The sequence below is a fragment of the Nocardia amamiensis genome (assembly GCF_015477605.1).
Taxonomy (GTDB): domain Bacteria; phylum Actinomycetota; class Actinomycetes; order Mycobacteriales; family Mycobacteriaceae; genus Nocardia; species Nocardia amamiensis_A.
In genome coordinates, this window is record NZ_JADLQX010000012.1 from 1 (window position 1) to 57,671 (window position 57,671).

Here is a 57,671-nt window from a genome sequence, read left to right on the forward strand (position 1 = left end):
CGTATCCGTAAGCCACCGCGTTGCTGGTACCACCCGTCGTGGTAACAGTGACCCCGACGATGCCAGCGGCACGCGCAGGGGCCACCGCGGTGACCTCGGTGTCCGAGACCACGGTGAACGACGTAGCGGGTGTCGTGCCGAAGCGGACGGCAACGGTTCGGGTGAAGTTGGTACCGGTAAGGGTGACGGTATTGCCACCGGTGACCGGCCCGAAGCGGGGAGCGACCGTGGTAAGCGTCGGAGCCGGGGTGAAGCCGTAGAGAACACCGCTGCTCGTACCACCCCGCGTGGTGACGGTGATCGCCACAGTGCCGGTGCGCGCGGGAGCGACGGCCGTGATCTGGGTATCGGAGACCACGGTGAACGAAGTGGCCGGCGTGATCCCGAAGCGGACGGCGGTAGTTCCGGTGAGGTTCGTACCGGTGAGAGTGACAGTGTTGCCGCCGGTCTCGGGCCCGAAACGGGGAGCCACGCCGGCGAGTGCCGGGCGCGGCACGTAGGCGTAGGCCACCGGGTTGCTGGTGCCGCCCGCGGTGGTGACGGTTACGTTCGCCGAGCCGGACCCGGCAGGCACGACCGCCGTGATCTGGGAATCCGACACCACGGTGAACGAAACCGCCTGGTTGGCACCGAAGTCCACCGACGTCGCGTCGGTGAAGCCGCTGCCGGTGAGGATGACCGTGTTGCCGCCGGTTTCGGGTCCGGAGTTGGGGACCACCGTGGTGACCGCAGGCACCGGGACGTAGTCATAGCGGACGCCGCCGGTGGTGCCGCCCGTCGTGGTGACAGTGACGTCGACCGTGCCGGTCCCGGCCGGCACGACCGCGCTTATCTCGGTATCCGAGACCACGGTGAAGGAAACCGCCGCTGTTCCACCGAAATCAACCGCGCTTACCTCAGTGAATCCGGTGCCGAGGAGGCTGACTGTATTGCCGCCGGTCTCCGGACCGGAGCCAGGGCTGACGGAGTCGAGGGTCGGTGCCGGGACGAACGTGTAGAGGGCACCGTTGCTGGTACCGCCGGAAGCGGTGACGGTGACCGCGGTGGTGCTGTTGTGTTCCGGAGCGAACGCCGCGACCGCGGCTATGCCGGTAGCGGCCCGAGCGTTCGGTGTGTCGGTGTGCGCGGGAGCAACCGCCGTGATCTCGGTATCCGACACCACAGTGAACGAGGCCGCGGCAGTGGGACCGAAGTTCACGGCGGTGGCGGTGCTGAATCCCGTCCCGGTGAGGGTGACGGCGTTGCCACCGGTCTCCGGGCCGGTGCCGGGAACGATCGGGGCGAGTGTCGGCGCCGGAACATACGTATAGGCCACCGCGTTGCTGACCCCACCCGCGGTGGTGACGGTTACATTCACCGAGCCGGTCCCGGCAGGCACGACAGCGCTGATCTCGGTGCCCGACACGACGGTGAACGAAACCGCCGGTGTCCCGTCGAAGTTCACCGCCGTCGCACCGGTGAGATCGGTGCCGGTCAGGATGACGGTGTTGCCGCCCGTCTCCGGACCGGAGTCCGGCGCCGCCGAAGCCAGCGTCGGCACCGGAACGTAGGTATAGGAGAAGCCGTTGCCGACGCCACCCGGCGTCGTGACCGTGACCGTGACCGTCCCGGTCCCAGCGGGAGCGACCGCGCTGATCTCGGTTTCCGACACCACCGTGAAGGAAACCGCCGCTGTCCCATCGAACTCGACCGCGCTAGCCGCAGCCAATCCGGTCCCGGTCAGCGTGACCGTGTTGCCACCGGGCTCCGGACCGGAGTCAGGGACCAACGCGGCAAGGGTCGGCGCCGGAACATAGTTGTAGAGGACGCCGTTGCTGGTACCGCCGATAGCCGTGACGGTCACCGCCGCCGTCCCGGTACGCGCAGGCACGACCACCCTGAGCTCGGTATCCGACACCACAGTGAACGAAGGCGCCGGAGTCAGACCGAAGTTCACAACAGTCGTGCCGGTGAAGTTCGTGCCGGTCAGGGTCACGGTGTTGCCACCGCTCTCCGGACCGGAATCGGGAACCACCGAGGCGAGGGTCGGTGCCGGGACATAGGTATACGCCACCGGATTGCTGACGCCACCCGCCGTAGTGACGGTGACGTCCACCGAACCCGTCCCCGCACAAGCGACCGCGGTGATCCGCGAATCGGAAACCACGGTGAACGAAACCGCTTCGTTGCCACCGAAATTCACCGCAGTAGTCCCAGTGAGCCCCGTTCCGGTCAGGATGACGGTGTTCCCGCCCGTCTCGGGACCGGAGTCCGGGACCACCGAAGCCAGCATCGGCGCCGGGACATAGATGTAGGAGACACCGTTGCTGTCACCGCCCGGGGCGGTGACCGTGACGGTGACGGCACCGGTCCCGGCAGGTACGACCGCGCTGATCTCGGCATCCGAAACCACCGAGAACGCGGTCGCGGCGGTCCCGTCGAAGTGCACGGCCGTCGCGCCGGTGAATTCGGCACCGTGCAGCGTGACGGTGTTGCCACCGGCCTCCGGACCGGAGCCTGGGACGACGGAGGTGAGCGTCGGCGCTGGAATGTAGGTGTAGGTCACCGGGTTGCTGAGGCCGCCCGTGGTGGTGACGGTGACATCGGCCAAGCCGGATCGCGGGGGTACGACCGCGGTGATCGTGGTGTCGGAGACGACGGTGAAGGAGATCGCCGGTGTCCCATTGAAATGCACGGCGGTGGCGCCGGTGAGGTCCGCGCCGGTCAAGGTGACGGTGTTGCCACCCGTCTCCGGACCGGAGTCGGGGACGATCGAGGCGAGGGTCGGAGCCGGGACATAGGTGTAGGTCGCCGGGCTGCTGGTGCCGCCCGCGGTGGCAACAGTGACATCGACGATGCCGGTGCCCGCAGGCGCCAAGGCGCTGATCTGGGTATCCGAGACGACGGTGAAAGCAATCGCGGTATTCGCGCCGAAACGGACCGCGGTGGTACCGCGGAGATTCGCGCCGGTGAGGACGACGGTGTTGCCACCGGTCTCCGGCCCTGCGTTCGGGACAACGGAGCCCAGTGCGGGTGCAGGGACGTAGGTGTAGGCCACCGTGTTGCTGGTGCCACCTGTCGCGGTGACGGTGATATCCCGTCTGCCAGTACCTGTGGGGGCGACGGCGCTGATCTCGGTGTCGGAGACCACGGTGAACGCGGTCGCCGGAGTCGCGCCGAAACGGACGGCGCTGGTGCCGGTGAATCCGGTGCCCCTGATGACGACAGTGTTCCCGCCCGTCTCGGGCCCGGAGTTCGGGGTGGTCGAAATCAATGTCGGTGCGGCGACATACGTGTAGACGACCGCGTTGCTGGTGCCGCCCACCGTGGTGACCGTGACTACGACGGGTCCTGCGGTCCCGGCGGGCGCCACGGCGGTGATCGTGCTGCCGGAGACGACGGTGAAGGAGATCGCCGGTGTCCCATTGAAATGCACGGCGGTGGCACGGATCAGGTTCGTTCCGGTGAGCGTCACGGTATTACCACCGCGCTCGGGACCGGAACCCGGGGCGATCGAGGCGAGCGCAGGTGCCGGGACGTAGGTGTAGGTCACCGGGTTGCTGGTGCCGCCCGTGGTGGCGACGACGACACCGACGGTGCCGGTACCCGCAGGCACCGAAGCGCTGATCTGGGTGTCCGAGACGACCGTGAAAGCGATCGCGGTGTTCGAACCGAAATGAACGGCCGTGGCACCTCTGAGGTTGGTGCCGGTGAGAACGACGGTGTTGCCACCGGTCTCCGGACCGGAGCCCGGGATCACCGAGCCGAGTGCGGGAACGGGGACATAGGTGTAGGAAACGGTGTTGCTGGTGCCGACGATCGTGGTGACGGTGACATCGGCTGTGCCGTTTCCCGCCGGCGCTACGGCGGTGATCTGGGTATCGGAATCGACGGTGAAGGCAATCGCCGCTGCCGCACCGAACCTCACAGCGGTCGCTCCGGTGAATCCGGTGCCGCTGAGGACGACGGTGTTGCCGCCTGCCGCCGGACCGGAGCTGGGGCTGACCGAGATCAGCGTCGGCACGGTGGCGTAGGTGTAGCTCACCGCGTTGCTGATACCGCCCGAAGTGATGACGGTGACCTGCACAGTTCCCGTCCCAGGAGGAGCGATCGCGGTGATCCGCGTCGGCGAATCGACGGTGAAGGTGGTCGCCTTGGAACCGAATCGCACCGTTACGGGACCGGTGAATCCGGTGCCGGTTATCACCACCGCATTGCCCCCGGAGGGCGGGCCCGAAGTCGGTGAGACCGAAGCGAGAGTCGGGAGTACGACAAAGATGTAGGGCAGTGGGTTGCTCGTGCCGACCGGGGCGCTGACGGTCACCGGAACTATGCCGGTACCCGGTGGAACCACTGCGGTGATCTGGGCATCCGAAACCGCGGTGAACGAACTGGCCGGAGTACTACCGAAATTCACGCCGGTCGCACTGGACAGACCCGATCCGTGGAGAGTGACCGTGATCCCAGTTGGCCCTTGGGTGGGACTGATCGAGGTCAGCGACGGAACCGCCACATAGGTGTAGGGCAGAGCGTTGCTCGTGCCGTCCGGCAGTGCGGTGACAGTGACCGGCACCGTGCCTGTTCCGGCCGGGGCGATGGCCGTGATCCGAGTGCCGGAGTCGACGGTGAACGTGGTCGGCACCGAGCCGAAGCGCACGGTCAGCGGACCGGGACCGAACCCGGTGCCGGTTATCACCACACGATTGCCTCCGGAAGCCGGACCCGAAATCGGTGAAAGCGAGGTGACAGTAGGCATGGGCCTGCCCTCCGACGGTGACTCGAGGTGGAAACGGTGATACGCATCGGTGCCGACTTGCCGTAGTCGGCTCTATCCAGTAAGGCTTAGGCCGCAACATCTCGGCAACGAATCCGCGCTCCGATTTTGTCCGTTTTCAGATCACGCCGACCCGGACGACTATCGAGGTGAACGGAAAACTTGCCCGCCGAAGCTATTCGGAGAGCGGCGCGTTCGGCCGTCTCCGGCCGGTGAACCCCGCCTGCGCACTACTCTGGAAGCTGGACGCACAGCGGGGTGACAGGGGTGAGCGTTTGAACATCGCGAAAGGGGTTGGGGCGCCGGTGTTCCGGTCTGCCATCCTGGCGGATCTCGGGGAGATCGCTACGCTCGAGCAGACCGAGTTCGGTGAGCTGGCATACCCGTACTTCGCGCTGCGCCAGCTCTTCGATCTGCACGGAGGTCATTGGGTTGTCGCTGATCTCGACGGCGCCTTCTGCGGCTACGCGATGGTGGCGCTCGGCTCGCCGCAGTGTGCCTGGGTGATCGGGCTCGCGATCGCGCCGCAGTGCCGCGGCCGCGGCTACGGGCGGGCGCTTCTGGATGACGCGCTGGAACGCTGCCGGATCGCCGATGTGGAGGATGTGTTCCTCACCGTCCGGCCGACCGATCAACCGGCGTCGAACCTGTACAAGACAGCCGGATTCGTCTGGGCCGCATACGAAGAGCACTACTTCGGGGCGGGCGAGCCGCGCGACGTCCTGGTACGGCGAATCCAGCACAGACCGGCGCCACCGCCGATCACCGATCCCGCCTCGGACATCTGGCGCAAGCGCGGGCGACGCCCCGACTAGGCGGCTGCCTCGCCTCCGCAGCGCGGGGCAACCGACGGACTGCGCCTTCCGCCTGCCTCGCCCCACTCGGCCCGGCACAGCTATGGACGGAATTTCGTTCGGATGCGCCCGTAATGCGATGAATTCCGTTGGTATGGTGGGATGTTACGCCGTCATGACGGACAGGCTGCGGGGGAGGACGCTCTCGATGACCGACTACGACAACCCGGTCACCCACGTGCAGTTCGGGAACTCACCCGACATCTGGATCGACCAGCACGCCACGGGCTACGCGCAGGAAGTCGCGGACTACTTGGACGAGCTGAGCGCCGGGACCAGGCAGCCGGACGAGAAGCAGCTGCTGGATTCGTTCAACAATCACGTCGAAAAGGTGGTCACCGCTTTCGATCACACGAAGGTCAAGCATCGTGGTGACAGCCTGCTCTTCTCCGATATCTACGCCGCCGCCGACGACAACACCGCGATGGACGAGGTGCTCCAGCGCGCCCATGTCGAGCTGCTGATGGCGCTGCTGGCCGCGGAGGTCGAGCTGCGCGGACCGCTGAGCCTGAGCCGGACCCAGAACATCCGGTTGGCCGAGATCTACGAGGACCTCGGCCACCGGCTCCTCGCCGCCGCGCTGCCGGGCCGGCGGACCAAGACGTTTCTCCCCGGGCACGCGGCCATGGCCTTCCTGCGCGCGTCGGGTCTGCACGCGCTCAACGAGGACGTCGACGCGCAGGACCGGTGCGGCCTCGCCTTGGCCAGAGCCCGCAGGTCGGCGACCTATCCCGCCTGGCGCCGCAGCGTCGGCTGGATCTCGGACCTGCTGTGCGGCTATGGCTATCGGCCGTTCCGGCTACTCGGCTGGATAGCCGCGCAACTACTCCTGTTCACCGTCGCACTGTGGCTGAGCACGTCCCTTCCGGTCACCACAGCGCTGCACATGTGCCTGATCAATTTCCTCAATCCGGTGGGTCTCGGCGATCTGCAAGAGGTCGGCCGGATCGGACGCGCCCTGCTCATGGTCGAGGCGTACGCCGGGATCGTGTCCACCTCGGTGTTCTTCGCGCTGCTGGTCCGCCGGTGGTTCCGGCTGTGACCGGAGTTCAATCCGGTGCGTTGATCGTGGAGGCGCGCATGGCGGCCAATGTGGCCACCGACATGCGGTCGCGCAGCTGGCCCACCCGCGCCGACCACTCGCGGGTGAAGCCGGGGTCGCGATCCAGTTGCTCCCACAGGCCGCGCAGCGCCGCGGGCGTGTGGGCGCCGGGCATCCACAAGTGCGCCAGGTTCGTCAGCAACGGCGCGATTATCGCGGCCGACTCCGCGCTGGACGGCGGGTAGAGGTCGGCCTCCTCGACCACGGTGTCCGCGACGGTGAGCAGCCAGTCGTGCAGCGCGAGGTCCTCGCAGAAGCGGTCCGCCACAGCGAGTTCCGCCTCGTCACGCACGGTCACCAGGACCGTGCGCACCAGTTCGTCCTGCAATTGGAACGTCAGCATGGGGCGGGGCACGTCGGCGATCCGCGCGGCCCAGCGCAGCCGCGCCGTTCGCGTCTGCATCGGCGCGTGCTGATCCAGGCGCATGTCCATCCGGATCTTGGCGAGGAGCCGCTGACTGATCGAGGCCAGATCCAGAACGCCGTCGGGCTGCTCGCCCGCGGCGAGGAAACCGTCGGCCAGCTCCCCGCTGGTCGCCTCGGTGACCCGCGAGACCACCTCCGTCACCCCGACCCGGGTCAGGTAGTGCGACCAGGTCTGTCGCTGCTTCACCTCGGCGGGGACGACCGTGGTGTGCGCCGAACTCTGCAGCACTCGTCCGCCGACGACCACCGCGTTGGTCGCCACCGTCCCGATCGCGCGCACATTGCCACGCGGCTTGGTGGCCAGCTGGCAATCGACCCCGACCGCGGTGGTCGGCGACGTGGCCAGCGTGGTCGGACGCTCCCGCCACAGCACCCGGCGTCCGGGTATCAGCGCGAGCAGTTCCTCCAGCAGGTCGCGTCCGAGCGCCGTCGAATCCGGCACCAGGCAGGTACGGATCTCGCCCAGCAGAATCAGCGGTCCGGCGGCGGAAGGCGCTGGCGCCGAACTCGTTCCGGGCACAGCCCGCTCGGACCTTCCCGCCAGCGGCGGCCTCCGCACCGACCGCCGGCCGCGCCCCTCCCTGGCCACGGCCGCCAACCGGCGCAGCCGCTCGCCGTGCGAGGGCTGGTCACGGCCGGAACAGGAGTGCGACGCTCCGCTCATATCACGACCCATCCAGCAGATAGTGACTCATCCGCTCGGTCACCTTGCGCGGCACGGTGACCGGGACGTCCTCGTCGCCGCCCCGGGCGATGATCTGCTCGACCACTTCCTCCTCGAGATCGATGTGATCCAGGATTACCCGCACCGCGTGTTCGATACCCAGATACCGCTGCGGCAACAGCGACAGCGACCGATAGGCGGCGAACGGTTTGGCCTGCGGGTTGAGTTTCACGACGGCGGGCATCTCCCACCACTGCGGCGGCCAGCCGTCCTCCGGCCGCCACAGCTGCGGGTCGACGACGGGTTCGCCGTCGTAGCGCAGCATCCCGAGCCGCTGCAGCTGCCAGATCGACGCGAGGAACGGGCACGACCATTTGGTGTGCACCTCGGCCCGGCCGTTCACCTTCTTGGTCTGCTTGCTCCACATCTGCACGTCGAGGAAGATCGAGTGCTCGCGCCTGCCGAACTCCTCCGGCGGCTCGTACGGCAGGCGGTGCATGGCCTGGCCGGGCTCGTCGTCGGAGGCCCTGCGCCCGTTGCACAGCCAGCCGGACTCCGCGGTCGGCGGGCGGCGTCCGTTCGATCCCTCCGACGGCTCGGCCACGATCCGCGCGGCCACCATCTCCGCCAACGGGATACGGCGATCACCGGCCGATGGCGCCTCGAAGCATCCCGCCTCGCGGGCCAGATAGTCGATGGTCACGCCGCACTCCGCGGCGGCGCCGAGCAGCTTGCCGAGTATCTCCCCCGGATCGGTGTCGTGCCGGAAGTAGTCGTCGATCAGGAAGCAGGTGCTCACCCGCGCACGCGGCCCGAACTCGGCCTGCGCCGCGGCGGTGAACGCCGGGATCAGCGGTGCGACCTTGCGGAACTGCGCACGGATACGATCCTCGCCGTTGCTCAGATCGTTCATGTAGAAGTGGCCCACCTCGATGGAAAGGTGGGACAACGGGACCTGGGCGACCCGCGGTCGCTCGGTCGCCTCGCTATAGCCTGCTACGTGATCCAATGCTGATCGACAACCCTTCCGGGATCGTGCTTTCGCGAAAGCGCGGGCGAGTTCGGATCTATTCCCAGGTCGCGGCGTGCAGGAGCCGACCGGCTAGCTGGTTGAAGGCGGCGGCGGTCTCCTCGTTGGCGATGCTGTTGGCGACATCGGCGTCCAGGATGATCTGCTCACGCCATTGCAGCACGGGCTCCACCGGGGTCTTGCCGAGCAAGGATGTCGCGCCGAGCCGGTTCTTGCCCGCCAACGTGACCAAGGCCCCGTTCTGTTCCTGCAACCACTTGACCTGCGCCGCGCCGGGGCCGCCGGTCATCTCGTTCACTTGCGGCACCGCGGTGCGCACGTAGCGAATGTTCGCGAGCAGTTTCCGCGAGTCGTGCTTCCAGTGGCTGCCGGTCTCCAGCAAGCCGTGCGGACCGTGGACCAGTCCGCTGGCCGCCAGGATGTGCTGGCGGGTCCAGCGGTGGAAGACCAGCCAGCGCACTGTCTTCGAGGCCAGCTGCGGCGCCGCCGTCGCGCGCAGCGCCAACTCCATCGCCAGCGAGCGGCCCGCACTCAGGTCCACGAAACAGACCTTGAACTCCTGTTCCAGGCCGACGAACAGTTCCGTGCAGCGGCGCACCACGTCGTCGTTGATGCTGTCGAACTCCGCGCCGCCTTCGTCACCGGGGAACAGGACCAGCCGCCCGGTCCTGGTCCGCATCTTGCGCAAGCCGACGCGATCGGTCTTGGCGCGCACGTCGATCTGCCTGGCGATGCCGTTCTTCCCGAGCAGATACTCGTGCAGCCCGTCCCCATCGGGGGTTCCCCGCTCCACGGAACCGATTTCGAACAGGGCGCCCGCGGTCGGTGAACCGAAGTCGAAATCGAGATAAGCCACGCTCATCCCGCTGAGGCACAGACGGTAGGCGAGATTGCAGCTGGTCACCGAACGTCCGGTACCGCCCTTGTCGGAGGTCGCGAACACGATCATGGTTACGTGGCCCTTGTCGCGTCCATGCGGGCATAGGCCAGCTTGTGCAGTTCGCGCAGCGCGTCGGCGGCGAGCACGAACGCCGTGCCCGCCTGCCTGCGGGCCACCAGCTGCCTGGCTTGCTCGAGGTTCTCCTCCACCCGGTCGAGGGTGATCCGGTTCTCCGAGACGTCGTCGATGCTGACGCTCAGCATTTCCTGGTTGAGCAGGTGCTCGGCCTCGTTGAGCAGTTCCACCGCGCGCACCACCATCGCCGGGGATGTCAACGGCGGCTCGCGGAACGTGCGGTCCGCGCTGACCAGGCATTCGATCACACGCTCGGTCATGTACCAGGACGGCTTCGTCTCCCGCGCCGTGCCGTTGCCGAAGACTCCGGCGGGATCGTCCCAGAGCCCGGCCGCGAGACCGGTGGTGATGATGCGCGCTTCCAGATGATCCATCGTCGACTTGGCCAGATCCATCAGCCGGTCGCGGGCGGTGATATTGCTGGAGAGCCTGGCGGCCTGCAACAGCCGCTTCAACAGCACAGCGGCGAAATCCGATACCTCCCACTGCAACAGCGGACCGTCGTCGACAGATTCCGTGCCGCGCAAGGACAATCGCACGCCCGGCGCGTGCATCTGCACTGCGGGGTCGTCACGCGTGGTCCTGCGGATGATCCGGCCACGTCTGGCCAGTTCGTCGAAAATCGCCACGGCTCTGGTCAAGTCGTCATCGGAGGCGGTGCGGTTGATCAGATCCTGGATCAGCACGGCGGACACGATGAGACTGAAGTAGTCCGATTCCTCGCCGTCGGAGGTGCGCCACGGGATGTCCTCCAGCGGCCATGAGCCGGACCCGAACCGGGCCACCGTCGACCAGTAACGCTGGGTCAGGTCCCAGCGGATCCGCAGCGCTTCGGCCAGCCGGTACTGCTGTTCGTCGAGCAGGTCCAGTTCCCTGGTGCGCTGGGAGATCAAGTCGTTGATGCCGTCCAGCGCGATGACGGTGAAGTACAGGTAAGGACGCGGATCGGCGATACCGGGCTGCATGGCGATGGCGGCGTCCACGAAGCCGACCGGAGCCGCGTCGCGAACCAGGCCCCAGCTCCAGCCGCATTCGAACAGCAGTTCCTCATCGTCCAGCTCGGTGTCCGGCGTCTGCCCGAGCGTGATGTCGTTGCGCAGCCGGGCGCGGACCCGCTCCAGGCTGCGCGTGATGCCCTCGGCGACCGATTTGCTGGGCAGGTCGCTCTGATTGAGCATGCCCAGCATTACTTGTCCCGCCTCGGATTTCGGCTCGACCGTATTGACCACGAAACTGCGGACCAGACCCGTCATCGCGGCGGTGAGGCGGGCGCTGAGTCTGCCGGTGAGCTTCTCGATCCGGTCGATGAGAGTGGCGCGCCCCTCCGCACGGACCCAGCCCTCGTAGACCCGCAGGAAGCGCAGCCCGGCCAGACACAGCGTCAGCGACATGGAGTACGAGTCGACGACCTCGATTTCACGCTGCACCGCAGTGGGTTCGCGCTCGTCGGCCGAGCGCAGGTAGCTGCCCGCGGCGAAGATGGGCTCGCCGTCCGGTTCGCCGGCACTGTCCGGTTCGCCGTCCGGTCCGATCCGGTTGGTATTGCGGAGAATGTAGTCCTCCAGCAAGGCGATCACGACGGTTCCGATCTTCGTCTGACCGCCGAACGGCGACAGGACCGAACTGACGTCGTCGGCCATGCTGTCGGGACGATCCAGCGCGAGACTCTCGATCTCGGTGGCCGGATACAGCAGACACAGCAGTTGCTCGGAATCGCTGATCGAATTGGCGGCCATGCGACCGCCCCAGTGCCACTCGGCACCGTCCCAGGACACGGATAGCGCGGAGCGCCACAGATCCAGAATCTGTTGCCGCGGTTGAATTCTCACCCTACCCCGTCCTCACACCCCTCGTCGCGGACCGCGCTGATCTCCAACCCGGCGGAGACTCACGGCGGCGATACTGCGGAAAACTTATCACGGGGGAACCCGCTGCGTCGGTCTCCGCACGATTTACCTAGCACTGTACGGAAAGCATTCCGAACAGCGGATATTCCGGACTCAGAGAGTCAGTCGGACCATGTCGGCGGTGCGGGCCAGACCGGGGAACGCCTCCGGCGTCGAGCGCGGGTGCAGCGCGTGCACCGCGAGCCGGAACATGACCGCCCGCAACAACATCTGCGGCCACTCCGGAAGATCGGTCCAGCGATCCAGCAATCCGTCGTCCGCGCCGCCCCACGCCAGCGCGTCCACCACGATCACCGCGGCCGCCCACGGCACCGGCCGCCAGTACGGGGTGATATCGGTGAGACCGGGAGTGTGCGCACCGGCGAACAACACGGTGCCGAAGAGGTCGCCGTGCACCAACTGCGCCGGTGTCTGCACCGGCTTGCGCAGCGTGGCCAGCTGGCCGATGAGTTCCAGGCTGCGCTGGCCGTCCGGCGAGGTGGACAGCAGCGCACCGCCCGCGCGCAAGGTGCGCAGCGGCACCGCCTCCCACGCGGCGCGATCCGCGGCGACGAACACGTCCACGTCAACCCAGGGCACGACCGGCGGCTGCGATAGGAAGCGGGGCCGCTCCAACTCGGCCGTAGCCTGATGCAGCCGCAGCGACACCGAGACCACCTCGTCGTGCCGGGGTTCCGGTACCCCTTCCAGATAGGTGTCCGCGCGCCAGCCGGACACGACGTAGCGGCCGTCGGTGGCGCGCACCGGGCGGGCCAGCCGCAGCCCGTCCACCCGCAACGTCTCCCGCACCTTCGCCGACCACGCCGCGCGCGCGTGATCGGCGACCGGACTGAGCACCACATCCCCGCAGCGCCAGCCACCTTCCCAGTCGCCGAGGGAAACCGGGGTCACTTCGCGCAGACCGAACGTGGCGCGCACATGCTCGGGAGGTTCCACAGAAGTCACGGCCGTACGGTACGTCGTGTCTGATTTGGCGCGCTTGCGGCGCGCCGTGTTCGCGGCTCTAGTACACCGGCAGTGATCTGTCGATCTGGTTGGCCCAGGCGATCACGCCGCCTTGCAGGTGGGTGGCGTCGGCGAAGCCCGCGCGTTTCAGGGCGGCCAGGGCTTCGGCGGAGCGCACGCCGGTCTTGCAGTGCAGCACGATCGGGCGGTTCTGCGGCAGCTCGGCCAATGCCTCGCCGGACAGGATGCGGTCCTTCGGGATCAGCTTGGCGCCCTCGATGTGCACGATGTCCCATTCGACCGGCTCGCGCACGTCGATCAGCTCGATCTCCTTGCCCGCGTCGAACAGGTCCTTGAGTTCGCGCGCGGTGATGGTGGACCCGGCCACGGCCGCTTGGCCCTCCTCGGACACCACCCCGCAGAACGCCTCGTAGTCGATCAGCTCGGTGATCGGCTGGCGCTCCGGGTCGCGGCGCAGCTTGATCGTCCGGTAGTTCATGTCCAGTGCGTCGTACACCATCAGCCTGCCCAGCAGGGGGTCGCCGATGCCGGTGATCAGCTTGATCGCCTCGGTCACCATCACCGACCCGATCGACGCGCACAGCACGCCGAGCACACCGCCCTCGGCGCAGGACGGCACCATGCCGGGCGGCGGGGCCTCGGGGTAGAGGTCGCGGTAGTTGATGCCGCGCCCGTCCGGGGCGTCCTCCCAGAACACCGAGACCTGGCCCTCGAACCGGTAGATCGAGCCCCACACGTACGGCTTGCCCGCCAGCACGGCGGCGTCGTTGACCAGGTAGCGGGTGGCGAAGTTGTCGGTGCCGTCGACGATCAGGTCGTACTCGCGGAACAACTCGACGGCGTTCTCCGGCTCCAACCGGAGCTTGTGCAGCCGCACGTCGATGCCGGAGTTGATCTCCAGGATGGAGTCGCGCGCGCTGTCGGCCTTGGAGCGGCCGATGTCGGATTCCCCGTGGATGATCTGGCGCTGCAGGTTGGAGGCGTCGACCTCGTCGAACTCGACGATGCCGAGTGTGCCGACGCCCGCCGCGGCGAGGTACAGCAGGGCGGGCGAGCCGAGGCCGCCCGCGCCGATCACCAGCACTTTTGCGTTCTTCAGACGCTTCTGCCCGTCCACGCCGAGATCCGGGATGATCAGGTGCCTGCTGTACCGGGCGACCTCATCCCTGGTCAGCTCCGCGGCCGGCTCCACAAGTGGCGGCAGGGACTTGGGTGATGACACGTCCAGGACTCCTCGAATCGCTTGGCCGATCGGACGGCGGTATGGCGCCGCTTCGCGGGCGCCCAACTGTGCAACACCGACGACCGGACCCTTCTTCCCGACCTATGTTCGCGCATAGCCTCGCGCTCTACCCGCGCGGGTAGGGCCAGGGGTTGAATCGGCAGCGCTTGCCGTCCATCGGGACGACGCCGTGCGGATCCAGGGCGGCGATGTCGTCGTTCTTGGTGCCGAAGGTCTGCTGCATCATCACCGGCGCGAGCCCACCGTCGGTCTCGCACGCTTGGTGCTGGTGATAGCCGATGGCGTGGCCGACCTCGTGGTTGATCAGGTACTGCCGGTAGGACCCGACATCGCCCTCGAACGCCAGCGCGCCACGCACCCAGCGGACCTCGGAGAGCACCACGCGCCTGCTGCTGGCGTTGTAGCAGGAGGTGTCGATCGGAATGTCGAAACCGCATTCCTTGCGGCTGGATCCCCGGGAGGTGAGCGAGATGCGGAAGTCGGCCCCGCCGTGGTCGACCCGGCGGAAGGCGAACTTGCGGTCGTTCGCCCAGCCCTTCGGGTTGGCGAGGGTGGAATCGATCATCTTGGCCACGGCCACGTCACCGCCCAAGGCGGAGGTGTCCACGCCGTCCTCGATCTCCACGGTGTACCGGAAGACGTTCTGCGTTCCGAAGCCGACCTGGGCGGTGGTGCCCGCCACCACGCGCCAGGTGCCCGCGCCGGTCTCGGCGAACGGGCCGCCTTCGGGCAGCGCCCCGGTGGGCAGATCGGTGGGAAAGTGCCCGTCCCCCGGCGGAGCGCCGATGATGCCCACGCTCGCGGTGCGCGGACTGAGGCTGCCGGGAGCGGGGGCCACGGCGACATTACTGGTGCCGGTGGTGCGGATCGCGTCGACGACCACCAAGACCGTGATCACGACCAGCACCGGCAGCGCGTACGCCCGCCAGCCGTAGGTGGAGACGAATCTGCCGAGTGCGCTCTGCTTCTTGGCGTCCCGGTCCGGACGGGTTCGGCCGCGGCTCTCGTCGGCGGTGGGGTCCCAGCGGGCGCGCAGCGGCTGGTGGGAACGCTCGCCTTTCTGGCGGTACAGGCCCAGCGGATCGTAGCTATCGACGCCGTCCCCATCCCGCTGCGATGGGATCGAATCGGGCTGCGGCACAGCTGATTCGGGAGTTTCCGTAGGACGCTTCCGGTTCCGCGCCGCACGGCCGGGTGATCCACCGCCCGCACCGGACCGCTTCGCCGCCCCGGTTCGAGCCGCTCCGTCCGATCGCGCCTCTGGCCAGGTTCTCGCCATGGGACCCGACCCTACGGAACCGGGCGCGCCGTAGCCAGCCGGGTCGCGCGAACCGCGCCTCCCGGCGGATTCGCTCTCCGGTCGATCGGTCACGCGGACCAGGGTCGCACAGGACCGACCTACCGATTCCGGGCACATCGCGCACCGCTTCGATGCGACAATTCTCACCGGGTGGCAACAGTTGCCCGGCCCCGATCGGCGGGCCGGCGACAACCGGGTATCGTTCATTGGATAACCCGGTGCACACCCCTTCTGCCGGGGAATCGACTGGGAGAGCCGAAAATGACTGACCTCGTGGATCGGATGACGTCCCGCAGAATGTCGTCCGAGGCCTTGGCACCTGCCAAACGCGGTACCCGCCTTCCGCGCGACGAGAGACGTCAACAGCTACTCGCGGCGGCGAGCGAAGTGTTCGTGCAGCGCGGCTACCACGCCGCGGGCATGGACGAGATCTCGCAGTGTGCCGGAGTGAGCAAGCCGGTGCTGTACCAGCACTTCAGCAGCAAACTGGAGCTCTACCTCGCGGTGCTGCAGAACTACGTGGACATGCTGGTGTCCAGCGTGCGCCAAGCGCTGCGGTCGACCACCGACAACCGGCAGCGCGTGCGCGCGGCGGTGCAGGCCTACTTCGATTTCGTGGACAACGAGATGCAGGGCTTCCGCCTGGTCTTCGAATCCGACCTGACCAGCGAGCCGCAGGTGCAGCGCCGGGTCGAGCAGGCCACCGAAGCGTGCGTGGACGCGGTCTTCGACCTGGTGGCACACGACTCCGGCCTCGACCCCTACCGCGCGCGCATCCTGGCAGTCGGGCTGGTCGGCGCGAGCCAGTTCACCGCGCGCTACTGGCTGGAGGCCGATCGGCCGATCCCGAAGGAGGAGGCGGTGGACACCACCGTCTCGCTCGCGTGGGGCGGCCTGAAGCACGTGCCGCTGCACCCGCTCGGCTGATCGGGCACACCGAAAGACGAACGAGCCCCTGTCCCCGAGCGATCGGGGGCAGGGGCTCGATGCGTGCGGGCCGGAGGCCGGAGATCAGACCGCGGCGAAACCGACGCGGCCGCTGGCGGGCGAGCCGATCTCCACGTAGGCGACCTTCGACGCCTGAATCAAGAACTTGCGGCCCTTCTCATCGGTGAGCGACAAGACCCCGCCGTCACCGCCGAGCGCACCGGACACCAGCGCCTCGACCTCGTCCTGGGTCTGCGCGCTGTTGATCACCAGCTCGCGCGGGCTATCCGAAATACCGATCTTGACCTCCACGGCCAACCTCCGAACCTGAGAGTCCTGTGCTTGTCGATTCCAGGCTAGTTGGGGCTCGGCGCGCCGTTTACTTGGGCTCGATGAGCTGGATCTCGAGTTCGATCTTCACGGTGTCGCTGAGCATGCCGGGCAACGGGCCGCCGACGCCGAAATCGGTGCGCTTGATGGTGCCGGTGGCGGAGAAGCCGGCATGCCGGTCGCCCGTCGGGCCGAAGTCCTGCACACCGCCCCACTCGACCTCCAAGGTGACCGGCTTGGTGACCGGCTTGGTGACCGTGCCGAGCGTGGCCTCACCCTGAACCTCGAAGCTCTCCGCGACGACCACGGGATGGGTGGCGCGGAAGGTCAGCGTGGGACGGTTGGCGACATCGAGGAAGTCGGCGGTGCGGATGTGCGCGTCCCGGTCGGGGTTGCCGGTGTCGAAAGAATCGAGGTGGATCGTCGCGCCGATGGTGGCCGCGCCCGACTCGTCGACCACGAATTCGGTCTCGAACCGGGTGAACCCGCCACGCACCTTGGAGATGCCGAGATGGCGAATGGTGAAGGCGACCGAGGAGTGCGCGGCGTCCAGCGCCCAGGAACCGGCTTTCAGCTGAGTGGAGGTGGTGGATTCCGAGGTAGATGTCATACCTCCGACAATGAACGGACCGCGGTCCGTTAGCCACACCGCCGTTATCCTGGACCTGACAGGGCGCGGATAACCGTGCCTGGACCAGGCACGATGGACGCATGGCTCGTAACGGATTCGGAGAGTTCCTCATCGCACGGCGCGCCGAGCTGCGGCCGGCCGACGTCGGGCTGCCCGATGGCAGGCGGCGCAGGACGCCGGGTCTGCGCCGGGAAGAGGTCGCCGTCCGCGCGGGCGTCAGCGCCGACTACCTCGCCCGGCTGGAGCAGGGCCGCGACACGAACCCTTCGGCCGCGGTGATCGACGCCCTGGCCAACGCGCTGCTGCTGCGCGGCGACGATCGCCAGTACTTCAGCATGCTCGCGCTCGCCTCGGGCAACGAATCCCGCTGCGCTCGATGCGCGGGTAGCGAATCCGCCGAAGAGCAGGTGGCCGCGACGATCGAGACGATCCTGCACGCGTTGCAGCCGACTCCCGCCTTCGTGGTCGGCCGAAAGTTGAACGTGCTGGGCTGGAACCAGGCGTGGGCGGATTTCGTTGCGCCGCTCGGCCTGCTGGACGGCCCGGATCAGCCCAATCTGGCCTGGTACACCTTCATGCACCCCGCCGCGCGGCGCGTCCTGCGCAATTGGGAGCACGCCGCCGACACCTTCAGCGCCGCCCTCTGCCGCGCCAAACTTCATCGGCCGGGCGATGATTCACTGCTGGAGATGATCGAGGCACTGCGCAGGCTCCCGGATTTCGCGGATCGCTGGAAGCCACACCGGGTCGGCGCCTCCGGCTCGGGCACGCTCCAGCTCGACCATCCGGTGCACGGACTGGTCGAGGTGCCGTTCGAGACCCTGGAGGCCGACCGCGACCAGAGCGTCGTCGTCTGGCTCCCCGACCGGGCGAGCACCCACGCACCGGGCCTCCGGCTGGTGCAGAACCGCGCCGTGAACGAGTAGCTCTAGATGCCCAGGACGGCCATGCGTTCGGCGTGACTGGCCTGCATCCGCTCGAACAGCGCGGCGATGCCGTTGAGATCGCCGGTGGCGGTGAGGACCAGATCGGTGAGCTCGTCGCGCTGCGCCATGACGTATTGGGCCTGGGTGATCGCCTCGCCGAGCAGCCGCCTGCCCCACAGCCTGAGGCGGTCGCGTTCGGAGCGGCTCTCGGTGACCGCCCGGCGCACCTCCTCGACGACGAATTCGGAGTGCCTGGTCTCGGCGAGCACGTCGCGCACCACCGCGGCGACGTCGGGAGCCAGCGCGCCGGCGATCTCGGTGTAGAAGTCCGCGGCGATGCCGTCACCGACGTAGAACTTCACCATCGACTCGAGCCAGGTCGAGGGGTCGGTGGACTGGTGATAGGCGTCCAGCGCCCGCACGAACGGCGCCATGGCGTCGAAGACGTCCGCGCCGCGCGCGGCCAGCGCGGACTCCAACGTCTTGAAGTGGTCCATCTCGGCCGCGGCCATCGTCGCCACCGCCACCTTGCCCCGCAGGGTCGGCGACAGCTTCGCCTCCTCCGCCAGCCGGTAGAACGCGGAGATCTCACCGTAGGCGAGCACCGCGAACAGATCGGTGACGCCGGGATGACTCGCGGGGATGGAGAGGTTTGCTGGGTCGGTCGACGAAACACCTAACGCGGCAGGTGACTGTGCTCCCATGCGCCCCAGCGTAATACTCGGCGCGGATTACGCGGCCTCAGCCAAGAACTTCTCCAGATAACTCCATGTCGTGTCGCGCGCGGTGGGTCCGGCCAGGATCCCCAAGTGACTACCCGGCGCGGTTTCGTAGCGAACCAGCGCAGCCCCGGTGAGGGTGCGGGTACCGGCCTCGACGGCGGCGGCCGGGGTGATCACGTCGGCGGGCCCGCCGACCAGCAGGACCGGCGCGGTCACCCGCGCCAGCTCGATGCGGCGCTCGCCGAGCCGCACGACGCCGCGTCCGATGTCGTTGCCGAGAATCAATCGGCGCCACAGCTGGCCGTAGAAGCGACCCGGATAGCCGGGCATCTCGGCCATGAAGCGATCGATGGACTCCATCCTGGCCAGCGCCTCGGTGTGGGCGATATTGCTCGCCACGAACCACGGCCTGGTCAGCTCGCGGTCCCAGGCGGTGATCTTGTAGCCGATCCGGGTCAGCGCCGCGGGGACGCCACCGGTCGCGCGGATGACGGTCGAGGTGACCCGGCCGCCGGTGAGCTTCGTGACCGCGCGCAGCTGCGGGATGCCGGTCATCCGGTCGTAGTCCAGGGGTGAGCCGACCGCCGTGATGGACCGGATCGGCAGCTCGGGGTGCGCCGCCGCGGCGAGCAGGGCCAGCGTGCCGCCGATCGACCAGCCGACCAGGTCGACGGGACGTCCGTCGCGGTCGGCGCTGGTGCGCAGCACCGCTTCGGGGAGGATGTCGTCGATCCAGTCCTCGAAACCCATGCGCCGGTCGGCGAAGGTGATCTCGCCGTAGTCGACGACGTACGGACGGTGGCCGACCTCCAGCAGGAACCGCGCCAGGCTCTGGTCGGGCCGCAGGTCGAAACAGGTGGCGGGCGCGGCGAGCGGAGGAACCAGCAGCACGGCCGAATCCGCGTCCGCCGCGATGTCCGCCGCGCGCTCGAAGCGCCGCAGTTGCCGGTGCGGCTGATCCCACAGCAGCGTCGAAGGAGTCGGGTCCGGCGCCTCGATGCCGGAGCCGAAGGTCAGAGCCCACGCGTTGCGCGCGGCAAGGGACACAGTGTCGGCAAGGCTCACGACAACGAATGTCTCACATGCCGGTACCGGCGGTAACAGCAAGTCCCGGTCCCGCGTCTAGCGGCGCCCCATGCCGACGGGGTTGAGCGGCGGAACCACCGCTTCCTGCACGCTGCGGACCAGCGGCTCGAGCGATATGGTCAACTCGGTCATGGCGTCGGCCGACAAGACCGCGAGCGCCCCCGTCCACGCGGCCTCGTCGGTGTCGGCCTCCACCCGCGCCAGCAGCTCGGCTCCGCTCGCGGTGAGCGTCGGATCAACCGGTTCCCCCTCCACCACACCCCTGGCCCGCAACTCGTCGAAGGCGTCCGCCCATTCCGCTTCCGACAGCCCGCGCGCGGGGCGCATCACCGATTCCGGCGCCTTGCCGGCCGCAACCTGCGCGACCAGCGCCTGGCGACCGCTCAGGCCGTGGGTGACCAACGCGGCGACATGGCCGTCACCGCGATGCTCACGCAGCGAGGTGGTCAGCTGCCAGAGAGCGGCAACCGGGTCGGTGGGCAGCGGCAAGGCCGCGTTCGCGGCGAACAACGGCCGGCCGGTCGGGTCGGCCGCGCGCTGCACCGGGGCGAGCAGTTCGACCGCACGCGCGCACACCGCCTCATCCGCGCCGACACCTCGCAGCAGCCCGGTGACCAGGTCGAGCCGAGCCGCAAGACAGCGCTGCGGCGTGGCCCGCTCCCACGCCTCGGGCAGCGCCCGGCGCACCATGTCGGGGTGGAATCCGGCGAAGACCGCCTGCACCGTCGCCGGCGTCACCGCACCCAGCGGAGCGGCGCGAAACGCGAAGTAGGTCTGCCAGTAACCGCGCAACCCGATGCCGACACCGGCCTCCTTGACGCCGGCGCCGAAATAGACGACATCGTGCAGCGGTTCGAGTGTGGTCCAGATTTGCCGGGCCGGATGAATTGCCATGTGGCGCAGCGTACGTCGGCGGCCGACACGGCGAAAGGAAGCCGCGGGTTTCCAGCATTTTCGATAGCGCGCCGCAGTGGCAATTCGAGCGGCGCACAATATCACGCTACAATCACCGTGGACAACGGAAAGTTTCGCCCGACGGAGTTGCCGGACGCCGCGCTCATGCGAACCCGCGGGGAGGCAGGTGGGACCGCCGACGGGTTTCGGGTGCGAGGTTTTCGTTGGACAGGAAAATGTGCGCGCACCAGTTCCGCGTCACCATTGCGCCGCGCCGATGTCTTGCGAGGTAGCCGCCGTTTTTTCGGCAGGCGCCCGGCATCCGGAGCGTGGCCGGGTGAGTATCGCCTGCGGAGTCGTGGTCGTCGCGGACCACCCGGTCCGCCCCACCTCGTGCGTGCGGGACATGATTACGAGGAAGGCACGAACCTGAGCAAGATCACAGTCGATCAGGAACCGGGACTGGCGGACACCCTGTTGACGGCCGAACTGGACGCAACGCATACCGCCCCGACTTTCGCCGAATTGGGCGTGCGCGCGGAAATCGTCCGCGCACTCGGCGAGATCGGAATCGAACGTACTTTCGCCATTCAAGAACTGACTCTCCCGCTGGCGCTCGCCGGCGAGGATCTCATCGGTCAGGCCCGCACCGGCATGGGTAAAACCTTCGGATTCGGCGTGCCGCTGCTGCACCGGATCGCGACCGCCGAATCGGGCACCACCCCGCTGGACGGCACGCCGCGGGCACTGGTCATCGTGCCGACCAGGGAGCTGTGCCTCCAGGTCACGCAGGACTTGGAGAACGCGAGCAAGTACCTCACCAACCACCAGGGTCCGCTGCGCGTGGCGTCGATCTACGGCGGGCGCCCCTATGAGGCGCAGATCGAGGCGCTGCGGGCGGGCGTGGACGTGGTGGTCGGCACGCCGGGCCGACTACTGGACCTCGCCGACCAGCAGCACTTGATCCTCGGCAAGATCGGCGTGCTCGTGCTCGACGAAGCCGACGAGATGCTGGACCTTGGCTTCCTGCCGGACATCGAGCGCATCCTCGGCATGGTTCCGGACAAGCGCCAGACCATGCTGTTCTCGGCGACCATGCCCGGCCCGATCATCACGCTGGCCCGCACCTTCCTGACCCGCCCGACGCACATCCGGGCCGAGGAGCCGCACGATTCCGCCGTGCACGACCGCACCGCCCAGTTCGTCTACCGCGCCCACGCGCTGGACAAGGGCGAGCTGATCGCGCGGATACTGCAAGCCGAGAGCCGCGGCGCCACGATGATCTTCACGCGCACCAAGCGCACCGCGCAGAAGGTGGCCGACGAGCTGGCCGAGCGCGGGTTCGCGGTCGGCGCGGTGCACGGCGACCTCGGCCAGATCGCCCGCGAGAAGGCGCTGACCAAGTTCCGCAAGGGCACCATCGACGTGCTCGTCGCGACCGACGTCGCGGCGCGCGGCATCGACATCGACGACGTCACGCACGTCATCAACTACCAGTGCCCGGAGGACGAGAAGACCTACGTGCACCGGATCGGCCGCACCGGTCGAGCCGGGCGCACCGGCGTCGCGGTGACCCTGATCGACTGGGACGAGCTCAGCCGCTGGTCGTCGATCGACAGCGCGCTCGGGCTCGGCATCCCCGATCCGGTCGAGACGTATTCGCGCTCACCGCACCTGTACACCGATCTGGGCATTCCCGAAGACGCGAACGGCCTGATCCGCAAGCCGAAGCCGGAGCGAGACCCGGACGCGGTCGTCGTCGAGCGCCCGGCCCGCACCACACGCAAGCGCAACCGCAGGCGCACCCGTGGCGGTCAGCCGATCGACGTCACGCCGGACATCGCCGCCGCCGACGAGGGCGACGCCGACGCCACCGGAGCGGACGCCCCGGTCGCCGTGGAGGCCGATGCCGACACGGCCGAGCGGCCGGCACGACGCAGGCGCAGGCGGCGCAAGCCGGCTGGTGACGCGGCGGACGGAGCGGCCACCGACGAAGCAGGTACCGAAGGCTCCGACACCTCCCCCGAGGACGGCGCCGACGATGCCGGTTCCGGCGATCGGCCCGCTCGTCGCCGCCGCAGGCGGCGCAGGTCCGCGGAGGGCGAAGCGGCGGCCGACGGCGCCGAGAGCACGGCCGAGCCCGCCGCTGCCGCGTCTGCCTGACCGTCCCGATCGGCTAGTCTCGCACTCGTGCTCGCACCCGAGCGGCGGACCCGCGCCGACATCAGCGCTGCCGTGGCGATCGCGGTTCTCGTGGCGATCGCGGCGGTCGTGGTCTGGGTCCGCGGAGACGCGCACGGCACCGAATCGGTGACCGCCGCGACGACGGTAACCACCCCCGTCGCCGCCGATCGGCTGCCCACCTCGCTGCGCGAACTGTGGCGCGCGCCGGACCGCGCGAGCACGCGAGCGCTCGTGTCCGGCGGCATCGCGGTCACCGGTGAAGACGACACCGTCATCGGCCGCGACCCGGGCACCGGCGATCAGCTCTGGAAATACCAGCGCGACATGCCGCTGTGCGGGATCGAGGGACAGTACGGCATGGTCGTCGCGGTGTACCGCGACGACCGCGGCTGCAGCCAGACCACGCTGCTCGCCGGGGACAGCGGCGACCGGCGCACCGCGCGCAGCAGTTACATGGACTCCAGCGTGCGGCTGTCGGTCGACGGCACCTACGTTCTCGCGCAGGGGCCGCGACGGCTGGAGATGTGGCGCTCGGATCTGGTGCGCACCGCGGAATACGGCTTCGTCGACGCGCCGGTGAACGTGCGGACCCAACCGCGCAAAGGCTGCACGCTGCTGTCGGCGAGTTCCAGTCCGTCCCGGCTCGCTGTGCTGGAGCGTTGCCCCGCTGATCCCACCAATCGGCTCACCGTGCTCAATCCGGCGCCGAAGGACAACACGGTGCCCGAGGAGTACGGCTCCCACGTATTGACCGGTCCCGGAATGGATTCCGCCGACGCCAGGGTGGTCGCGGTGTCCGACAGCCGGATCGTGCTGTACCTCCCGGGCGTCACGGCGGGCGCGAAGTCGCTCCCACCCCGCCTGTCCGTCTACGACGGAAACGGCAACCCGCTTGTGGTGCACCAGCTTTCGGCCCCGCTGGGACCGGATGCCACGACCACCCGAATCGGATCGGCCTACCTCGTCTTCACCGGCAACAGCGTAATCGCCTTGAATGGAAGCACATTCGACCCACTATGGACTTCGGGCGCGGCCCTCGGCACGCCCGCGCTCATGGCGGGCAAGCTGCTGCTGCCCACCAACGGCGCGCTGGCGGTCCTCGATCCGGCCACAGGCGCCGAGGTCGGGCGCATCCCGGTGGAGCGGCCCGGCTACACCGGCAGGCCCATCTCCCTTGCGGTACTTGGCAACACCGTGCTCGAACTACGTGACGGAGAACTGCACGCTCTCGGCTGAGCCGGGTTTGCGGGCAGCGTCCGCGGCGCTGGCAGCATCATGGCCGACCGCCCGAACTTGTCGGTGCCTCGGGACAGACTGGCCGCATGAGCGCAAACGATTCCTCCGCAGCGGAATCCACGCCCGCGATCACGTCCTACGACGATCCGGACGCGCCATGGAACCAGCAGTACTCCGACGAAGAGGCCGCCCAGTGGAACGACGGTGTGATCCAAGAGTTCCGCGACAACGAGGGCAAGGTGGGCGGCGCCTACGAGGGCGGCGAACTGTTGCTGCTCACCACCACCGGCGCCAAAAGCGGTAAGCGTCACGTGGTCCCGCTCGGGCTGCTGCGGCGCGGCGAGACCTTGTACGTGAGTTCGTTCATCGAAGACAAGTACCCGGCCTGGTACTACAACGTCAAAGCCGATTCTCGCGTGACCATCGAGTTGGGTTCGACCACCTACCAGGGCACGGCGCGGGCGCTGGAGGGCGCCGAGTACGAGGAGTTCGCGGGCTGGGTGTTGGCGAACAATCCGTTGCTCGCGGACTACCAGGCCAAAGTCACGCGTCCGTTGCCGCTGGTCGTGCTCGAACTCGGCGAGCCGATCCGGGCGTGACTCGCCCCGGTGCGGGCGGTGCCGCGCGGTCGTGGCCATGATGGGAGGCATGTCCGTACACGATGGCGCCCGACTGGTTCTGCTCCGGCACGGCGAAACCGCGTGGTCCCGCGAGCGGCGCCACACCGGTCGCACCGATCTGCCGCTCACTGAAAACGGCGAACGGCAAGCCGAGGCCGCCGGACGCCTGCTGCCCACGCTGAAACTGCGAAATCCCCTGGTGTACACCAGCCCTCGGCAACGCGCGGTGCGCACCGCGGAGCTGGCCGGGCTCACCGGCGCCGTGATCGACGCCGATCTCGCCGAATGGGACTACGGCGCCTACGAGGGCCTGACCACCCCGCAGATCCGTGAGTCCGCGCCGGGCTGGACCATCTGGACCGGCGAGGTTCCCGACGGTGAGAGCGCGGATCAGGTGCATGCACGCGCCGACCGGGCCCTGGCCACCGTCGAGCCGGTGCTTTCCGAGCGGGATCTCGTGCTGGTGGGGCACGGACATTTCTCCCGCGCGCTGATCGCCCGATGGGCTGAATTCGAGGTCAGGGAGGGCCGCCGTTTCGCCATGTCGACCGGCGCGCTGACCGTGCTCGGCTACGAACACGACGCGCGCACCATCCACGCACACAACCTGATACCCAACGGAGCGTCACAGTGACCCGAACCGTCGACCCCGCAAGCGGTCCGACCAACCTCAGCGCGGCCGATCCGGGCGCGGTGGATCTCGGCGACGCGGTCTTGCGCCGTGCCGTCCCGTCCGACGTGCCCGCGTTGGTCGACCTCGTCTACGACCTGGCCGACTACGAGAAAGCGCGACACGAGTGCTCGGTGACGGCCGAGCAGTTGCATGCCGCGCTGTTCGGGCCGCAGCCGAAGGTGTTCGCGCACGTGGTGGCGGACGAGACGGGTCTGCTCGGCTGCGCCGTCTGGTTTCTCAACTTCTCCACCTGGGACGGCGTGCACGGCATCTACCTGGAGGACCTGTACGTCAAGCCGGAGACCAGAGGCAAGGGCTACGGCAAGGCGCTGCTCACCGCGCTGGCGAAGGAGGCGGTGGACCAGGGCTACAGCCGCGTCGCCTGGTCGGTGCTGACCTGGAACAAGCCCTCCATCGACTTCTACGAGTCGATCGGCGCCGTGGCCCAGGACGAATGGGTCGGCTACCGGCTGGCGGGCGAGGCGCTCGGCAAACTGGCCGCCGAGGCGCGGTAACGCGGATGTCCTGGCTCGCGCGGGTCGGCCGAGCGTCTTGGCCCGCCACCGCGGAGGCGGCCACGGCGATGCAGGACGATCTGCGACCGCTGGTCGATCCGGTGACGCCGCCTGGAACCCGCTTCCGCACGGTGGCCGGCCTCGACTCGGCCTACCACGACACCGGCGCCGTGGCCGCCGCGGTCGTCGTCTTGGACGCCACCACGCTGCGCCCGGTATCGTCCGCCGTCGCGCACGGCGTCGCCGCCTTCCCATACGTACCCGGCCTGCTCGCCTTCCGCGAGATCCCGACCACCCTCGCCGCGCTCGAAAAGCTCGATATCGCACCGGATCTGCTGATCTGCGACGGACAGGGACTCGCCCACCCGCGCCGCTTCGGCCTCGCCTGCCACCTCGGACTGCTGACCGGAGTACCGACGATCGGTGCAGCGAAAACCGTCTGGGGCGACTACACGGAACCGGGCCCGCACCGCGGCGCGGCCACCGACATCACCATCGACCGCGAGGTGGTCGGGCGCGCGCTACGCACCAGAACCGGCGTCAAACCGGTCTTCGTCTCCGTCGGCCACCGCATCGACCTCGACACCGCCTGCGCCCAGGTGCTCGCCATGACCCCGCGCTACCGGCTGCCGGAGACCACCAGGCACGCCGACCAGCTGTGCCGTGCGGCGCTGCGCGCAGCGGCCCGGACCTACTCCGGTTCCACCCCGTAGTCCTGCGCCGAGCGGCAGGCCGAAGACGACGCGCACGGCGAGCGGAACCAACCTGAAAAGCGCGCTGGACCGACTCATGCGATGCCGATGAGCAGCGATCAGACCACCGGGAGCAGCAGCTGAGCGATGACGGCCGCCCCAGGGGTTCCCCGCGGCAGCCCGACACCCGCAGCGAGTGCCGACCAGCTGTGCCGTGCGGCGCTGCGCGCAGCGGCCCGGACCTACTCCGGTTCCACCCCGTAGTCCTGCGCCATCCAGCGCGTGGATGGCGGTGCGAACAGCAGTACGAGCGCGCTCACCGCGACCAACCCGAGCAGCGTGCCGTAGACCGGCTGGTGGGAGTCGGTGAGCAGCGACCAGGTCACCGGGAGCAGCAGCAATTGAGCGATGACGGCGATGGATCGGCCCCAGCGTTTGCCCAGCAGCAGCCCGACGCCCGCCGCCAGCACCGCGCCGCCGAGGATGCCGAACCAGGCGGCCGTGCCGTAGCCGCTGGTCGCGGTCTGGTCGTGGCCGAGCAACCCGCGCACCACCAGCACGATCGCGACCACCACGGCGACCACCCCTTCGAGCGTCACCAGCCCACCGGCCGCCCGGACCGTTGACGGCACACCCACCGAACCCGCACCCTTGGCGCTCACGGCCGCCCCTCGCTGACGCGCGGCAAAATAGCGCATGCCCGCGCGCTGTGTCCTGGGCGCACTCGCTGACACTCCGGCACGACCGCGCCGCCCCGACGCTTCGCTCCCTCGGCCGCGACCACACGCTGCGGTCCAGCTTCACTCGATGACGCGCTCATGCCTCCACCTCGCTGGCGCTCACTTCCGGCACAAGCGCGAGCGCGGCTGTGTCAATGGTCCGCTCGCTCCGCTCGCTCATGCCTCCACCTCGCTGGCGCTCACTTCCGGCACAAGCGCGAGCGCGGCTGTGTCGATCGTTTCGCTCGCTCACGCGGCAAGCCTACGACCCGGAGGTCCAGGACTCGCCCCGGCGTAGACCGATGGTCGCGTCCAGCGCGGGCGTCGCTCGCCGCTTTCCGGCCCGGGTCAGCGGCCAACTAGGCTGCGAACGTGCGGACGCTGCTGATCGTGAACCCGAATGCCACCTCGACTACGCCGGCGACCCGGGACCTGCTGGCGCACGCGTTGGAGAGCCGCACCCAGCTGACGGTTGCGCACACCCAGCACCGCGGTCACGCGGCGGAACTGGCCCAGTGGGCAGCGACCAATGAGATGGACCTGATCGTCGTGCACGGTGGCGATGGGACGGTCAACGAGACCATCAACGGCTTCCTTCCGCTGCCCGAACTGGACGACGGCCAGGCCTGGCTGCCGCGCTTGGGCGTGATCCCCGGCGGCTCGGCGAACGTCTTCGCCAGGGCGCTCGGCATCTCGCCGGACCCGGTGACCGCAACCAACCAGCTCATCGACCTGCTCACGGTGGATTCCGATCGCCGCATCGGCCTCGGCACGGCGGACGACCGCTGGTTCTGTTTCAGCGCGGGCGTCGGATTGGACGCCGATGTGTGTGAGGCGATCGACGCCAGCCGCGCACGCGGCCGCACCGCCACCCCCGCCCGCTATGTTCGAACAACTGTGCGACAATTCTTCCGGGCAAAACGCAACGAACCGAGCGTTCGAGTCGAAATTCCCGGCCGCGAATCCGTGGACGGGGTGCATTACGCGTTCGTTACGAACACCACACCCTGGACATACTTGAACGCCACACCGGTGCACACCAACCCCGGCACCCGCTTCGAAACGGGGCTCGGCGTGTTTGCCGTGCGGTCCATGGCGGTGCTCCCGACACTCCTGCTCGCGCGTCAGCTTCTCATGCCCAACGGAAACCCCAAGTCGCGCAATTTATTTCGCGAAGACGACGTTCCCACCGTACGAATCGAGTCCAAAGAACCCATCGGCCTGCAAATCGATGGCGACTTCATCGGGAAGCGCAACGTGGTGGATTTCACCGCGGTGCCCGACGTCCTCGCCGTGGTCGCGCCGCACCCGCACTGAGCACGAAACGCCGCGAAAAACATCGCGGTTGTGCTGCGAAAACCAGGTAGAGCGAGTACAAAGGACCGGGCAGGCTCCCCATGTGGGGGCCTTTGGAGCGTGACCTTCCCCACGGTGCACCGCGTGCCTATTGACATCTACGGTGTTCGTGAAAGCATTCACAAGCAACCGTGCGGAAACATTCGAGTCGCACAAGTGAACGAACCACAAACCATAGGCGCCGTGTGCGGCGCCCAGCAAAGGAGCAGAGGAATGGACTGGCGCCACAAGGCCATCTGTCGCGATGAGGACCCCGAGCTGTTCTTCCCGGTGGGTAACAGTGGTCCGGCGCTCGCGCAGATTGCCGATGCCAAGCTGGTCTGCGCTCGCTGCCCCGTAACCGCCGACTGCCTGTCCTGGGCCCTGAAGTCCGGACAAGACGCCGGCGTGTGGGGTGGTATGAGCGAGGACGAGCGCCGGGCGCTGAAGCGCCGGAACGCGCGCACCCGCACCCGCACCGTCGTCTGAGACGAGCCGCCTTACCGGGCCATTCAGCAGCCCGGCCCGGTAAGCATTTCCAGCCCGGCACCCCAGGTGCCGGGCTGTGTTGCGTCTCGGGCCGAAATGTATTGCGGCGCTGCAAAACAAGCACCGTCAGCGGCCGGAGCGGCGCCCCAGCGGCACACGCAGGACGGCGTCGGTGCCGATGTCGGCACCAGGGTGCAGGCCGATGGAACCGCCCAGTTCGGCGGTGACCAGGGTGCGGACGATTTGGAGGCCGAGGCGGTCGGAGGATTCCAGGCTGAAACCCGGTGGGAGGCCGCGGCCGTCGTCGCTGATGATCACGTCCAGCCACCGGGCGGAACGCTCGGAACGTATTGTCACCGTGCCGTTTTCGCCGGAATCGAAGGCGTGCTCGATGGCGTTCTGCACCAGTTCGGTCAGCACCATCACCAGCGGGGTCGCGCGTTCGGCGGAGAAGACACCGAGCGAGCCCGCGCGGCGCACTTTGATGCGCGTGGTGTGCACGGTGGCGACGTCGGCCATGATCGGCAGCAGCCGGTCGACGACCTCGTCCAGGTCGACCTCTTCGTCCACCGACATGGACAGCATTTCGTGCACGGACGCGATGGAGGTGACCCTGCGCACCGATTCGGTGAGCGCGACCTGCGCCTCCTCGTTCTCGGTGCGGCGGGCTTGCAGGCGAAGCAGGGCGGCGACGGTTTGCAGGTTGTTCTTCACCCGGTGATGGATCTCCCGGATGGTGGCGTCCTTGCTGAGCAGGGCGCGATCGCGCCGTTTCACCTCGGTGACGTCGCGAACGAGCACGGCGGCGCCGGCCAGTTCACCGTGCGGGCGCAAGACGAGCGTGCGCAGCAGCACGGTGGCGCCGCGCGCCTCGACCTCCATGCGCCGCCCGGTCCGGCCCGCGAGCGCGGCCTGGATGTCGCCGACCACCTCTTGCGCGTCGAATGGGTCGGTGATCAGGGATCGGGTGGTGACGGCGAGGTCCTGTCCGGCCAGATCGGCTTGCAAGCCCATCCGGTGGTAGGCCGAGAGGGCGTTCGGGCTGGCGTAGACGACGATTCCCTCGGTGTCGAGCCGGATGAATCCGTCTCCCGCGCGGGGGCTGGAATGGGTGGCCGCGCGATCCTCGGTGGTCGGGAAGGTGCCGTCGGCGATCATCTGGCACAGGTCGTCGGCGCAGGCCACGTAGGCGGTCTCCAGTTGGCTGCGCACCCGGGGACGTTGGATATCGGTATCCCGGCTGAGCACGGCGATCACGTCGTCGCCGCAGCGCACCGGGATCGCCTCGCGCATGGCGTGCATCGGGTGGGGGTGATACACGCCGGATGCCTCGACCTCGCTGTCGGCCCGCACGATTTCGCCGGTCACCAGAGCGTCGAACACCTGCGGGTGGTCGACCCGCAGGGCGACCGTCCCGACCAGGTCTTCCTGGTGCACGGTGGGGGCGGTGGTCGGGCGGCACTGCGCGACGCACACGATATCCGCGCCTTCGGTCACCGGGCCCGCACCGACCCACAACAGCAGGTCGGCGAAGGACAGATCGGCCAGCAGCTGCCAATCGCCCACCACCCGCTGCAGATGGTCGACGGCGACGCCGGGTAGGTCGGTGTGCTCGGCCAGCAACTCGCTCAGTGTCGCCATGAAGATCTACCGCCGGAATCGCTCAGGAAATGACCGCGATGAGATGCCCGGCCTTGATCGCGTCGCCTTCCTTGACGCCGACCGAGGTCACCGTGCCGCTGGACTCCGCGACCACCGGGATCTCCATTTTCATCGACTCGAGGATAACCAGCGTGTCGCCCTCCTGGACCTCGTCGCCTTCGGCGACGACCACCTGGTAGACGACCGACACCAGCTCGGCGAGCACTTCCTCCGCCATGGCACCCCATTCCTCTTCGGCCTGCATCCGCTGACGGTACAGCCAACCACACATGAAACAATGGCCTTCAACCAGAAGGGAGACTACTCATGGGTAAGCGCGGACGTAAGAAGCGTAGTCGCAAGGGAAACGCGGCCAACCACGGCAAGCGGCCCAACGCCTGAGCGCACGCTCGGCCCGCAAACGCGAAGCGGCACGCCTTCCTGCAGGAAGGCGTGCCGCTTCGCGTTTGCAACCGGCTAGTCGGAGGTCTCGACCGAAGTCTCGGTGGCGATGAACGCGCGGCGCAATTCGACGGTCAGCCGCTCGCGCAGCGACTCGGGCGCGCGGTCGCCGCCGCACTTGCGGCTGAGCAGGCCCTTGATCTTCTCCTCGATGCCGTAGGCCTCGATACACGGGCTGCAATGCTCCATGTGATGCTGCAACCGAGCCCGGGTCGCCTCGTCGCACTCCCCGTCCAGCATCAACCACACGTCGGCGAGCACCGCCGTGCAGTCGAGCTCCATATCAGGGTCCCAATCGCTCATGACTGCGCCTCGCTGGCGCTCGGCTCCGTCACGAGCGAGTGCTCGGCCGTGTTCAATGTTCGCTCGCTCATGGCTGCTTGACCTCCTGGCGTTCCCCCGACCGGTTGAATCCACGCTCGCGCGCCACGTCGGCGAGCAAACCTTTCAATTGTTTCCGGCCGCGGTGCAGCCGGGACATCACCGTACCGATGGGGGTGCCCATGATGTCGGCGATTTCCTTATACGGGAAGCCCTCGACATCCGCGTAGTACACCGCCATCCGGAATTCCTCCGGCAGTTCTTGCAATGCCGCCTTGATGTCGTCGTCCGGCAAAGCATCGAGTGCCTCGACCTCGGCGGAGCGCAGGCCCTGTGAGGTGTGCTCGGCGGTCGCGGCCAACTGCCAGTCGGTGATCTCGTCGGTGGGGTACTGCGCCGGCTGCCGCTGCTTCTTGCGGTAGGAGTTGATGTAGGTGTTGGTCAGGATCCGGTACAGCCAGGCACGGAGGTTGGTGCCCTCCCGGAACGACTTGAACCCCTGATACGCCTTGACGTAGGTCTCCTGGACCAGATCCTCGGCGTCCGCCGGGTTCCTGGTCATGCGCAGCGCGGCGCCGTAGAGCTGGTCGAGCAGCGGCAGCGCGTCCCGCTCGAACCGCTGTGCCAGCTCGGCATCGTCGACGGCAGCGACATCGTCGGCCACCACGTCATCGTCGCTCGTCACACCTGTCCCTTCGATTGCCGTACCTGCCAAATCTACCGGCAACGGCATATCGAGCGGGAATCCGCCTTCGGTCGGTGACACCGCGGTCCATACCGGACGATCATCGAGCAGCACGGGCACCGATATCTCCTTCACGTCTCCATAGGGCCTGCTCACGCGATGGAAACCCATCCGAGCGCTGTGTATCGCCTACAACATGCGCGGCCCCTGCGGTGTTCCCGTGACCACCGACTCGCGGCGAAATTCCAGGAAATCCCGTTGCGACCAGGGCTTGTCCCGCCGCTAATGTTTCGGCCATGGCAGCAGGCTCGACACCGGCGATCCGCACGTTGACCCAGGCTGAGGTGCCGCACCGGGTGCACGTCTACAAGCACGATCCACGCGCGGACTCCTACGGCACCGAGGCGGTGGATGCGTTGGGCGCCGAACTCGGGGTGGCGGCCGAGCAGATCTTCAAGACCCTGGTCATCGAGCTGGCCACCGGCGCACTCGCGGTGGCGGTGCTTCCCGTGCCGAACACGTTGTCGCTCAAGGCCGCCGCCGCGGCCCTGGGCGCGTCGAAGGCGAGCATGGCCGACAAGACCCGAGCGGAGAAGACGACCGGGTACGTACTCGGCGGCATCTCCCCGCTCGGCCAGCGCAAACCGCTGCCCACCGTGATCGATGACTCGGCGTTGTCCTGGGACCGCGTGTTGTGCAGCGCGGGGCGGCGCGGTCTGGAGATCGAGCTGGCGCCCGCCGATCTGATCCGGCTGACCAGCGCGGTCACCGCACCGGTGATATCCGCGTAATCCAGCCAGAATCGCTGCGATCTGTGCGTTACTTGGAAACGGCCAGATTGATCCGACTCGAGGATGTGATGCGAATGTTCGCGCACCAGCGTTTGCGCACCATGATCGTCGTGTTGTTCGGAACTCTCGTCGTGGCGCTCGGTTCGGTGTCGGTCCTCGCCCCGCAGGCCGCCGCCGCTCCGAGCATCCCGGCGGTCACACAGGTCAGCGATTACCCCTTCGACTTCGGCGGACAGGGCAACGACAATCGTTACCCCTTCGATTTCGACGGCAAGGGCAACGATTCCCCGGCCGGTCAGGGCATGTTCGAGCAGGACGAGAAATCGGAGAAGACCGAGAAGCTCGGCGGGACTCTCACGACCAAGATCATCGATCTGGTCGCCGGGATGATCAAATGCGGTCTGAATATCGCCACGCCTAGCGTGAAGTGCAGTTTCTGATATCTCGCTGCGCCGCGTGTTCGCGGCTCGGCTCGGATCCGGGCCGCGAACGGGCAATTCTCGGTCTCGCTTGCCCCGGAAACAGGATTGGGCCGATGTGGGTGCGTTGCGTGGCCAATCGTGGCAGCGGGGCGGGTCAGAGCAGGCTGATCTGCCCGGACGGCTCCTGATCCTGAACTCGGGCCAGCAACTCCGGGCCGTTGTTGCGCACGCTGTTGACCAGCGCGGGCACCGGGCGCGGCACGATTCCGGCGACCGTCTCCTCGCTCGGGGTCTCCAGCAGCGTCGCCGGGGCCGGGTGGTCCGGGTCCAGCCACGCGTCCCAGTGCTCCTGCGGCATGGGCAGCGGCATGCGGTCGTGGATGCGGATGAGATCTCCCACCGCGTCGGTGGTGAGGACGGTGCACGACAGCAGCGGCTCACTCTCCGGCTGGGAACGGTCACGCCACACCGACCACAGCCCCGCCATGTAGAGCCGGGAACCGTCGGCGTTGGCCATGTAATACGGATGTTTGACGACCTTGCCTTTCGCCCCCGGCTCGGCGTTCGGTTCGACCACCCACTCGTACCAGCCGTCCATCGGCACCAGGCAGCGACGATATTTCACCGCGTCGCGGAAGGATGGCGTGGTGGCGGCCTTGTCGGCGCGGGCGTTGAACAACGGCTTGCCCTTGACCGGCACGCCGGGCTCGGCGGCCTTGGTCCACACCGGGATCAGCCCCCAGCGCATACGCCGGATACGACGTTTCGGATCGTCGTCCTTACGGCCCGGGTCGTGCCGTTCGACCACGGTGAGGATCTGGGTAGTGGGAGCGACGTTGTAATTGGTGAAGGCGCCCTGATCGGTGGTATCGGTCTCGTCGATCGCGTCCAACTCGGCCGCGAGCCTGCCCGGATTGGTCGTGGTCGCATATCGTCCGCACATATCCCGATACTCCCACCCGCCACCGACAGTGTCGGGGACAATGGGCCCATAATTGGTGACCTGTTGAGAGTTTTGACATAGCATTCTCTCATCGGCAAGGACGGTCCGCCCGTCCATTCAGGCGTGCGCATCGACCGGCCACCGCAGACGGCAAGAGGAGACCCACTGTGACATCAACCGACACCAGACCGGCCGACCACGACACCGCCCTCACGTCGGTGAATCCGGCGACAGGCGAGGTGATCGGCACACACGTCATCGCCGACGACGCGGCGGTGGCGGCCGCGGTCGCGAAGGCCCGCGCGGCGGCGGCCACTTGGGGGGCACTGAGTTTCGACGAGCGGCGCACGCATCTGCTGCGCTGGTCGAGCAAGCTGGTGCAGAAGTCGGAGGAGTTCTGCGCATTGATCCACGCCGAGAACGGCAAACCGCTCGACGACGCGTTTCTCGAACTCATGCTCGCGCTCGAGCACATCGCCTGGGCGGCCAAGCACGCCAAGAAGGTGCTCGGCCCCAAGCGGATCTTCCCCGGCGCGCTGATGTCGAACTTCAGCGCCCGGCTGGAACTGCGCCCGCTGGGCGTCATCGGCGTGATCGGCCCGTGGAACTACCCGGTCTACACACCGAACGGCTCGATCGCCTACGCGCTGGCCGCGGGCAATACCGTCGTGTTCAAGCCGAGCGAATACTCCACCAGCATCGGCAATTTCCTCGCCGACGCTTTCGCCGAGGCCAATCCCGAACTGCCCGACGGCGTCTTCATCACGATCAACGGTTACGGCGCGACCGGCGCGGCGCTGGTGCGCTCGGACGTCGACAAGATCGCCTTCACCGGCTCGACCGCCACCGGCAAGCGGATCATGGCCGCGGCCGCGGAGAAGCTGACACCGGTGCTGCTGGAGTGCGGCGGCAAGGACGCGGTGATCGTCGCCGCCGACGCCGACATCAAGGCCGCCGCCGACGCGGTCGCCTGGGGCGCCACCGCCAACAGCGGCCAGACCTGCGCGGGCGTCGAGCGGGTGTACGTGGACCGTGCGGTGCGCGAGGAGTTCGTCGCCGAGGTCAAGCGGATCCTCGGGGACATCAAGCCCGGTTCGGACGACAAGGCCGCCTACGGCCCGATGACCATGCCGAGCCAGGTCGACGTGGTGCGCCGCCACATCGAGGACGCGCTGAAGAACGGCGGCACCGCCGTCCTCGGCGGGCCCGAGTCGGTCAAGGCGCCGTTCATCGAGCCGGTGGTGCTCGTCGACGTGGACGAGAACTCGGAGGCGGTATGCGAGGAGACCTTCGGCCCGACCATCACCATCCGCACCGTCGACGGCGTGGACGAGGCGGTCGAGCTGGCCAACAAGTCCAAGTACGGCCTGTCCTCCGCGGTGTACTCGAAGAAGAGCGGCCTGGACATCGCACGCAGGCTGCGCGTCGGCGCCACCTCGGTGAACTCGGTGCTCGCCTTCGCCGCCATCCCCGGCCTGCCCTTCGGCGGCGTCGGCGACTCCGGCATCGGCCGCATCCACGGCGAGCCCGGGCTGCGCGAGTTCGTCCGCCCGCACTCGATCGCGGTGCAGCGCTTCGCCGTTCCCGGCATGGCGCTGCTGAGCTACACGCGCACCGCGTCCACGATGAAACTGCTGCGCAAACTGGTCCCGGTCCTGCACGGCCGCCACAAGTAGGAAACCGCGGCAATCGGTCCGGGTACTCGACGCCATGGGGTACCCGGACCTGCCCTGCCGCGCCGCCGCCGAATCGGCGGGCGCGTGCACCCCGGCGGAAATGGCGCAGTCCGTCGCCTTCGGCCGGATCCGCGACGTGGCAACGGTAGAGCTGTACCTGCGCCGCGGAAGTCGCCAGCGGCGGTCGCTCGGACGCCAGCCACAAGGGGGCCGCGAACACGCAGCGCCGCAGGCGCTGCAAATCGAACACAGTGCATGATGGACGGGTGAACTTCTGGCCAGCGCCCCATGTCGATGTCCCCGTGCACGCGACCGTGACCCTGCCCGGCTCGAAATCGATCACGAACCGGGCGCTCATCTTGGCCGCTCTGGCCGATGGACCATCGACGATCACCGGTGCGCTGCGTAGCCGGGACACGAACCTGATGATCGGCGCGTTGCGCGCGCTGGGTACGCGCATCGAGGGCGAGCGGGACACTTTGACCATCACCCCGGCGCCGCTGGGTGGTGGCGCGGTGGACTGCGGGCTGGCCGGCACCGTGATGCGCTTCTTGCCGCCGGTCGCGGCGCTGGCGTCCGGCGACGTCGCGTTCGACGGTGACGAGCAGGCCAGGATTCGCCCGCTGCGCACCATCCTGGACGCGCTGCGCGCGCTCGGCGCGGATATCGCCGGTGACTCGCTGCCGTTCAGTGTGCACGGCACAGGCGCGCTGCGCGGCGGCACGGTGACCATCGACGCGTCCGGGTCGTCGCAGTTCGTTTCCGGCCTTCTGCTGTCGGCCGCCCGCTTCGACGAGGGCTTGGTGGTGCATCACGACGGTAAGGCGCTGCCCTCGGTGCCGCACATCGAGATGACCGTGGAGATGCTGCGCCGTGCCGACGTGCGGGTACAAGCGCCCGCGGACAGCTTCAAAGCGCAGACCTGGACCGTGGAGCACGGACCGATCCGCGCGGTGGATTGGGAGGTGGAGCCGGACCTGTCCAATGCCACTCCATTCCTGGCCGCGGCCGCGATCACCGGCGGCACTGTCAGCATCCCGCACTGGCCGCGCCTGACCACCCAGCCGGGTGACGTGATCCGCGAAATCCTGGTGCGGATGGGCGCCGAGGCGAGGATCTTCGACGGTGTGCTCACCGTGCACGGCCCCGAGCGGCTCGCCGGCATCGACATCGATCTGCACGACGTGGGCGAGCTGACCCCGACCGTCGCCGCGCTCGCCGCGCTGGCCGACTCCCCGACGGTACTGCGCGGCATCGCCCACCTGCGTGGCCACGAGACCGACCGGCTGGCCGCGCTGTGCACCGAGATCAACCGGCTCGGCGGCAAGGTGACCGAGACCGAGGACGGTCTGGAGATCGTGCCCACCGAGTTGCACGGCGGCAAGTGGCATTCCTACGCCGATCACCGGATGGCCACGGCCGGAGCGATTCTCGGCCTCCGGGTCCCCGGCGTCGAGATCGAGGACATCGGGACCACGGCCAAGACCCTGCCGAACTTCGTGGCCCTGTGGGAGCGGATGCTCGATCCGGCGCTATCCGACGAAGGAGCGGCGCCCTGAGCCGCAGACGCTCCACGGCCAGCTACGACGAATCCGACGTGCGGGTTCGTCCGGGGCGTAGTTCGCGTCCCCGCACCAAGACCCGGCCGCAGCACAGCGATGCCGAGTCCGCGATGGTCGTCTCCGTCGACCGGGGGCGCTGGGGGTGTGTGCTCGACGGCGACGCCGATCGCCGCATCGTCGCCATGCGGGCGCGCGAGCTGGGCCGCACTCCCATCGTGGTGGGCGACCAAGTGGACGTGGTCGGCGATCTGTCCGGACGCCCGGACACGCTCGCCCGCATCGTCCGGATTGCCGACCGCCGAACGGTGTTGCGCCGCACCGCCGACGACACCGATCCTTTCGAGCGGATCGTGGTCGGCAACGCCGAACAGCTGTTCATCGTGGTCGCGCTCGCCGACCCGCCGCCGCGCACCGGCTTCGTGGAACGCGCGATGGTCGCCGCGTATGCCGGTGGGCTGCAACCGATTCTGTGCCTGACCAAACACGATCTGGCCGCCGACTCCGAATTCGCCGCGGCCTTCGACGATCTCGACCTCACCATCGTCTACGGCGGCATCGACGACCCGCTCGACACGGTGCTCGAGCTGCTCACCGACCGCCTCACCGCGTTGATCGGCCACTCCGGCGTCGGCAAGTCCACATTGGTGAATCGCCTTGTGCCGGACGCGGATCGAGCCGTCGGCGAGGTCTCCGGGGTGGGTAAGGGCAAGCACACCTCCACCCAGTCCGTCGCCCTGCCGCTGCCTGGTAGCGGCTGGGTCATCGATACTCCTGGCGTCAGGTCGTTCGGCTTGGCGCACATCACCCCCGACGACGTCATCGCCGCCTTCACCGATCTCGCAGAAGCCATCGAGGACTGTCCGCGCGGCTGCACCCACCTCGGCCCGCCCGCCGATCCGGAATGCGCATTGGACGAGCTCACCGGCAAAGAGCACCGCGTGGCAGCCATCCGCCGCCTGCTCGTCGCCCTCGCCTCCAACGACCCCTGGTAGGCGGAACGCCGCTCAGCGCCGGCGATCAGTGCCCGTCCGGCTGGCCGGGCGCGAACGGCCATTCTTCGAACCACGTGCACCGACCCGAGTCGTCGAAGCGCAGAATCCACAGGTCTCGCCAGTGCGACGGGGTGTCGCGGGTGTATTCCACCTCCACCCGCACCACGGCGGTATCCCGGTCCACCGCGACGATATGGGAGCGCATGGTGAACGGCTCGTCGGGCCCGTCCCTGCCCTCCTCCCAGAATTCGGCGAGAGCGCCCAGACCCGTGAGCGGCTGCGCCCACGGCGACACCAGGTACCCGGCGTCCGCGGCGAACAGCTCGCCGAGCTGTTCGGTGCCCGCCGACCGCCAGGCTCGCTCGTATCCGGCCACCCATGTCTGCACAGCCGCACGGTCCATTCCGGGAAACCTACGCCGGTTCGCACGTTCAGTAGACGAAGCCACCACGGTGGCGCCGGGGCGGCGTCGAGCGATCGAGGCAACCGGTCAGCGGGTGTTGGGATGGGTGACCGGTGCAACATATCGCGGACTCGCCGCAGCGTATGCGCGATCGTAAGGGTCGTAGATGGAGTCGTCGATGATGTCGGCGACGTCCGGTGTAGCCGCTCGGTTCCCTGAGAAGAGCGCCAGAGCCTCCTCACGGGGCACAGCCATCCGTCGGTGAGCGCGCCGATGCGGAACCAGGCCCGCGGCGGAAGCGCGCACCCGCCGGGTGTCACTCACGTCCATAGCGGGGCAGGCAGCCGGTATCCAATGGGAAACCAAAGGGTTCGGGCAATGGGATTTCATCGCCGTACGTCCCATCGAGCCGGCCGTGATACGTGCCGTCCTTGGGATGGGTGTACAACGCCCATCGGCCGTAGCGCGGATCGATCGACAGCAACATGCGAACGCCTGCCGTGCTGTACCACCCATTCTTGTCCGTAATCTGCTGGGCCTTCTCCGTCTTGGAGATCACCTCGACAGCGAGTTCGACATCACGCGGGTCGGCCAACCAACCATCGTCGTCATCCCATGCCTCGGGCAGGACCACGAGGTCGGGTGTGCAGTAGTCGTCGTCATCGTCCGGCATCTGGATCGACGAAACTTCGTATGCCGCCAGCCCGCCCGGCATCCGTGCCTCGATCTGTTGCCGCAATCGCCGAATCGTCCCCGCGTGCTTGCCACGAGGTGTCGGTGACATCACGAGACTTCCTCCCAGAATCTCGACGCGCAGACCCGTAGCGCGCTCTATCTGCTCAGCGACAGCACGCAGGTGGCCTGGGCGCGGGTGCATGGCAGGGATGGTCACGGACGATCACTCCAACCCTCGCGGACGGCTGCACACGACTTCACGATACGGCAGGACGGCGCGGACAAGTCCGCGCCGACACAACCGTCTGCTCAGTGCCTGCGGCGGGACTTCGGGCCGCGCTTGCCCTTCGCCTCCGCCCGGGCCGCCTCGCGGCGCTCGCGGCGGGTGGGCTGGGGGCCACCGTCGACGCCGTACTCCTCGGCGTCGCTGCGCACGGCGGCGTGACCGCCCTCGTCGGGACCCGAGTAGCTGAAGCCACGGGGGCCGGACTGGTCGATACCCCTGGCACGCAGCGCGGCCGGAGCGGCGTGGCCGTTGCCCGCAGGGGCCTCCTCGGTCGGAAGCGGACGCGGGGCGGCGGCCATGGCGCCGACCGGGGAACGCAGGCCCGGCTCGACCGCAACGCCTTCCGGCTGCGGCTGCGCCACCTCGACCTGCAGGTTGAACAGGAAGCCGACCGACTCCTCCTTGAGGCCGTCGAGCATCGCGCTGAACATGTCGAAGCCCTCGCGCTGGTACTCCACCAGCGGGTCGCGCTGCGCCATCGCGCGCAGGCCGATGCCCTCCTTGAGGTAATCCATCTCGTAGAGGTGCTCGCGCCACTTGCGGTCGAGCACCGAAAGCAGCACCTGCCGTTCGAGATTGCGCATGCTGCCCTCGCCCGCGAGACCATCGATCTCCGCCTCGCGGCGTTCGTAGGCCGCGTGCGCGTCGTCCAGCAGCGCCTCGAGCAGCTCCTCGCGGGTCAGCTCGCCCGCCTCGCCGACCTCGGTCTCGCCGGCCAGGTCCCGGTAGTCCACGCTCACCGGGTACAGCGTCTTCAGCGCCGTCCACAGCTTGTCCAGATCCCAGTCCTCGACGTAGCCATCGGCGGTGGCGCCGTCCACATAGGCGGTGATCACGTCGGTGATCATGCTCTGGACCTGGCCCTCCATGTCCTCGCCGCGCAGGATCCGGTCGCGCTCGCCGTAGATGACGGTGCGCTGCTGGTTCATCACCTCGTCGTACTTGAGGACGTTCTTGCGGATCTCGAAGTTCTGCTGCTCGACCTGCGTCTGCGCGCTCTTGATGGCCTTGGAGACCATCTTCGCCTCGATCGGCACGTCGTCGGGCAAGTTCAGCCGCGTCATGATCGCTTCCAGCGCGGCGCCGTTGAACCGGCGCATCAGCTCGTCGCCCAGCGACAGGTAGAAGCGCGACTCACCCGGGTCGCCCTGACGGCCGGAGCGGCCGCGCAGCTGGTTGTCGATGCGGCGCGACTCGTGCCGCTCGGTGCCGAGCACGTAGAGCCCGCCCGCGTCGCGCACCGCGTCGGCATCCTCGGCGGTCTGGGCCTTGACCTGATCCAGCGTGGGCAGCCACGCCCGCTCGTACTCATCGGGCGTCTCGACCGGGTCGAGCCCCTGCTTGCGCAGCAGGATGTCGGCGATGATGTCGGGGTTGCCGCCGAGCACGATGTCGGTACCACGCCCGGCCATGTTCGTCGCGACGGTGACCGCGCCCGGCCGCCCGGCCTCCGCGATGATCTCGGCTTCCTTCTCGTGGAACTTCGCGTTCAGCACGTTGTGCGGGATGCCGCGCTTGGTGAACTGCTTGGACAGGTACTCCGAGCGCTCGACACTGGTGGTGCCGATCAGCACCGGCTGGCCCTTCTCGTGCCGCTCGGTGACGTCGTCGACCACCGCGGAGAACTTGGCCTCCTCGGTCTTGTAGATCAGGTCGGACTGGTCGGCGCGGACCATCGGCTTGTTGGTCGGGATGGGGACCACGCCGAGGTTGTAGATCTGGTGCAGCTCGGCGGCCTCGGTCTCGGCGGTACCGGTCATGCCGGACAGCTTGTCGTAGAGGCGGAAGTAGTTCTGCAGCGTGATGGTGGCCAGGGTCTGGTTCTCCGGCTGGATCTCGACGCCTTCCTTGGCCTCGATCGCCTGGTGCATGCCCTCGTTGTAGCGGCGCCCGACCAGAATGCGGCCGGTGAACTCGTCGACGATGATCACTTCGCCGTCGCGGACGATGTAGTCCTTGTCGCGGGTGTAGAGCTCCTTGGCCTTGACGGCGTTGTTCAGGTAGCTCACCAGCGGCGAGTTCGCGGCCTCGTACAGGTTGTCGATGCCGAGCTGGTCCTCGACGAACTCGACGCCCGCCTCGTGCACGCCGATGGTGCGCTTCTTGATGTCGACCTCGTAGTGCAGGTCCTTCTTCAGCAGCGGCGCGATGCGCGCGAATTCGGCGTACCACTTCGACGAGGCATCGGCCGGGCCGGAGATGATCAGCGGGGTGCGGGCCTCGTCGATGAGGATGGAGTCGACCTCGTCGACGATGGCGAAGTTGTGCCCGCGCTGCACCAGGTCGTCCAGCGAGTGGGTCATGTTGTCGCGCAGGTAGTCGAAGCCGAACTCGTTGTTCGTGCCGTAGGTGATGTCGGCGCCGTAGGCCAGCCGGCGCTGGGCCGGGGTCATGCCGGACAGGATCACGCCGACCTCGAGGCCGAGGAAGCGGTGCACGCGGCCCATCCACTCGGCGTCGCGCTTGGCCAGGTAGTCGTTCACGGTGACGACGTGCACGCCGTCGCCGCTGATCGCGTTCAGGTAGGCGGGCAGCACACAGGTGAGGGTCTTGCCCTCACCGGTCTTCATCTCGGCGATATTGCCGGTGTGCAGCGCGGCGCCGCCCATCACCTGCACCTTGTAGTGCTTCTGGCTGAGCACCCGCCAGGACGCCTCACGCGCGACCGCGAACGCCTCGGCCATCAGCTGGCCGAGCGGGTCGGTCTCGCCCTCTTCGACCATCTCGGCGTAGCGCTCGCGGAACTCGTCGGTCTTGGCCCGCAGCTCGGCGTCGCTGAGGTCCTCGTATTCCGGCTCGAGGGCGAGGACCTGGTCGGCGAAATGCGAGAGCCGCTTGACAATGCGACCCTCACCAATCCGAAGCAACCTCGTCAGTGTCAGCGCAGGCACGGGTCTCGTCAGTCCTCTGGTCGGTGTGTCTGTGTTGTTTTGCAGCGCCTGCGGCGCTGCGTGTTCGCGGGCCCACCTGTGGCTCGCGTCCGAGCGACCGCCGCTTGCGACTTCGTCGCTTGCGCGTCGGCCGCTCGGACGCGAGCCGGGCCGCGAACGGGCAATGCTCGGTCTCGCTTCGCTCGGAAGCGGGAGTTGGGCCGAGTGGTCACGCAGAGTGACAACATCGGGACCTCGATGTTTGCTGGCCCCGTCGTAGCCGGATAGGTGACCGCTGCTGGCCACTTTACCGTTTTATGCGGCGGTCGCTCAGACGCGAGCCGGGCCGCGAACAACAACGCTCCGATCTCCGTTCGCTTTATCCGTTCTCTCGAAAGCGACCGAATGGTCACGCATCAGTGACGACAGCAGGACCGCGAACGTTCGCCAGCCCGTCGTAGCCGGACCGCTGCCAGCCACTCTAGCGTTTATGCGGCGGCCCTTCAGGCGCGAGCCGGGTAGCGAGCAATGCCGGGTGTCGCCACCTCGGAGCGGAGTCGGGCGGGTGTAGTTGCGTAGGCCGACGACCGCCGCGTTGAATGCTCCAGCGGCGCCCATGGCGCTGCTTCGACACGGTGAGCGGCCGGATGTGTTGACTGTGCATCCCGGTTCCAGCTGTGATCGAATCGGTTTGCCGGGTTCGAAGGCAAAAGCTTGCCACAGCGGCGTGGGCAGGCAAAGAAGTGCACGAATTCACCGGATATGCCACAACGGCAGGGGTAACGGTTGCTGCGGCAGCACAATAAGCGGGGGCGGCATCGGGAAAAGGAGTACCGGGCAGCGTGATCACGAGACTGACGCCGCAGGACACGGCGTTCTACCGGCTCGAATCGAGCAGCAATCCGATCCATATCGGGTCTCTCGCGATCGTCCGGAACACCGAGCCCGGCGACAGTGCCACGCCGATCCTGGACTACGACCGGCTGGTCGACCTGGTCGAGAGCAGGCTCGCGCTGGTGCCGCGGTACCGCCGCAAAGTGCGGGAGATCCCGCTGTCGCTCGGCCGCCCGGTCTGGGTGGAGGACAGCCGGTTCGACATCACCTATCACATCCGGCGCTCCGCGCTGCCCGGTCCCGGCACGGACGAGCAGCTGCACGAGCTCGTCTCCCGGCTCGCCTCGCATCCGCTGGACCCGGCACGGCCGCTGTGGGAGATGTACCTGATCGAACGGCTGTCCGAGGGGCGCTGCGCGATCTTCACCAAGTCGCACTCGGCGCTGGTGGACGGCGAGACCGCCCTGGAGATCGGCCACGTGATCCTCGACACCGGGCCCGCGCCGCGCGAGCTGGCCGACGACGCCTGGATCGCGCCGCGCGAGCCGGGCGACCTCGAGCTGCTGGTCGGCGCGCTGGGCCACCTCGCGGCTCGGCCGCGCAGGGCGCTGGAGGTGGCCCGCGACGCGAGCGCGAGCGCGTTCGCTGTGCTCGGCACCGCGGGCAAGGCGGTGGAGTCGATTATCTCGGCGGTGCGCGCCGCGGCGGCAGGCGCCCCGGACAGCCCGCTGAACACCCCCACCTCACGGACTCGGCGCTTCGTGGTGGTGCGCACCGAACTGGAGGACTATCGCGCCATCCGCGGGCGCTTCGACTGCTCGATCAACGACACGATCCTCGCGGTGGTCACCGGCGCGCTGCGCAACTGGCTGCTGTCGCGCGGTGAGGCACTGGTCGAGTCCACGACGTTGCGGGCTGTGGTGCCGATGTCGGTGTACCTGGAGGGAAGCGAAGGAAACCAGGCGCAGGCGGCGAGCGAGGTGTCGTCGTTCCTGATCGATCTTCCGGTCGGCGAGCCGAATCCGGTGATGCGGCTGTCGCACATCGCGCACGCCACCGAGCCCAACGGCCGCCAGCGGCACGCCGTCCGCGCGCGCACCCTGGTGCACCTGGCCGGGTTCGCTCCGGCCAGCCTGCATGCGATGAGCGTGCGCGCGGCGAGTACGTTCGCAGAACACACGTTCAACTTGGTGATCACCAACGCGCCGGGTCCGCAGGCGCCGATGTACATCGGCGGCGCGCGGATGCTGGAGATGTATCCGGTATCGCCACTGCTGCGCAATCAAGCGTTGAGCATCGGGATCACGTCCTACGACGGACATGTCTTCTACGGTCTCAACGCCGACCGCGACGCGATGGCCGATATCGGCGTGCTGGCCGCGGCGGTGCGCGATTCCATGGAGGAGATGCTCGGTGCCTGCATCTGAACAGAAGAAGCTGCGGGTCTATATCCCGGCGACGGTGCCGATGCTGCGCACGCTGGTCGCCGACCGGGTGCTGGCCGCTGTCGGCGGGACCGCCTTCGCGGTGACGCCCGCGCTGCGCGAGGCGTATGCCTCCGGCGATGACGAAGAACTCGGCGAGGTGGCCATGGCCGAGGCCGCCCGCGCCTCGCTGCGGCTGCTCGCCGCCGAACGCGAGGCGATCGGCGAATCGGCGGACCTTCCCGAACCGGAGCACCCGGACGACGCCGCACCGGTCATCGGCGGCGGCCCGGTCTACCGGCGCGCGGTGGTCGCCGCCGACGTGACCGGCGCGAAGCTGCGGCCCGATCTGGACGACGCGGTGGTCCGGCTGGCGGGCCCGATCAGCTACCAGCAGATCGCCTCCGTGCACGTCGACCTGGCCGACGCCGAGCCGCAGGTCGCCAAGGCCGTCGACGTGGTCGACGCGGCCGATCTCGGCGACACCGACGCCGAATTCGTCCTCGGTGACGCCGAAGACCACCAGCTGGCCTGGTACGCCGCGCAGGAGCTGCCGTTCCTGCTCGAACTGCTGTAACGCCGGACCGGGCGCGGCGTCGTCGATCGGCACGGTATCCGGGTGCTCGGCCGGTGTTCCCGGGCTCGCCCACCCGCAGTAACCTACGATGCCGTAACCTTGCTGCCGAGGCCGCGTTCGCTCGAGGAGACGGCGGCCCGCGCAACCGACAACAGGGAGACCGACGGCAGCGATGGGTTCGAAAATTGGGGGCTTCTCGGTGCGAGGTGTTCGTGCGTGGCTGGAGGCGCCCGCCGCGAGTGTCGCCGAGCGCGGCGGCAAGCTGAACATGCTGCGCGGCGCCGTGGCGCGGGTGACCACCCCGCTGCTGCCGGATGACTACCTGCATCTGGCCAACCCGCTGTGGTCGGCGCGCGAGCTGCGCGGACGCATCGTGGAGGTCCGCAAGGAAACCGCCGACTCGGCCACGCTGGTGATCCAGCCGGGCTGGGGCTTCGACTTCACCTACCAACCCGGCCAGTACATCGGTATCGGCATCCTGGTCGACGGACGGTGGCATTGGCGCTCCTACTCGCTGACCTGCCCGCCGGACTGGTCCGCGCCGGAGCACGGCGGCAAGCGGCTGATCTCGATCGCGGTGAAAGCGATGCCGGAGGGTTTCCTGTCCAGCCACCTGGTCAGCGGGGTTCCGGTCGGCACCATCGTCCGGCTGGCCGCCCCGAAGGGTGGATTCGTGCTGCCGTACCCGCCGCCGGAGAAGGTGCTGTTCCTCACCGCGGGCAGCGGTATCACCCCGGTGATGTCCATGCTGCGCGCGATGGACCGCCGCGAGGTCTTCACCGATGTGGCGCATCTGCATTCGGCACGCACCGCCGACGACGTGATGTTCGGCGATGAGCTGCGCGACCTGCACGATCGCAATCCGGGTTTCCGCACCCACCTGCATCTCACCGCGGAACGCGGCAAGTTCGCGCTCACCGATCTGGACACCGAGTTCCCCGACTGGCGCGAGCGGCACACCTGGGCGTGCGGGCCGGCCGGAATGCTCGACGAGATCGAGAAGCACTGGCGCGACGCGGGCCGGTCGGACCGGCTGCACGTGGAGCGGTTCGAGATCGAGCGCTCCGCGGTCGGCGCGGGCGGCACGGTCACCTTCGGCAAGACCGGACGCACCGCGGAGGTGGACGGCGCGACCAGCCTGCTGGAGGCAGGCGAGTCGGTCGGCGTGCAGATGCCGTTCGGCTGCCGGATGGGCATCTGTCAGACCTGCGTCGTCACCGTCAGTTCCGGCCATGTGCGCGATCTGCGCAACGGCGACGAGCGCCGCGAGGGCGACAAGGTGCAGACCTGCGTCTCCGCCGCCGCGGGCGATTGCACTCTGGACATTTAGCCCGGCAGGTACCCTCGATCTGGATCGAGTAGGGAAAGGACCCCGGTGGCCATCACCGATATCAAGGCGTTCGCTCACCTCACGGCGACCGACATCGAGACCCTGGGGCAGGAACTGGATTCCGTCCGGCGCTCGGTGGAGTCGTCCCGCGGCGAGCGCGACGCCAAGTACATCCGGCGCACGATCGCGGCGCAGCGCGGTCTGGAGGTCGCAGCCCGCGCCGTGCTCTTCGGCAGTCGCAACCGTTGGGCATGGCTGACCGGAACCGCGCTGCTGTCGGTCGCCAAGATCATCGAGAATATGGAGCTCGGGCACAACGTCGGCCACGGGCAATGGGACTGGATGAACGACCCGGAGATCCACTCCAGCTCCTGGGAGTGGGACATGACGGGTCCCTCCTCGCAGTGGCGCCGCGCGCACAACTACTCCCACCACACCTACACCAATGTCCTGGGCAAGGACGAGGATCTCGGCTTCGGCATCCTGCGGATGACCCGCGACGAGCCGTGGCGTCCGATCCACCTGGTGCAGCCGTTGGCGAACCTGCTGCTGGCCGCGACCTTCGAGTGGGGCATCGCGCTGCACGACTGGGGCATCGAAAAGGAGCTGGCGGGCACGCCGCGCTGGCAGCTGGCCTCGGAGCCGAACAAGGAGTTCGGCCGCAAGATCTGCCGTCAGGTGGCCAAGGACTTCCTGATCTACCCCGCGCTCACCGGGCCTGCGTTCAAGCAGACGCTGAAGGCCAACGCGGCGGCGAACCTGGTGCGCAACCTATGGGCGTACGCGGTGATCTTCTGCGGCCACTTCCCCGACGGCGCGGAGAAGTTCACCATCGAGCAGCTGGAGGACGAGACCAGCGGCGAGTGGTATCTGCGCCAGATGCTCGGCAGCGCCAATTTCAAAGCCGGTCCCGCCATGGCGTTCATGAGCGGCAACCTCTGCTACCAGATCGAGCACCATCTGTTCCCGGATCTGCCGAGCAACCGCTACCCCGAGATCGCGGTGCGGGTTCGCGAGCTGTGCGACAAGTACGACCTGCCCTACACCACCGGCTCGCTGGGCAAACAGTATCTGCTCGCCTTCCGCACCATCCACAAGCTGGCGCTGCCGGACCGGTTCCTCAAGGCGACCGCCGACAACGCCCCGGAGACCTCCTCGGAACGCAAGTTCGCGGGCATCACGCTGCCGTCGCTGGGTGGCGTGACACTGCCGGGCGCGGAGTCCACGCACTGGCTGCGCGTCGATCCGGAGACCGGCAAGCGCCGCGGCCTGCGTTCAGCGCTGCACGAGGCGAAAGTGGTGCTCCAGGAGAAGGCGCGGCAGGAGAAAGAGATGCTGCGCGAGGCCAAGGCGGCACTGAAGGAGAAGGCCGAGCACGAGCGGCAGCTCCTGCGCGAGGCCAAGCTCGCGCTCCAGGAAAGAGCCCGCCAGGAACAGGCGGCGCTGCGCGAAAAAGCCAAGCGGGACAAGCCTTTTCGACTTCGCCGAAAGGGGCGTTAATTTAGCATCCCGCCCCGCGGATCGCAATAGGGGATTTGCCACACCTTTGCCGCCGAGTCAGCAACCTACGGTCTCGTAACTTACGGTAAAGTAACCCGCATGGCGATCTCCGATGTCAAGGAATACGCGCACCTCACCGAGGCCGACGTGGAAGCACTCGGTGCCGAGTTCGACGCGATCCGACGGGAAATCGAGGCGTCGCGCGGTGCGCGCGACGCGAAGTACATCCGCAATGTCATCCGGCTGCAGAGAGTGCTCGAGATCAGCGGCCGGGCGGTGCTGTTCGCCAGCCCCGTCCGGGCCGCCTGGCTGGCCGGCGTCGCCCTGCTCGGCACCGCCAAGATCATCGAGAACATGGAGATCGGGCACAACGTCATGCACGGGCAGTGGGACTGGATGAACGATCCGGAGATCCACTCCAGCTCGTGGGAATGGGACAACACGGGTGCGGCCAAGCACTGGAAGCACACGCACAACTACCTGCACCACAAGTACACCAACGTGCTCGGCATGGACGACGACATCGGCTACGGCCTGCTGCGGGTGACTCGCGACCAGCGCTGGAAGCCGTTCAATCTGGGCAATCCGGTCTACAACCTGGTGCTGCAGCTGTTCTTCGAGTACGGCGTGGCCATCCAGCACCTGGAGTTGGGCAAGCTGGCGGCGGGGCGGTACAAACCGGGCACTCCCGAGCGCGCCGAGTTCGAGCGCAAGCGCAGCGAGGCGCTCACCAAGATGGGCAAGCAGATCCTCAAGGACTACGTGGTCTTCCCGGCGCTCACCGGTCCCGCGTTCTTCTCCACGCTGACCGCGAACCTGGCCGCCAACGCGGTCCGCAACGTGTGGTCCAACGCGGTGATCTTCTGCGGGCACTTCCCCGACGGCGCGGAGAAGTTCACCAAGGCCGATATCGACGGCGAGACGAAGGGCCAGTGGTACCTGCGCCAGATGCTGGGCAGCGCCAATATCTCCGGCGGCCCGGTCATGCACTTCATGACCGGCAATCTGAGCCACCAGATCGAGCACCACCTGTTCCCCGACCTGCCGAGCAACCGGTACGCCGACATCGCCGTGCGGGTGCGCGAGCTGGCCGACAAGTACGACCTGCCCTACACCACCGGCTCGCTGCCGGTGCAGTACTTCAAGGCGTGGCGGACCATTCTCAAGCTGTCGCTGCCGAACAAGTACCTGAGCGCCACCGCCGACGACGCCCCGGAAACCGCCTCGGAGCGCAAATTCCGCGGCCGCACCAGCGCCACGGTCGACCCGGTGACCGGCAAGCGCCGTGGACTGCGCACGGCGCTCGCCCAGGGTCGCCGGCGGTTCACCCGGCGCTCCCCCACCGCTGCGCGTCGGTAGGCCGTACTAGTCGGGGGTGACGCGGGATTTGCGTGCAGGTCCCGTGTTGGTGCAGCTGGGGTTCTGGGCGTACCCGGGGCGTTATGGGGGCCTCTGTCCGGTTGACTTGCGCCGCAGTCGGTCCCAGCGGGTGCCGCGGCAGGGCTCGGAGGCGACTTCGGACGACGCGGTGTGCGCCGGCGGTCGCGAGTTTGGTTGACTCGGGCGGTGCATGCTGAGGTGCTGAGCGTCTACGAGGCCATCCGGCGTCGCCGTGACGTGCGCGCGGAGTTCACCGGCGAGATCGTGGACGACACCACGCTGTGGCGGCTGCTCGACGCCGCACACCGCGCGCCGAGCGTCGGCAACTCGCAGCCGTGGGACTTCGTGCTCGTCCGCGAGCAGGCGACCTTGCGCAAGTTCGCCGAGCACGTCGCGCAGCGGCGCGTCGAGTTCCGGGACGCGCTGCCACCGGAGCGCGCGGCGACTTTCGAGCCGATCAAGATCGAAGGCATCCTGGAGAGCGGCACCGGCATCGTGGTCTGCTACGACCACGGCCGAGGCGGACCGCAGGTGCTCGGGCGGGCGACGGTGCCCGAAACCGGCGTCTATTCGGCGGTTCTCGCGATACAGAACTTCTGGCTGGCCGCCACGGCCGAGGGCGTCGGCGTCGGCTGGGTGTCGTTCTACGACCCCGATTTCCTCGCCGACCTGATCGACCTCCCCGAGGGCATCCGCCCGGTCGCCTGGCTCTGCGTCGGTCCGGTCGACGAATTCCAGGACATTCCTGATCTGGAGCGCTTCGGCTGGCGCGCCGGACGGCCGCTGACGGACGCGGTGCATCACGAAACCTACCGCGGCTGAGCCCGCGGTTGGTTCATGGTTCAATCGCACGCCGACTGGGTACGAAGAGGACGAAACTGCTTCTGACGCAGTCTTCTTCGTTCGCGGTGTTTCCAGGAGGTTTGTGCAATGGCCAATGTCGATGCTGTTCGCCTATCGAACGAGCTGGGCATCGATCTGGCACAGGCGATGTTGCGCCTGCGCCGGGAGGGCATTCCCGGCGAGACCAAGCACCAGACCTGCCTGCGGATCATCGCCGACGAAGGACGCCATCGGCGGCCGGGCACTCCGAGCAGGCCCTGAACCCGCGCTCCGCTGATCGTCTCGGCATGCCCGGCCACCGACGCGGTGGCCGGGCACGGTATCCGCTGCGAGGGAAGAGAATGTTCACCGTCGGCCCCCTTCGCCGACGGTGAACCTCGGCGCAGCGACGATCCCCTCCACCGCCGCTACCGGTCTGCCACGCGCCGTTGCGCGACAGACCGGACGCCCATCCCGGCGAACGCCCCTGCTCGTCCCGGAACCCGGCGCACGGCCGCCCCTCCGGGCCTCAGCGCAAAAGTACCGTACCAACTTTCGACGGATTTTCCAAACTCTTTCTATTTGTTTGCCTCCAGCCTGCTAGCGGCTTACCATGGACCCACTATGCATAGCCCTTCGGAGCTGTCGCGGCAGAAGAGATTCGGGCGAATCATCAAGGAACGCCGGGACGAGCTCGGCCTCACCCAGCTACAGATCGGCGACCTCGGGGGACCTTCGGCGCCGACCATCCGGAAGATCGAAGACGGCGAGGCGACGATCAGCGTGCACACGCTGAACAAGCTCGACGCGCCGCTGCGATGGCTGCCGGGCAGCGCCGCGCGCACCTACGCGGGCGGAACCCCCGCCGACGACGAACCGGCCGGCACCTCCCAGGGCGAAGGCAAGTCGGTGGTGGCCGGACCCGACGCGATCCGATTCGACATCGCCGACCTCACCGGGCTGCTCGCGGCTTCCGGCCGGCTCAACGACGTCGTCGAGCACGGCCGTACCGCAGACCCACAGGTGGTGGCGGCGATCGCCGAACTCAATCGGGTGGTTTCCAAGCTGTCCGCGCGCTACGCGACCGCGATGCTCGAACGCAATGGCGGCCCGGGCAGGCAACTGCATCCGCTGGTCGAGATGGCCTTCGCGCACTTACTCGCGGTGCCGGCGGAGGCCAGTGACGCCACCGAACTACAGGAACGCCGGTACCGCCGCTGGCTGGCCGGCCGATCGGAGGATCTCGATGCGGCGACCGAAGCCCAATTCCGCGCACGCTGGCTGGCGGCGAACATGGCGACGACCGCGGTTCGAAACGGCGGCGACTGAGGGGACGAACATGACCGACGACGGGCCGGACGGCGCCGCTCCAACCCTGAGCCACAAGATCAATCGGCTGTTCGCCGTGGTGCACCCGCGATCGGCCCCGGAGCGCAGCACCGCGTCCGTCGCCGCGCAGGTCAGCGAATTCCTCGGGCGCGAGGTGGAGGCCGGTTACCTGACCAGCCTGCGCGGCGGCGAATTCGACCACGAGAATCGCGGGCGCACGCTCGATGTCGAGATCTTGGTCGCGGTGGCGCGCAGCTTCGGTGTGTCCGCCGACTACCTCCTCACCAGCGGCCCCGCCGCCGCGGCGATCGATCGGGAGCTCGAACTGCTCGCGACCATGCGGGACGCGAACGTCGCCAGCATCGCGCTGCGCGGTTCCAACGTCGACCAATCGATGCTGGCCAAGATCATCCAGAGCACGTCGGGCGCCGCGCCGCCGAGCCGGTAAAATGTTTGCCTACATGGGCCCATGGGCGAGCGCAGCGCGCAGCGCGCATGCCGGAGCCGAGCGTCAGCGACGCGCAGGCATGAGCTTTCGTAGGAGACCGATCGCATGGCCATCCAGGCCCGGTTCCGGAGCTTGACACGGGACCTACCCATTCCCCACCCATGGGATTTGTCCACTTACCTCGACGACGTCGCGGCGTACCGCGGCCGGAGCATCAGCTTGCTGCCGATCGACACCGCGCTGCTCGCCGGCACCGGTTGCGGCACGGGCAGCGGCCTGTGGATCGCCAAGCAGGACAGCGACGTCATCGTCTACGGGGCCGACACCACCGAATGGCACGCCGAGCACATCATCGTGCACGAGCTGGGGCACATGCTGCTGGGACACGGCCCGGAGCAGTCCGATCCGGACGACGACGAGCCGTCCGCGAGCACGCCGACCGTGGCCGCGATCGCCGAGCTGCTGCCCTCGATCTCGCCGGAGTCCATCGCCCACGTGCTCGGACGCACCGATTACGGCACGCTGCGTGAGCGCGACGCGGAAACCTTCGCCGACATGGTGATGCTGCACGCCATGCGCCCCCCGCGCCGCGACTCGCTGCTGCACCGGACATTCTTCCGCGACCGCAGGCGGTGACCTCGGCGATCCCGGCGCCGATCGCGATACCGCTGATCGCCTTCGTCGCGCTGGTCGCCGTGGGGCGGCTCGTCCTGCTGCGCCACACGGCCGTCGATCGCCTGCACAACCGGGCGATGCTGTGGGGTGTCGCCACGCTGATACTGCTCGAACGCGGCATCGCACCGCAGATCGGCAGTCTGCTGCATCAGCTTTCGATGGGCACGCTGCTGATGGCGGTAGTGAACCTCTACGGTGCCGCGAAGCTGTGGGCCGGCGCCGACTCCGCTACCGCATTGGTCCGGCAGCGGGCGTACGACTCGGCCGGTCTCGCCGCTTCTCGCGCTGGCACGCCGCTGGCCGAGGGCGAAGACGGCGTTCCAACGCAAATCTCCGGGCATCCAGCCGGCGAGCTGAATACCCGGAGAGTCGGGCGAAAACGGTGTCGTCAGGCGAGCCTGATTAGGCCGTAATCGAAGGCGTGACGGCGATAGACCACCGAGGGCCGATCGGTCTCCTTGTCCTGGAACAGGAAGAAGTCGTGACCGACGAGCTCCATCTGATAGAGCGCGTCATCGACGGTCATCGGCGTGGCCGCGTGCACCTTGGTGCGCACGATGTGGCCGGGACCCTCGGCGTAATCCTGCTCCTGCGCTTCCGCACGCTGCTCCTGCGTGGCGCTCGACCCGCTCGGCTGCTCGAACAGCGAATCGTCCACCAGGTCCGCTGTGGCCTGAGCGACGGAGACCGGCGTCTTGTCGCCGTAGTGCACCCGGCGGCGGTCCTTGGTGCGACGCAGCCGGCTCTCCAGCTTCGCCGTCACGGACTCGAACGCGGCGTAGAAGCTGTCCGCGCGGGCCTCCGCCCGGACCACGGGACCTTTTCCGCGCGCGGTGATTTCGACCCGCTGGCAGCTCTTTCGCTGGCGGCGGTTGCGCTCGTGGAACAGCTCCACGTCGAAGAGGAACATGGAGGGATCGAAGCGTTCTAATCGGGAGAGTTTTTCCGCGACGTAAATTCGAAAATGGTCAGGCACCTCCACGTTGCGGCCCTTCACCACAATGTCGGCGCGCATCGCTCGCTGGCGTTCCGCTGGGGGTTGCTCTGGCGCTTCCTGGGTGCCGGAATCCAGCACCGACGGAGCGGGATCTTTCACTGAAGGTCGTGAAGAAGTCGTCACGCGTACCTCCCGGATCTGGCCGCACAGACCGATTCACGTGCGGCGGGATTGAGCAGTGCCGATCGACAATCGCTCGGCACAAGTTGTCCGAGGCGCCACCTCCAAACTCCCGGTTCGGGTGTGTGTTCGCGACGCTAGTACGCCAACCGGCCGATCGCCAGTGTTCACGCAAATTTCCCCCCGGTCACGCAGCGCACGTAACCAGAACGCCACAAGTCAGCAATCCGATCAGTGTCAATGCGCGTACCGCTTCGCGGGCCGTCGCGCCGGTGGTCAGCACGTCGTCGACGATCACCACCTCGGCGTTCGCCGGAACTCCCCGGTCAGCGCCTTGGCCGGGTACGGTGGTGACCCGCCCGTCCAGGTTGCGCGCCCGCTCCGCGGGCGTCAAGCCCACCGAATCGCGCACACCCGGCGCCAGCCGCAACAGGGATACCACTCGGCTATCCGGCAGCCATCGTGCGGCTACCCGCGCCGAACGCAGCACCGGATCGCCGCCTCTGCGCCGTGCCGCCACGGCCCTGCTGGGCGCGGGCACCAGCACCAGGGGCCGCCCGGCCGACCGCAGCTCGGCGAGCCCGCCCGCGAGCGCGGCGCCCATCGGCTCCGCGAGATCCCGCCGCCCGCGTTCCTTCGCCGCGAGCACCGCCCGGCGGGCGGGACCGGCATACGGCCCGAGGGCCCAGCACGGGACTCCCGGATCGGTGCGCGGCCATACCCGCACCGGTGGACCGGCCAGCGCGGCGGTGCACTCGGCGCACCACCCGGAGCCGGGCCGCCCGCAGCCCGCACAGTCGGCGGGCAGGATCAGATCGAGCAGGGTCCGCATCGCCCGAGTGTGCACCCACCCGCCGACAAGTCGATCCATCGCCTGCGGCACCCGAGGGAACACCGACTCCCTTGCTGCAGAACCCTTTCGCCACATTCCCGGCGCCGCAGAACGCGGACAGATCCCGTGCACATTGCATGGGACCCAGCAAGGGCCATGAGCTCATCGCACATCCCCGTCACCCGCCTAGTACGGCCTAAGACCGCAGAGGCGGGCAACGCTCAGCCGGGAAGCACCGGAAGGGCGTTCGCGCCGAGTCCGGGTACTTCGCGCCAATAGGGCTGTCCCTGATCCGGGGCCGGGGCGGTGGTCAGCTCGAGCACCGCGCGCGAGTCGGCGACGTACTGGTGGTCCGGGCTCGCGCTCACCGAGCGGACCGGCGCGGTCAGGTTCTGCGCCGTCAGCGGGGTCGGCTCGGATCCGTCCACCGAGACGGTGCTCACCGGGTCGACATTGCCTTCGCGCGCGATGATGATCGTGTCGGCGTCGAGCCAATCCACCGACACGGCGGCTGTGCTGAGGCCGACGCCAACCGGAATCGCGGAGGTCAAGCTCAACTTTCCATCGGGCTGCGGCACCACGACCGCGACATACACCTTGCCGTCGGCGATCATCGCCGCCCGCACGCCGGAACGGGAGATCCGGAGTTCGGTGATCGGCAGCCGCGGCGCCGTGGCCGACGAGGCCGCCGTCAGCGCCGAGATGTCGACATCCTGCACCGATACGTTTCCGGTTGCGCGGTCATGGACCGCGCGGATGACCCGCCCGCCGTCCAGCACCGCCCATCCCGCGCTGCCGTCGGCGGTCCATGACGGCCGGGTGATGGTGAAGCCTTCGGCGACGGGAAACGCATTGCCGCCGTACGTGCCGACCATCAGTGCGCGCGACGGCTCCCCCGCCGGCCTGCCCGCCTCGGCGACCGCCGCGACCAACTGTCCATCCGGGGACAGCGCCGCCGACTGCAGGTTGTTCACCCGGCCGAAGTAGCCGGGCGTCGGCGCGCTGCCGCCGCTATCGGTCACCTGCACCAATCCCCCGCCGCGCAGGGCGTGCAGACCGACCTGGTTGCGCGTGGACGTGCCGGGATTGAACTGCTGCACGTCCGCGACGCTCCATCCGTTCGCGGCGAACCGCTCGTCCAGCGGTTTGCCGTCGGCGAGCAGCATGTAGGGGCCGAGAATGTCAGCGCCGGAGAGCGTGAGCACCACCTGGGCGGCCAGCGATTCCCGCTCTCGCGGATTCAGCCCCGACGCGCCGGCGAAGTCGAGCTTGACTCCGCCGAGCCCGATACCGACGCCCTCCGGGTCACCGTTGATCTTGGTGATCGTGCCGCGCAGCGCGACCGGCGGCGCCAGCTCGTTGCGCAGCACCGACGCGAGGGCAGGCTGCGGCCCCTCGAGCAGCGAACTCAGCAATCGCTGGGTCAACTGCCCCTTCGGCACCGAGATCCAACGCAGATCCGGGACCGTCGTGTTGCCGCTCGGATCGATGAAGTACAGCGCGTAGCGCCGATATGACTTGAAGAAAGCGGTGGAGTCCATCACCACGCCGTCGGGCAGCTCGTCGATGCGCCACTCGCCGTCGACCTTGGTCAGCTCGATCTTGTTCTCGACGATGACGATGTCGTCGCTCGGGCGATATCCGCCGTCGGCGGCCAGCTCGCCGACCTTGCGCGCGCGGATCTTGTAGGTGGCCTTGTCACCGGAGCGGGATTCCCGCAGCGTGTCGGGTTTCTCCACGATGACTGTGCCCGCCGCGTCATCCCACTGGGTAGAGGCGGCCGGAGTCATGTACTGGCGGGCGGCCAGATGCCGGTTGGCCGGGTCGGCCGTGGCCTGGAGGAAGTCGCGCAGCAGGAGATCGGGATCGCGGTTGGCGACCGGCGGCGGCGGGCCCTCAGGGGTGGGCTCGCGGTTGAGAGTGCCCAGTGCCTCCGGCGCGGACGACTCGGGCAGGCTGGCGCACCCGGTGAGCGGCGACAAGACCACCGCGACCACCGCGACCAGCACGATCAGCCGCCGCATCCGCGCGGACCCGACACGCATTCTCATGACTGCCCGTCCCCGGATTCGCGGGTAGGGCCGCCACCGGCCTGCGCCGACTCGGGCGCCTGCGATCCATTCGGACCGGACGCGGGTGCCTCACCGGATGGGGTGCTCTCGCCCGCTGTCGCCATGTCGCCCGATTCCGCGGCATCTGCCCGCGCCGCCTCCGGTTTCGGGGCCTCGACGCTCACTTCGTCCGTGCGCACACCATCCACTCCGGCAGTGCCCGATTCCGTGCTCACGTCGTCCGTGCGCACACCATCCGCCCCAGCGGTGCCCGACTTCGCATCGTCCGGCCCGGCCTGCGGGCCTACGCTGTCCGCGTGCGCCGCATCCGATCCGGTACTGCTCGGTTCCAGCGTTTCCCGCCCGGCATCGGGTGTCCGCGGG

At 68.2% G+C, this 57,671-nt stretch carries 54 protein-coding genes; 29 read left to right on the forward strand and 25 right to left on the reverse strand.

The annotated features are described in order from the left end of the window. Nucleotides 1–4,675: beta strand repeat-containing protein (locus tag IU459_RS17140; protein WP_324198904.1), on the reverse strand; the 4,675-nt coding region annotated here is incomplete at its 3' end. A gap of 353 nt (nt 4,676–5,028) precedes the next feature. On the opposite strand from IU459_RS17140, the gene IU459_RS17145 reads away from it, so the two are divergent. Both IU459_RS17145 and IU459_RS17150 read left to right on the forward strand, forming a co-directional pair. Continuing rightward, on the forward strand, nt 5,029–5,568 hold the full coding sequence (locus IU459_RS17145; protein WP_195130553.1) for a GNAT family N-acetyltransferase: 540 nt from the start codon (nt 5,029–5,031) through the stop codon (nt 5,566–5,568). 187 nt (nt 5,569–5,755) lie between these two features. Beyond that, nucleotides 5,756–6,649, forward strand: coding sequence for a hypothetical protein (locus IU459_RS17150; protein WP_195130554.1), 894 nt, complete (start codon nt 5,756–5,758; stop codon nt 6,647–6,649). 7 nt (nt 6,650–6,656) lie between these two features. Here the strand turns inward: IU459_RS17150 and IU459_RS17155 are convergent, their stop codons facing one another. From IU459_RS17155 to IU459_RS17185, 7 genes are all read right to left on the reverse strand, one after another. Further along, entirely contained in the window at nt 6,657–7,811 is a 1,155-nt protein-coding gene (locus tag IU459_RS17155) for an SCO2521 family protein (RefSeq protein WP_228838059.1), read from the reverse strand. Beyond that, complete coding sequence (locus IU459_RS17160; protein WP_195130555.1) at nt 7,801–8,808, reverse strand: SCO2522 family protein; 1,008 nt, start codon at nt 8,806–8,808, stop codon at nt 7,801–7,803. Before IU459_RS17160 ends, IU459_RS17155 begins: the two co-directional genes overlap by 11 nt. A 58-nt stretch (nt 8,809–8,866) precedes the next feature. Next, complete coding sequence (locus tag IU459_RS17165; protein WP_067478201.1) at nt 8,867–9,778, reverse strand: SCO2523 family variant P-loop protein; 912 nt, start codon at nt 9,776–9,778, stop codon at nt 8,867–8,869. 2 nt (nt 9,779–9,780) lie between these two features. After that, entirely contained in the window at nt 9,781–11,673 is a 1,893-nt protein-coding gene (locus tag IU459_RS17170) for an SCO2524 family protein (protein ID WP_324198905.1), read from the reverse strand. A gap of 171 nt (nt 11,674–11,844) precedes the next feature. Continuing rightward, on the reverse strand, nt 11,845–12,696 hold the full coding sequence (locus IU459_RS17175; protein WP_195130556.1) for a TIGR02569 family protein: 852 nt from the start codon (nt 12,694–12,696) through the stop codon (nt 11,845–11,847). Nucleotides 12,697–12,754: 58 nt separating this feature from the next. Then, nucleotides 12,755–13,939 carry an adenylyltransferase/sulfurtransferase MoeZ gene (moeZ, locus tag IU459_RS17180; protein ID WP_195130557.1) on the reverse strand — a complete coding sequence of 395 codons (1,185 nt, stop codon included), beginning with the start codon at nt 13,937–13,939 and terminating at the stop codon, nt 12,755–12,757. Nucleotides 13,940–14,066: 127 nt separating this feature from the next. Further along, nucleotides 14,067–15,101 (reverse strand): DUF3152 domain-containing protein, encoded by a 1,035-nt coding sequence (locus IU459_RS17185; protein WP_324198906.1) that lies wholly within the window; start codon nt 15,099–15,101, stop codon nt 14,067–14,069. A 420-nt stretch (nt 15,102–15,521) separates the two neighbouring features. Between IU459_RS17185 and IU459_RS17190 the strand changes: the two genes are divergently transcribed. Continuing rightward, nucleotides 15,522–16,187, forward strand: a complete 666-nt coding sequence (locus IU459_RS17190) for a TetR/AcrR family transcriptional regulator (RefSeq protein ID WP_195130559.1) — start codon at nt 15,522–15,524, stop codon at nt 16,185–16,187. A gap of 84 nt (nt 16,188–16,271) precedes the next feature. Here IU459_RS17190 and IU459_RS17195 read toward each other — a convergent pair whose 3' ends face one another. After that, nucleotides 16,272–16,499: a DUF3107 domain-containing protein gene (locus IU459_RS17195; protein ID WP_067478220.1), complete on the reverse strand. Its 228-nt coding sequence runs from the start codon at nt 16,497–16,499 to the stop codon at nt 16,272–16,274. A 67-nt stretch (nt 16,500–16,566) separates the two neighbouring features. Beyond that, on the reverse strand, nt 16,567–17,127 hold the full coding sequence (locus tag IU459_RS17200; RefSeq protein ID WP_195130560.1) for a YceI family protein: 561 nt from the start codon (nt 17,125–17,127) through the stop codon (nt 16,567–16,569). A gap of 101 nt (nt 17,128–17,228) precedes the next feature. Here IU459_RS17200 and IU459_RS17205 point away from each other — a divergent pair, with 101 nt between their 5' ends. Continuing rightward, nucleotides 17,229–18,074 carry a helix-turn-helix domain-containing protein gene (locus IU459_RS17205; protein ID WP_195130561.1) on the forward strand — a complete coding sequence of 282 codons (846 nt, stop codon included), beginning with the start codon at nt 17,229–17,231 and terminating at the stop codon, nt 18,072–18,074. Nucleotides 18,075–18,076: 2 nt separating this feature from the next. Here IU459_RS17205 and IU459_RS17210 read toward each other — a convergent pair whose 3' ends face one another. From IU459_RS17210 to IU459_RS17220, 3 genes are read right to left on the reverse strand one after another with little or no spacing between them, the layout of a single operon-like run. Next, entirely contained in the window at nt 18,077–18,778 is a 702-nt protein-coding gene (locus IU459_RS17210; protein ID WP_195130562.1) for a ferritin-like fold-containing protein, read from the reverse strand. Between the two features lie 27 nt (nt 18,779–18,805). Continuing rightward, the gene (locus tag IU459_RS17215; protein ID WP_195130563.1) at nt 18,806–19,861 is read right to left on the reverse strand and encodes an alpha/beta fold hydrolase; all 1,056 of its coding nucleotides are present in this window, start codon (nt 19,859–19,861) and stop codon (nt 18,806–18,808) included. A gap of 57 nt (nt 19,862–19,918) precedes the next feature. After that, on the reverse strand, nt 19,919–20,776 hold the full coding sequence (locus IU459_RS17220) for an SCO6745 family protein (protein ID WP_195130564.1): 858 nt from the start codon (nt 20,774–20,776) through the stop codon (nt 19,919–19,921). A gap of 393 nt (nt 20,777–21,169) precedes the next feature. Between IU459_RS17220 and IU459_RS17225 the strand changes: the two genes are divergently transcribed. The 6 genes from IU459_RS17225 to IU459_RS17250 all read left to right on the forward strand — a co-directional run bounded on the left by IU459_RS17225 (nt 21,170) and on the right by IU459_RS17250 (nt 26,717). Further along, on the forward strand, nt 21,170–22,939 hold the full coding sequence (locus IU459_RS17225) for a DEAD/DEAH box helicase (RefSeq protein WP_195130565.1): 1,770 nt from the start codon (nt 21,170–21,172) through the stop codon (nt 22,937–22,939). Between the two features lie 27 nt (nt 22,940–22,966). Further along, the gene (locus tag IU459_RS17230; protein ID WP_195130566.1) at nt 22,967–24,196 is read left to right on the forward strand and encodes an Rv3212 family protein; all 1,230 of its coding nucleotides are present in this window, start codon (nt 22,967–22,969) and stop codon (nt 24,194–24,196) included. An 86-nt stretch (nt 24,197–24,282) separates the two neighbouring features. Then, nucleotides 24,283–24,795 (forward strand): nitroreductase/quinone reductase family protein, encoded by a 513-nt coding sequence (locus tag IU459_RS17235; RefSeq protein ID WP_195130567.1) that lies wholly within the window; start codon nt 24,283–24,285, stop codon nt 24,793–24,795. A gap of 49 nt (nt 24,796–24,844) precedes the next feature. After that, nucleotides 24,845–25,450 carry an acid phosphatase gene (locus tag IU459_RS17240; RefSeq protein WP_195130568.1) on the forward strand — a complete coding sequence of 202 codons (606 nt, stop codon included), beginning with the start codon at nt 24,845–24,847 and terminating at the stop codon, nt 25,448–25,450. A 59-nt stretch (nt 25,451–25,509) separates the two neighbouring features. After that, a complete protein-coding gene (locus IU459_RS17245; protein WP_195130721.1) occupies nt 25,510–26,004 on the forward strand; it encodes a GNAT family N-acetyltransferase in 495 nt (164 codons plus the stop codon). Between the two features lie 5 nt (nt 26,005–26,009). Continuing rightward, nucleotides 26,010–26,717 carry an endonuclease V gene (locus tag IU459_RS17250; RefSeq protein ID WP_195130569.1) on the forward strand — a complete coding sequence of 236 codons (708 nt, stop codon included), beginning with the start codon at nt 26,010–26,012 and terminating at the stop codon, nt 26,715–26,717. Between the two features lie 221 nt (nt 26,718–26,938). Here the strand turns inward: IU459_RS17250 and IU459_RS17255 are convergent, their stop codons facing one another. After that, nucleotides 26,939–27,394, reverse strand: a complete 456-nt coding sequence (locus IU459_RS17255; protein WP_440446500.1) for a hypothetical protein — start codon at nt 27,392–27,394, stop codon at nt 26,939–26,941. Nucleotides 27,395–27,787: 393 nt separating this feature from the next. Between IU459_RS17255 and IU459_RS17260 the strand changes: the two genes are divergently transcribed. After that, complete coding sequence (locus IU459_RS17260) at nt 27,788–28,732, forward strand: diacylglycerol/lipid kinase family protein (protein WP_195130570.1); 945 nt, start codon at nt 27,788–27,790, stop codon at nt 28,730–28,732. 252 nt (nt 28,733–28,984) lie between these two features. Continuing rightward, entirely contained in the window at nt 28,985–29,239 is a 255-nt protein-coding gene (locus tag IU459_RS17265; protein WP_011211115.1) for a WhiB family transcriptional regulator, read from the forward strand. Between the two features lie 126 nt (nt 29,240–29,365). Here the strand turns inward: IU459_RS17265 and IU459_RS17270 are convergent, their stop codons facing one another. Next, on the reverse strand, nt 29,366–30,880 hold the full coding sequence (locus tag IU459_RS17270) for a sensor histidine kinase (RefSeq protein ID WP_195130571.1): 1,515 nt from the start codon (nt 30,878–30,880) through the stop codon (nt 29,366–29,368). A 22-nt stretch (nt 30,881–30,902) separates the two neighbouring features. After that, the gene (locus IU459_RS17275; RefSeq protein ID WP_195130722.1) at nt 30,903–31,118 is read right to left on the reverse strand and encodes a biotin/lipoyl-binding carrier protein; all 216 of its coding nucleotides are present in this window, start codon (nt 31,116–31,118) and stop codon (nt 30,903–30,905) included. 89 nt (nt 31,119–31,207) lie between these two features. Between IU459_RS17275 and IU459_RS40505 the strand changes: the two genes are divergently transcribed. Beyond that, on the forward strand, nt 31,208–31,282 hold the full coding sequence (locus tag IU459_RS40505) for a 50S ribosomal protein bL37 (protein WP_022597109.1): 75 nt from the start codon (nt 31,208–31,210) through the stop codon (nt 31,280–31,282). A gap of 75 nt (nt 31,283–31,357) precedes the next feature. Here IU459_RS40505 and rsrA read toward each other — a convergent pair whose 3' ends face one another. Together rsrA and IU459_RS17285 are read right to left on the reverse strand one after the other, a co-directional pair. Further along, entirely contained in the window at nt 31,358–31,645 is a 288-nt protein-coding gene (gene rsrA, locus IU459_RS17280) for a mycothiol system anti-sigma-R factor (RefSeq protein WP_195130572.1), read from the reverse strand. A gap of 67 nt (nt 31,646–31,712) precedes the next feature. Beyond that, complete coding sequence (locus tag IU459_RS17285) at nt 31,713–32,396, reverse strand: sigma-70 family RNA polymerase sigma factor (protein WP_228838083.1); 684 nt, start codon at nt 32,394–32,396, stop codon at nt 31,713–31,715. A 248-nt stretch (nt 32,397–32,644) separates the two neighbouring features. On the opposite strand from IU459_RS17285, the gene ybaK reads away from it, so the two are divergent. Together ybaK and IU459_RS17295 are read left to right on the forward strand one after the other, a co-directional pair. After that, nucleotides 32,645–33,139, forward strand: coding sequence for a Cys-tRNA(Pro) deacylase (gene ybaK / locus IU459_RS17290; protein WP_195130573.1), 495 nt, complete (start codon nt 32,645–32,647; stop codon nt 33,137–33,139). Nucleotides 33,140–33,213: 74 nt separating this feature from the next. Then, a complete protein-coding gene (locus IU459_RS17295; RefSeq protein ID WP_195130574.1) occupies nt 33,214–33,579 on the forward strand; it encodes a hypothetical protein in 366 nt (121 codons plus the stop codon). A 136-nt stretch (nt 33,580–33,715) separates the two neighbouring features. Here the strand turns inward: IU459_RS17295 and IU459_RS17300 are convergent, their stop codons facing one another. Continuing rightward, nucleotides 33,716–34,504, reverse strand: a complete 789-nt coding sequence (locus IU459_RS17300) for an SOS response-associated peptidase (protein WP_195130575.1) — start codon at nt 34,502–34,504, stop codon at nt 33,716–33,718. Nucleotides 34,505–34,671: 167 nt separating this feature from the next. Here IU459_RS17300 and IU459_RS17305 point away from each other — a divergent pair, with 167 nt between their 5' ends. The 3 genes from IU459_RS17305 (at nt 34,672) to rsgA (ending at nt 38,734) form a co-directional block, all read left to right on the forward strand. Continuing rightward, nucleotides 34,672–36,180, forward strand: coding sequence for an aldehyde dehydrogenase family protein (locus IU459_RS17305; protein ID WP_195130576.1), 1,509 nt, complete (start codon nt 34,672–34,674; stop codon nt 36,178–36,180). A gap of 266 nt (nt 36,181–36,446) precedes the next feature. Then, complete coding sequence (aroA, locus tag IU459_RS17310) at nt 36,447–37,739, forward strand: 3-phosphoshikimate 1-carboxyvinyltransferase (RefSeq protein ID WP_195130577.1); 1,293 nt, start codon at nt 36,447–36,449, stop codon at nt 37,737–37,739. Further along, entirely contained in the window at nt 37,736–38,734 is a 999-nt protein-coding gene (gene rsgA, locus IU459_RS17315; RefSeq protein ID WP_228838085.1) for a ribosome small subunit-dependent GTPase A, read from the forward strand. Before aroA ends, rsgA begins: the two co-directional genes overlap by 4 nt. A 25-nt stretch (nt 38,735–38,759) precedes the next feature. Here the strand turns inward: rsgA and IU459_RS17320 are convergent, their stop codons facing one another. The 3 genes from IU459_RS17320 to secA form a co-directional block, all read right to left on the reverse strand. Next, nucleotides 38,760–39,137 (reverse strand): YybH family protein, encoded by a 378-nt coding sequence (locus tag IU459_RS17320; RefSeq protein WP_195130578.1) that lies wholly within the window; start codon nt 39,135–39,137, stop codon nt 38,760–38,762. A gap of 316 nt (nt 39,138–39,453) precedes the next feature. Continuing rightward, complete coding sequence (locus IU459_RS17325) at nt 39,454–40,029, reverse strand: Uma2 family endonuclease (RefSeq protein ID WP_324198908.1); 576 nt, start codon at nt 40,027–40,029, stop codon at nt 39,454–39,456. A gap of 92 nt (nt 40,030–40,121) precedes the next feature. Continuing rightward, nucleotides 40,122–42,989: a preprotein translocase subunit SecA gene (gene secA, locus IU459_RS17330; protein ID WP_195130579.1), complete on the reverse strand. Its 2,868-nt coding sequence runs from the start codon at nt 42,987–42,989 to the stop codon at nt 40,122–40,124. Between the two features lie 821 nt (nt 42,990–43,810). Between secA and IU459_RS17335 the strand changes: the two genes are divergently transcribed. The 11 genes from IU459_RS17335 (at nt 43,811) to IU459_RS17385 (ending at nt 53,700) form a co-directional block, all read left to right on the forward strand. Then, nucleotides 43,811–45,229 carry a WS/DGAT/MGAT family O-acyltransferase gene (locus tag IU459_RS17335; RefSeq protein ID WP_195130580.1) on the forward strand — a complete coding sequence of 473 codons (1,419 nt, stop codon included), beginning with the start codon at nt 43,811–43,813 and terminating at the stop codon, nt 45,227–45,229. A 10-nt stretch (nt 45,230–45,239) separates the two neighbouring features. Beyond that, nucleotides 45,240–45,803, forward strand: coding sequence for a DUF6912 family protein (locus IU459_RS17340; protein WP_067478806.1), 564 nt, complete (start codon nt 45,240–45,242; stop codon nt 45,801–45,803). Nucleotides 45,804–45,975: 172 nt separating this feature from the next. Then, on the forward strand, nt 45,976–47,133 hold the full coding sequence (locus IU459_RS17345) for a ferredoxin reductase (protein ID WP_195130581.1): 1,158 nt from the start codon (nt 45,976–45,978) through the stop codon (nt 47,131–47,133). A gap of 45 nt (nt 47,134–47,178) precedes the next feature. Further along, nucleotides 47,179–48,633 (forward strand): fatty acid desaturase, encoded by a 1,455-nt coding sequence (locus IU459_RS17350; protein ID WP_195130582.1) that lies wholly within the window; start codon nt 47,179–47,181, stop codon nt 48,631–48,633. Between the two features lie 99 nt (nt 48,634–48,732). Further along, nucleotides 48,733–49,992 carry a fatty acid desaturase family protein gene (locus IU459_RS17355; RefSeq protein ID WP_195130583.1) on the forward strand — a complete coding sequence of 420 codons (1,260 nt, stop codon included), beginning with the start codon at nt 48,733–48,735 and terminating at the stop codon, nt 49,990–49,992. Nucleotides 49,993–50,214: 222 nt separating this feature from the next. Then, nucleotides 50,215–50,835 carry a 5,6-dimethylbenzimidazole synthase gene (bluB, locus tag IU459_RS17360; RefSeq protein WP_195130726.1) on the forward strand — a complete coding sequence of 207 codons (621 nt, stop codon included), beginning with the start codon at nt 50,215–50,217 and terminating at the stop codon, nt 50,833–50,835. Nucleotides 50,836–50,943: 108 nt separating this feature from the next. Further along, on the forward strand, nt 50,944–51,117 hold the full coding sequence (locus IU459_RS17365) for a hypothetical protein (protein WP_195130584.1): 174 nt from the start codon (nt 50,944–50,946) through the stop codon (nt 51,115–51,117). 342 nt (nt 51,118–51,459) lie between these two features. Continuing rightward, nucleotides 51,460–52,164 carry a helix-turn-helix domain-containing protein gene (locus IU459_RS17370; protein ID WP_195130585.1) on the forward strand — a complete coding sequence of 235 codons (705 nt, stop codon included), beginning with the start codon at nt 51,460–51,462 and terminating at the stop codon, nt 52,162–52,164. 10 nt (nt 52,165–52,174) lie between these two features. After that, entirely contained in the window at nt 52,175–52,612 is a 438-nt protein-coding gene (locus IU459_RS17375) for a hypothetical protein (RefSeq protein ID WP_195130586.1), read from the forward strand. A 105-nt stretch (nt 52,613–52,717) separates the two neighbouring features. Beyond that, nucleotides 52,718–53,248 (forward strand): hypothetical protein, encoded by a 531-nt coding sequence (locus IU459_RS17380; RefSeq protein WP_195130587.1) that lies wholly within the window; start codon nt 52,718–52,720, stop codon nt 53,246–53,248. Further along, nucleotides 53,245–53,700, forward strand: coding sequence for a hypothetical protein (locus tag IU459_RS17385; RefSeq protein ID WP_195130588.1), 456 nt, complete (start codon nt 53,245–53,247; stop codon nt 53,698–53,700). Before IU459_RS17380 ends, IU459_RS17385 begins: the two co-directional genes overlap by 4 nt. Here the strand turns inward: IU459_RS17385 and hpf are convergent. The 3 genes from hpf to lpqB all read right to left on the reverse strand — a co-directional run bounded on the left by hpf (nt 53,676) and on the right by lpqB (nt 57,287). Next, nucleotides 53,676–54,302: a ribosome hibernation-promoting factor, HPF/YfiA family gene (gene hpf / locus IU459_RS17390; protein ID WP_195130727.1), complete on the reverse strand. Its 627-nt coding sequence runs from the start codon at nt 54,300–54,302 to the stop codon at nt 53,676–53,678. The genes IU459_RS17385 and hpf overlap by 25 nt on opposite strands. Before the next feature lie 289 nt (nt 54,303–54,591). After that, nucleotides 54,592–55,236 (reverse strand): ComF family protein, encoded by a 645-nt coding sequence (locus tag IU459_RS17395; RefSeq protein WP_195130589.1) that lies wholly within the window; start codon nt 55,234–55,236, stop codon nt 54,592–54,594. A gap of 221 nt (nt 55,237–55,457) precedes the next feature. Then, nucleotides 55,458–57,287 carry an MtrAB system accessory lipoprotein LpqB gene (gene lpqB, locus IU459_RS17400; RefSeq protein ID WP_195130590.1) on the reverse strand — a complete coding sequence of 610 codons (1,830 nt, stop codon included), beginning with the start codon at nt 57,285–57,287 and terminating at the stop codon, nt 55,458–55,460. Between the last annotated feature and the right edge of the window lie 384 nt (nt 57,288–57,671).

Excerpts from the sequence above, each read along its gene's own strand:
- IU459_RS17150 (WP_195130554.1), top strand. The coding sequence starts at position 5,756 with ATGACCGACTACGACAACCCGGTCACCCACGTGCAGTTCGGGAACTCA.
- IU459_RS17155 (WP_228838059.1), bottom strand. The coding sequence starts at position 7,811 with ATGGGTCGTGATATGAGCGGAGCGTCGCACTCCTGTTCCGGCCGTGAC.
- IU459_RS17165 (WP_067478201.1), bottom strand. The coding sequence starts at position 9,778 with ATGATCGTGTTCGCGACCTCCGACAAGGGCGGTACCGGACGTTCGGTG.
- IU459_RS17190 (WP_195130559.1), top strand. The coding sequence starts at position 15,522 with ATGACTGACCTCGTGGATCGGATGACGTCCCGCAGAATGTCGTCCGAG.
- IU459_RS17200 (WP_195130560.1), bottom strand. The coding sequence starts at position 17,127 with ATGACATCTACCTCGGAATCCACCACCTCCACTCAGCTGAAAGCCGGT.
- IU459_RS17205 (WP_195130561.1), top strand. The coding sequence starts at position 17,229 with ATGGCTCGTAACGGATTCGGAGAGTTCCTCATCGCACGGCGCGCCGAG.
- IU459_RS17210 (WP_195130562.1), bottom strand. The coding sequence starts at position 18,778 with ATGGGAGCACAGTCACCTGCCGCGTTAGGTGTTTCGTCGACCGACCCA.
- IU459_RS17220 (WP_195130564.1), bottom strand. The coding sequence starts at position 20,776 with ATGGCAATTCATCCGGCCCGGCAAATCTGGACCACACTCGAACCGCTG.
- IU459_RS17235 (WP_195130567.1), top strand. The coding sequence starts at position 24,283 with ATGAGCGCAAACGATTCCTCCGCAGCGGAATCCACGCCCGCGATCACG.
- IU459_RS17240 (WP_195130568.1), top strand. The coding sequence starts at position 24,845 with ATGTCCGTACACGATGGCGCCCGACTGGTTCTGCTCCGGCACGGCGAA.
- IU459_RS17250 (WP_195130569.1), top strand. The coding sequence starts at position 26,010 with ATGTCCTGGCTCGCGCGGGTCGGCCGAGCGTCTTGGCCCGCCACCGCG.
- IU459_RS17255 (WP_440446500.1), bottom strand. The coding sequence starts at position 27,394 with ATGCGCTATTTTGCCGCGCGTCAGCGAGGGGCGGCCGTGAGCGCCAAG.
- IU459_RS17265 (WP_011211115.1), top strand. The coding sequence starts at position 28,985 with ATGGACTGGCGCCACAAGGCCATCTGTCGCGATGAGGACCCCGAGCTG.
- IU459_RS17270 (WP_195130571.1), bottom strand. The coding sequence starts at position 30,880 with ATGGCGACACTGAGCGAGTTGCTGGCCGAGCACACCGACCTACCCGGC.
- IU459_RS17275 (WP_195130722.1), bottom strand. The coding sequence starts at position 31,118 with ATGGCGGAGGAAGTGCTCGCCGAGCTGGTGTCGGTCGTCTACCAGGTG.
- rsrA (WP_195130572.1), bottom strand. The coding sequence starts at position 31,645 with ATGAGCGATTGGGACCCTGATATGGAGCTCGACTGCACGGCGGTGCTC.
- IU459_RS17285 (WP_228838083.1), bottom strand. The coding sequence starts at position 32,396 with ATGCCGTTGCCGGTAGATTTGGCAGGTACGGCAATCGAAGGGACAGGT.
- ybaK (WP_195130573.1), top strand. The coding sequence starts at position 32,645 with ATGGCAGCAGGCTCGACACCGGCGATCCGCACGTTGACCCAGGCTGAG.
- IU459_RS17295 (WP_195130574.1), top strand. The coding sequence starts at position 33,214 with ATGTTCGCGCACCAGCGTTTGCGCACCATGATCGTCGTGTTGTTCGGA.
- IU459_RS17300 (WP_195130575.1), bottom strand. The coding sequence starts at position 34,504 with ATGTGCGGACGATATGCGACCACGACCAATCCGGGCAGGCTCGCGGCC.
- IU459_RS17320 (WP_195130578.1), bottom strand. The coding sequence starts at position 39,137 with ATGGACCGTGCGGCTGTGCAGACATGGGTGGCCGGATACGAGCGAGCC.
- IU459_RS17345 (WP_195130581.1), top strand. The coding sequence starts at position 45,976 with ATGGGTTCGAAAATTGGGGGCTTCTCGGTGCGAGGTGTTCGTGCGTGG.
- IU459_RS17355 (WP_195130583.1), top strand. The coding sequence starts at position 48,733 with ATGGCGATCTCCGATGTCAAGGAATACGCGCACCTCACCGAGGCCGAC.
- IU459_RS17365 (WP_195130584.1), top strand. The coding sequence starts at position 50,944 with ATGGCCAATGTCGATGCTGTTCGCCTATCGAACGAGCTGGGCATCGAT.
- IU459_RS17370 (WP_195130585.1), top strand. The coding sequence starts at position 51,460 with ATGCATAGCCCTTCGGAGCTGTCGCGGCAGAAGAGATTCGGGCGAATC.
- IU459_RS17375 (WP_195130586.1), top strand. The coding sequence starts at position 52,175 with ATGACCGACGACGGGCCGGACGGCGCCGCTCCAACCCTGAGCCACAAG.
- IU459_RS17380 (WP_195130587.1), top strand. The coding sequence starts at position 52,718 with ATGGCCATCCAGGCCCGGTTCCGGAGCTTGACACGGGACCTACCCATT.
- hpf (WP_195130727.1), bottom strand. The coding sequence starts at position 54,302 with ATGCGCGCCGACATTGTGGTGAAGGGCCGCAACGTGGAGGTGCCTGAC.
- IU459_RS17395 (WP_195130589.1), bottom strand. The coding sequence starts at position 55,236 with ATGCGGACCCTGCTCGATCTGATCCTGCCCGCCGACTGTGCGGGCTGC.
- lpqB (WP_195130590.1), bottom strand. The coding sequence starts at position 57,287 with ATGAGAATGCGTGTCGGGTCCGCGCGGATGCGGCGGCTGATCGTGCTG.